Annotated in this window: 48 protein-coding genes and 1 riboswitch (1 of these 49 running past the window's edge); of the genes, 9 read left to right on the top strand and 39 right to left on the bottom strand. The window is 51.2% G+C overall.

The genetic code is table 11. The features are described from left to right. The 13 genes from PMI41_RS13550 to PMI41_RS13490 all read right to left on the bottom strand — a co-directional run. Positions 1–808, bottom strand: partial view of a glycosyltransferase gene (locus tag PMI41_RS13550; protein WP_008125660.1) — the beginning only. It extends 2,060 nt beyond the left edge of the window; 808 of the gene's 2,868 nt are visible here — the first part of the coding sequence; its start codon is at positions 806–808; the stop codon falls past the left edge of the window. A 5-nt stretch (positions 809–813) separates the two neighbouring features. Then, the gene (locus PMI41_RS13545; RefSeq protein ID WP_008125659.1) at positions 814–2,340 is read right to left on the bottom strand and encodes a DUF6212 domain-containing protein; all 1,527 of its coding nucleotides are present in this window, start codon (positions 2,338–2,340) and stop codon (positions 814–816) included. Between the two features lie 285 nt (positions 2,341–2,625). Continuing rightward, a complete protein-coding gene (galE, locus tag PMI41_RS13540; protein WP_008125657.1) occupies positions 2,626–3,639 on the bottom strand; it encodes a UDP-glucose 4-epimerase GalE in 1,014 nt (337 codons plus the stop codon). A 70-nt stretch (positions 3,640–3,709) separates the two neighbouring features. Further along, on the bottom strand, positions 3,710–4,897 hold the full coding sequence (locus PMI41_RS13535; RefSeq protein ID WP_008125655.1) for a polysaccharide pyruvyl transferase family protein: 1,188 nt from the start codon (positions 4,895–4,897) through the stop codon (positions 3,710–3,712). A gap of 31 nt (positions 4,898–4,928) precedes the next feature. Beyond that, positions 4,929–6,257: a glycosyltransferase family 4 protein gene (locus tag PMI41_RS13530; RefSeq protein WP_008125654.1), complete on the bottom strand. Its 1,329-nt coding sequence runs from the start codon at positions 6,255–6,257 to the stop codon at positions 4,929–4,931. After that, positions 6,254–8,494 (bottom strand): hypothetical protein, encoded by a 2,241-nt coding sequence (locus tag PMI41_RS13525; RefSeq protein WP_008125653.1) that lies wholly within the window; start codon positions 8,492–8,494, stop codon positions 6,254–6,256. Before PMI41_RS13525 ends, PMI41_RS13530 begins: the two co-directional genes overlap by 4 nt. A 19-nt stretch (positions 8,495–8,513) precedes the next feature. Next, positions 8,514–9,290: a hypothetical protein gene (locus PMI41_RS13520; protein ID WP_008125652.1), complete on the bottom strand. Its 777-nt coding sequence runs from the start codon at positions 9,288–9,290 to the stop codon at positions 8,514–8,516. A gap of 12 nt (positions 9,291–9,302) precedes the next feature. Next, positions 9,303–10,556, bottom strand: a complete 1,254-nt coding sequence (locus tag PMI41_RS13515) for a glycosyltransferase (protein WP_008125651.1) — start codon at positions 10,554–10,556, stop codon at positions 9,303–9,305. Continuing rightward, positions 10,556–11,398, bottom strand: coding sequence for a class I SAM-dependent methyltransferase (locus PMI41_RS13510; RefSeq protein WP_008125650.1), 843 nt, complete (start codon positions 11,396–11,398; stop codon positions 10,556–10,558). The genes PMI41_RS13515 and PMI41_RS13510 overlap by 1 nt, the downstream gene beginning before the upstream one ends. Continuing rightward, positions 11,395–13,653, bottom strand: coding sequence for a glycosyltransferase family 2 protein (locus PMI41_RS13505; protein WP_008125648.1), 2,259 nt, complete (start codon positions 13,651–13,653; stop codon positions 11,395–11,397). The genes PMI41_RS13510 and PMI41_RS13505 overlap by 4 nt, the downstream gene beginning before the upstream one ends. A 78-nt stretch (positions 13,654–13,731) precedes the next feature. Then, positions 13,732–14,391 carry a calcium-binding protein gene (locus PMI41_RS13500; protein WP_008125647.1) on the bottom strand — a complete coding sequence of 220 codons (660 nt, stop codon included), beginning with the start codon at positions 14,389–14,391 and terminating at the stop codon, positions 13,732–13,734. A gap of 292 nt (positions 14,392–14,683) precedes the next feature. Next, positions 14,684–16,102 carry an HlyD family type I secretion periplasmic adaptor subunit gene (locus PMI41_RS13495; RefSeq protein ID WP_008125646.1) on the bottom strand — a complete coding sequence of 473 codons (1,419 nt, stop codon included), beginning with the start codon at positions 16,100–16,102 and terminating at the stop codon, positions 14,684–14,686. Beyond that, positions 16,099–17,808, bottom strand: coding sequence for a type I secretion system permease/ATPase (locus PMI41_RS13490; protein WP_244423941.1), 1,710 nt, complete (start codon positions 17,806–17,808; stop codon positions 16,099–16,101). Before PMI41_RS13490 ends, PMI41_RS13495 begins: the two co-directional genes overlap by 4 nt. Positions 17,809–18,064: 256 nt before the next feature. Here PMI41_RS13490 and PMI41_RS13485 point away from each other — a divergent pair, with 256 nt between their 5' ends. Both PMI41_RS13485 and PMI41_RS13480 read left to right on the top strand, forming a co-directional pair. After that, positions 18,065–18,634 (top strand): MarR family transcriptional regulator, encoded by a 570-nt coding sequence (locus PMI41_RS13485; RefSeq protein WP_040854885.1) that lies wholly within the window; start codon positions 18,065–18,067, stop codon positions 18,632–18,634. Between the two features lie 42 nt (positions 18,635–18,676). Beyond that, positions 18,677–19,897 carry a glycosyltransferase family 4 protein gene (locus tag PMI41_RS13480; protein ID WP_008125643.1) on the top strand — a complete coding sequence of 407 codons (1,221 nt, stop codon included), beginning with the start codon at positions 18,677–18,679 and terminating at the stop codon, positions 19,895–19,897. Between the two features lie 7 nt (positions 19,898–19,904). Here PMI41_RS13480 and PMI41_RS13475 read toward each other — a convergent pair whose 3' ends face one another. From PMI41_RS13475 to PMI41_RS13435, 9 genes are all read right to left on the bottom strand, one after another. Beyond that, positions 19,905–21,068: a type IV secretion system protein gene (locus PMI41_RS13475; protein WP_008125642.1), complete on the bottom strand. Its 1,164-nt coding sequence runs from the start codon at positions 21,066–21,068 to the stop codon at positions 19,905–19,907. A 188-nt stretch (positions 21,069–21,256) separates the two neighbouring features. After that, positions 21,257–23,476 (bottom strand): VirB4 family type IV secretion system protein, encoded by a 2,220-nt coding sequence (locus PMI41_RS13470; protein WP_348225801.1) that lies wholly within the window; start codon positions 23,474–23,476, stop codon positions 21,257–21,259. 186 nt (positions 23,477–23,662) lie between these two features. After that, positions 23,663–23,962 (bottom strand): VirB3 family type IV secretion system protein, encoded by a 300-nt coding sequence (locus PMI41_RS13465; RefSeq protein ID WP_008125639.1) that lies wholly within the window; start codon positions 23,960–23,962, stop codon positions 23,663–23,665. A 4-nt stretch (positions 23,963–23,966) separates the two neighbouring features. Then, positions 23,967–24,263 carry a TrbC/VirB2 family protein gene (locus PMI41_RS13460; protein WP_008125637.1) on the bottom strand — a complete coding sequence of 99 codons (297 nt, stop codon included), beginning with the start codon at positions 24,261–24,263 and terminating at the stop codon, positions 23,967–23,969. A 4-nt stretch (positions 24,264–24,267) separates the two neighbouring features. Beyond that, positions 24,268–24,939 carry a lytic transglycosylase domain-containing protein gene (locus PMI41_RS13455; RefSeq protein WP_008125635.1) on the bottom strand — a complete coding sequence of 224 codons (672 nt, stop codon included), beginning with the start codon at positions 24,937–24,939 and terminating at the stop codon, positions 24,268–24,270. Next, on the bottom strand, positions 24,936–26,048 hold the full coding sequence (gene virB11, locus PMI41_RS13450) for a P-type DNA transfer ATPase VirB11 (RefSeq protein ID WP_008125633.1): 1,113 nt from the start codon (positions 26,046–26,048) through the stop codon (positions 24,936–24,938). The genes PMI41_RS13455 and virB11 overlap by 4 nt, the downstream gene beginning before the upstream one ends. After that, positions 26,045–27,409, bottom strand: a complete 1,365-nt coding sequence (virB10, locus tag PMI41_RS13445; protein ID WP_008125632.1) for a type IV secretion system protein VirB10 — start codon at positions 27,407–27,409, stop codon at positions 26,045–26,047. Before virB10 ends, virB11 begins: the two co-directional genes overlap by 4 nt. A gap of 2 nt (positions 27,410–27,411) precedes the next feature. Further along, positions 27,412–28,224: a P-type conjugative transfer protein VirB9 gene (gene virB9 / locus PMI41_RS13440; protein WP_008125629.1), complete on the bottom strand. Its 813-nt coding sequence runs from the start codon at positions 28,222–28,224 to the stop codon at positions 27,412–27,414. Next, complete coding sequence (locus tag PMI41_RS13435; RefSeq protein WP_008125628.1) at positions 28,221–28,934, bottom strand: virB8 family protein; 714 nt, start codon at positions 28,932–28,934, stop codon at positions 28,221–28,223. Before PMI41_RS13435 ends, virB9 begins: the two co-directional genes overlap by 4 nt. 409 nt (positions 28,935–29,343) lie before the next feature. Here PMI41_RS13435 and PMI41_RS13430 point away from each other — a divergent pair, with 409 nt between their 5' ends. Next, positions 29,344–30,567, top strand: coding sequence for an adenylate/guanylate cyclase domain-containing protein (locus PMI41_RS13430; protein WP_008125625.1), 1,224 nt, complete (start codon positions 29,344–29,346; stop codon positions 30,565–30,567). A gap of 46 nt (positions 30,568–30,613) precedes the next feature. Here PMI41_RS13430 and PMI41_RS13425 read toward each other — a convergent pair whose 3' ends face one another. Beyond that, entirely contained in the window at positions 30,614–31,546 is a 933-nt protein-coding gene (locus PMI41_RS13425; protein WP_008125623.1) for a sugar ABC transporter substrate-binding protein, read from the bottom strand. Between the two features lie 239 nt (positions 31,547–31,785). Between PMI41_RS13425 and PMI41_RS13420 the strand changes: the two genes are divergently transcribed. Continuing rightward, entirely contained in the window at positions 31,786–32,847 is a 1,062-nt protein-coding gene (locus PMI41_RS13420) for a nucleotidyltransferase domain-containing protein (RefSeq protein WP_008125621.1), read from the top strand. A 38-nt stretch (positions 32,848–32,885) separates the two neighbouring features. Here PMI41_RS13420 and gcvP read toward each other — a convergent pair whose 3' ends face one another. The 4 genes from gcvP to PMI41_RS13400 form a co-directional block, all read right to left on the bottom strand. Next, positions 32,886–35,687 (bottom strand): aminomethyl-transferring glycine dehydrogenase, encoded by a 2,802-nt coding sequence (gene gcvP, locus PMI41_RS13415; RefSeq protein WP_193372095.1) that lies wholly within the window; start codon positions 35,685–35,687, stop codon positions 32,886–32,888. Between the two features lie 2 nt (positions 35,688–35,689). Next, positions 35,690–36,058, bottom strand: coding sequence for a glycine cleavage system protein GcvH (gcvH, locus tag PMI41_RS13410; protein WP_008125618.1), 369 nt, complete (start codon positions 36,056–36,058; stop codon positions 35,690–35,692). A 5-nt stretch (positions 36,059–36,063) separates the two neighbouring features. Next, complete coding sequence (gene gcvT, locus PMI41_RS13405) at positions 36,064–37,167, bottom strand: glycine cleavage system aminomethyltransferase GcvT (protein WP_008125615.1); 1,104 nt, start codon at positions 37,165–37,167, stop codon at positions 36,064–36,066. Between the two features lie 157 nt (positions 37,168–37,324). Beyond that, positions 37,325–37,422, bottom strand: a riboswitch (glycine riboswitch). Positions 37,423–37,518: 96 nt separating this feature from the next. Continuing rightward, positions 37,519–38,565 carry an adenylate/guanylate cyclase domain-containing protein gene (locus PMI41_RS13400; protein WP_040854878.1) on the bottom strand — a complete coding sequence of 349 codons (1,047 nt, stop codon included), beginning with the start codon at positions 38,563–38,565 and terminating at the stop codon, positions 37,519–37,521. Positions 38,566–38,732: 167 nt separating this feature from the next. Between PMI41_RS13400 and PMI41_RS13395 the strand changes: the two genes are divergently transcribed. Continuing rightward, positions 38,733–39,188 carry an Rrf2 family transcriptional regulator gene (locus PMI41_RS13395; protein WP_008125612.1) on the top strand — a complete coding sequence of 152 codons (456 nt, stop codon included), beginning with the start codon at positions 38,733–38,735 and terminating at the stop codon, positions 39,186–39,188. After that, positions 39,178–40,083 carry an NAD(P)/FAD-dependent oxidoreductase gene (locus tag PMI41_RS13390; RefSeq protein ID WP_008125610.1) on the top strand — a complete coding sequence of 302 codons (906 nt, stop codon included), beginning with the start codon at positions 39,178–39,180 and terminating at the stop codon, positions 40,081–40,083. Before PMI41_RS13395 ends, PMI41_RS13390 begins: the two co-directional genes overlap by 11 nt. Here the strand turns inward: PMI41_RS13390 and PMI41_RS13385 are convergent. From PMI41_RS13385 to PMI41_RS13370, 4 genes are read right to left on the bottom strand one after another with little or no spacing between them, the layout of a single operon-like run. After that, a complete protein-coding gene (locus PMI41_RS13385) occupies positions 40,080–40,919 on the bottom strand; it encodes a metal ABC transporter permease (RefSeq protein ID WP_008125608.1) in 840 nt (279 codons plus the stop codon). The genes PMI41_RS13390 and PMI41_RS13385 overlap by 4 nt on opposite strands. Continuing rightward, the gene (locus tag PMI41_RS13380) at positions 40,916–41,770 is read right to left on the bottom strand and encodes a metal ABC transporter permease (RefSeq protein WP_008125606.1); all 855 of its coding nucleotides are present in this window, start codon (positions 41,768–41,770) and stop codon (positions 40,916–40,918) included. The genes PMI41_RS13385 and PMI41_RS13380 overlap by 4 nt, the downstream gene beginning before the upstream one ends. Further along, positions 41,771–42,667 (bottom strand): manganese/iron ABC transporter ATP-binding protein, encoded by an 897-nt coding sequence (locus tag PMI41_RS13375; protein ID WP_008125603.1) that lies wholly within the window; start codon positions 42,665–42,667, stop codon positions 41,771–41,773. Next, complete coding sequence (locus tag PMI41_RS13370; protein WP_008125601.1) at positions 42,664–43,584, bottom strand: metal ABC transporter substrate-binding protein; 921 nt, start codon at positions 43,582–43,584, stop codon at positions 42,664–42,666. Before PMI41_RS13370 ends, PMI41_RS13375 begins: the two co-directional genes overlap by 4 nt. A 221-nt stretch (positions 43,585–43,805) precedes the next feature. Between PMI41_RS13370 and PMI41_RS13365 the strand changes: the two genes are divergently transcribed. Beyond that, positions 43,806–44,801, top strand: coding sequence for a daunorubicin resistance protein DrrA family ABC transporter ATP-binding protein (locus tag PMI41_RS13365; RefSeq protein WP_008125597.1), 996 nt, complete (start codon positions 43,806–43,808; stop codon positions 44,799–44,801). Further along, complete coding sequence (locus tag PMI41_RS13360; protein WP_008125595.1) at positions 44,801–45,610, top strand: ABC transporter permease; 810 nt, start codon at positions 44,801–44,803, stop codon at positions 45,608–45,610. Before PMI41_RS13365 ends, PMI41_RS13360 begins: the two co-directional genes overlap by 1 nt. 29 nt (positions 45,611–45,639) lie before the next feature. On the opposite strand, the gene PMI41_RS13355 is transcribed toward PMI41_RS13360, so the two are convergent. The 8 genes from PMI41_RS13355 to PMI41_RS13320 all read right to left on the bottom strand — a co-directional run bounded on the left by PMI41_RS13355 (position 45,640) and on the right by PMI41_RS13320 (position 56,160). Then, positions 45,640–48,036 (bottom strand): aldehyde dehydrogenase family protein, encoded by a 2,397-nt coding sequence (locus tag PMI41_RS13355; protein ID WP_008125593.1) that lies wholly within the window; start codon positions 48,034–48,036, stop codon positions 45,640–45,642. A 10-nt stretch (positions 48,037–48,046) separates the two neighbouring features. Beyond that, a complete protein-coding gene (gene deoC / locus PMI41_RS13350) occupies positions 48,047–49,051 on the bottom strand; it encodes a deoxyribose-phosphate aldolase (RefSeq protein ID WP_008125591.1) in 1,005 nt (334 codons plus the stop codon). Beyond that, positions 49,048–50,055 carry an ABC transporter permease gene (locus tag PMI41_RS13345; protein ID WP_008125589.1) on the bottom strand — a complete coding sequence of 336 codons (1,008 nt, stop codon included), beginning with the start codon at positions 50,053–50,055 and terminating at the stop codon, positions 49,048–49,050. The genes deoC and PMI41_RS13345 overlap by 4 nt, the downstream gene beginning before the upstream one ends. Then, on the bottom strand, positions 50,048–51,538 hold the full coding sequence (locus PMI41_RS13340; RefSeq protein ID WP_008125587.1) for a sugar ABC transporter ATP-binding protein: 1,491 nt from the start codon (positions 51,536–51,538) through the stop codon (positions 50,048–50,050). The genes PMI41_RS13345 and PMI41_RS13340 overlap by 8 nt, the downstream gene beginning before the upstream one ends. Then, positions 51,528–52,523, bottom strand: coding sequence for a sugar-binding transcriptional regulator (locus PMI41_RS13335; RefSeq protein ID WP_008125584.1), 996 nt, complete (start codon positions 52,521–52,523; stop codon positions 51,528–51,530). The genes PMI41_RS13340 and PMI41_RS13335 overlap by 11 nt, the downstream gene beginning before the upstream one ends. Then, the gene (locus PMI41_RS13330) at positions 52,520–54,040 is read right to left on the bottom strand and encodes an FGGY-family carbohydrate kinase (protein WP_008125582.1); all 1,521 of its coding nucleotides are present in this window, start codon (positions 54,038–54,040) and stop codon (positions 52,520–52,522) included. The genes PMI41_RS13335 and PMI41_RS13330 overlap by 4 nt, the downstream gene beginning before the upstream one ends. Before the next feature lie 25 nt (positions 54,041–54,065). Further along, positions 54,066–55,088, bottom strand: a complete 1,023-nt coding sequence (locus PMI41_RS13325; RefSeq protein ID WP_008125580.1) for a galactitol-1-phosphate 5-dehydrogenase — start codon at positions 55,086–55,088, stop codon at positions 54,066–54,068. 76 nt (positions 55,089–55,164) lie between these two features. After that, entirely contained in the window at positions 55,165–56,160 is a 996-nt protein-coding gene (locus PMI41_RS13320) for a substrate-binding domain-containing protein (protein ID WP_008125578.1), read from the bottom strand. Between the two features lie 1,192 nt (positions 56,161–57,352). Between PMI41_RS13320 and PMI41_RS25260 the strand changes: the two genes are divergently transcribed. Then, on the top strand, positions 57,353–57,577 hold the full coding sequence (locus PMI41_RS25260; protein WP_081497136.1) for a hypothetical protein: 225 nt from the start codon (positions 57,353–57,355) through the stop codon (positions 57,575–57,577). Positions 57,578–57,671: the final 94 nt, after the last annotated feature.

The raw sequence follows: 57,671 nt of genomic DNA, 5'->3' as shown, positions 1-57,671 counted from the left end.
GCTCCCACGTCAACAAGGTCTCGGTGGCGAAAAGCTTTTTGTGCTTTTGGCGAATATAGGTGAGGATGCCTTCGCGCGTGCGATTTGAATCGCGAAGCATGCTTTCAGCACGCTGACGATATTCAAATCCAAAGAAAGGGTAGTTTGCGCCGAGAAAGCCCCGACCTATAGCCTGAAGCCAGAAATCCCAATCCTCGAATCCCGAGGTCATGCTTTCGTCGAAGCGAATGCCTGCATCGAGCAAACGTCTGGAAACAAGACTGCCTGCCTCGCAAATATTATCGAAAGTCAGATGCAGAAGTCGGGAATACTGTGTCGTGTAATTACCATTCCATTCAATGCCGAACTTATCAATATTGGGATAAATCCAGTCAACCTTGTCATCCGCTTTCATGAATGCGAGAATGTCACGCAAAGCTGTCGGGGTAATGCGATTATCCGCATCCAGGAAATAAACAGCTTCGATCTCATCGAAATTACGCAATGCGAATTCGATGCCGTAATTACGAGCCGAGCTCAAGCCGCCATTCGCTTTGCGCAGATAAAAGACGTTCGCATGCGCCAAGGCGTAGGTGCGACCGATTTCGCCCGTCTCGGGATAAGGGCAGCCATCGTCAATTATCAGTACCGCAATATCGAAAGGTGCTTCCTGAATGAGAGCCGATTCGATTGCTTCCGCCAACAATACTGAATGCTTGTAGGCCGGAATAATTACGGCAACCTTAGGCGTAAAATGCGACCCCCGTGCATCATCGGAAGGCAATTGCGTCACCATTTGATCGCGTAGACGGTTTATCTGGTCCAGCATGAGGATTACCCGTTGACCATAAGGCTGACATTACGGAATTTGGCCCAGGCAAAACTGTTGTTGCCAGGTGTTTTCATCCGTGTTGCGAAGTAGATATTTTGCCAGACACCAATCTGGTCGTTTATGAAAGCGCTAATCCGTTTATCGTCGCCGGGAGTAATACTGGCCCATCCGGAAAAGCCTTCACCGTTTTCAACAGATCGCTCTTCTGAGAAAAGCTGCCGCGCATGATCGAGGTTTGCAGCAATAACAATGGCAAAATCAACCTCTTGTGACTCGTCATTGTCAACGACAACATCCGATGAAAGCCGCAAAATCTTCGGAGGACATGCTGCTGGAATCTGGCCGATCGTCATGCCGACTGCCGGTGGATGGCAACCGACCGCTTTTTCTTCAGGTAAAGGCAAAATAGCGGCGAACTCGAAAGCAATCTCGTCCGTATTGGCGAGCGTGGCAAGATCGAGAATCCCCGACGCTATTGGCATTTCTCTGAAGCCGCCTTCACGGGCTTTTTCTGACTGTGCAGGAAGATAATTTGCCCAACTGGGTAGAATAACGCCCGGCATGCCACACCAGATTTGCATAGCGAGACTGTTCTTCAGCAGCGGCCCGTCATTGCCTGCGTCGCGAACCTGAAACATCTCCAGCGGCTGAAGCCCACCGAGCGACAGCAACGGCAACTCATCATCAGCACCTTCAACCTGCAATCGCAAATTTAACGTGCGTCTCAAGCCTGCCAACGTTCTTGAAAGACCAAGATAATTCCAGCCATGCTTGAGTTTTGACAACGGAATAACCCAACTCTCAACGATGGACATATCTTCCAGCGTAACAAGTTGAGCATTCAAAGTAGCTTCTCCACGATGGGACAAGCGGTCCAAGTGAATTGCAATTGCGCTGACGCCTGCGCTTGCAACGGGAAGAACCTGCGAAATCCCATCGTAGGATGCATCTGCAAGCACATTTGAACGCGATGAGCTTTGTACAGGCTCATTGGAAAAAGCGAGCTCAAAAGGCTGCATCCCTTTCCTGTCAATAAAGCTTTCGACCGTTGCAAAACGGTTCTGCAAATTATCGTTCAAGGTCCTTAACGCCAACAGTTCCCGATTGGACTTAACCATTCGACGCGCATCGGATGCCAGAAGACCTGCCAGCTTCCTGATGAGAACACCCGCAGTTTCAACTTCCTTGCCCGCACGCCACTCTACTATTACTGGCTCTTCAATCGTCCCACGATCTTTTAACCAGTCGAGTAGTCGCTTTTCACGCCCTTTATGAGCTGGATTGAGAAGGACCGCGAGAATGCAAAGTGGTGCTTCAAAAACCTCTGTTTTATTTCCAGCAGCATCTGAAAATACGGCAGCGTCATCTTTTACACCTTCGAAGCCCAGAATTTTCACGGCGTTCGATATTCCTGCCGGCAGATCATCATGATCAATGCCCAAGCGCAAAAGGATCGGTTCCTTTAATAGATCAATATTCTTCGAAGATTTCGTAGCCGGCGAAAGCTTGTACGAAGTCTGAATCGTCATATTCTGGACCCTTGATCGATTGATGTAGCGGAGTTTTAATTTCTATACATATAAAATGGCAACTTCATGAAGCTTGTCACATATTTCTATTGCAGTGCAACAATAAAATTATTTCAACTGTTTGATACTATTCTATTATCAATATCATATTATTATTGCGACAACTTATATCCATTATAGAATGACTTTAATTCAAATTTTTAAATATCCATTATTGGACGTGAGACCGCATAATCCCGGCAGTATCTGCCGGGATACCAATTTCGTTTTCCGAAGTTGATGGTTTCAGACGGCGACGCGTTCCTGCTGCTCGCGGCGGATCGCCTGCAATTGCCGCTCCCATGCAAGTGCATCTCCAACGATCAAGTCGAGGTCGGCACGTTTCGGCGTGAACTTGAATTCGTTTCTCACACGCTCATTTCCCGCAACCAAGATCGCAGGGTCGCCAGCACGGCGAGGGGCTGTTTTAACAGTGAAATCAACACCCGAAACGCGTTTTACAGCGTCGATGATTTCGAGCACCGAGTAACCATATCCGTAGCCGCAATTTGCAGCAGTGCTTTTTCCACCAGCCTCAAGATAATTGAGCGCACATAGATGAGCCTCCGCCAAATCGCTGACATGGATGTAGTCTCGGATGCACGTTCCATCAGCGGTCGGATAATCAGTACCGTAAACTTCAATATGAGAACGGTCACCTGTTACGGCCTGACAGGCAATCTTGATCAGATGCGTCGCACGGGGAAAGGATTGGCCTGAGCGCAGCTTGGGGTCAGCACCTGCAACGTTGAAATAGCGCAAAGCCACATAGTTGAATTCCGGATGTGCAATAGCTGCGTCACGCAGCATCCATTCTGTCATCAGTTTCGAAGTTCCATAGGGCGAGATCGGCTGATGCGGCATGCTTTCCGTGATCGGAGTGCGCTCCGGCTCCCCATAAACTGCAGCCGTCGATGAGAAAATGAAATGCTTGATGCCTTCGGCAATAGCCGTCTCCATCAATGCACGTGATTGCACCGTATTATTGCGATAATAGAAAAGCGGATCACTTACAGAATCCGGAACCACAATGGAACCGGCAAAATGCAGGATCGCGGTCACTTTGTGCTTGCGTATTGTATTGGCAACCAGTGCCTGGTCTCCAATATCACCTTGAACGAAAGGGACACCTTCAGGTACCAACCATTCGAAACCACAACTGAGGTCATCAAGAACGACCACATCTCTTCCCGCATCTTTCAGGGCGAGAACCATGTGACTGCCAATATAGCCTGCACCACCTGTAACAAGAACGGTCATTGGTAACTCCTGGGAGATTGTTTTCTAGCTTTGTTGAAGATTTGGATTTTTGCCAATTAATGAATTCTGTTTAGGCTACACGTCGGACGGAATCCGGTGCTTCCTCTTTCGTTTCAATCATCTTGTGATCGACTTTGTTCTCGTCAAGGAACCTGCGCATCTCGCCATAGGTACGGTACCAAGCGACATTATATTTATCGAACAGCGACTGGTCCCAGTAATCCTCCAATATGAATTTTTCATCATTGAAAACGTCGAAGCGGGGTATTTGATATGTCTCCGCAAATTCAACAGTGCGGCTATCGTAAGTGAAATAAATTGAAGGTATTCCGTTTGCCAAAGCCATAAGATTGCCATGCAAGCGGTAACCCAAAACAAGTTCTTTGCTCTGAACCAGATTCTCATAATCCGCAACGACATCCGAATAGAACAGTCGTTCACGATAGAGTTTTTCAATCTGATCATCGAAATACCAATCAGAAGCCCAGCGATTTGCCTTTAACGCCGCTACTGCATCATCCTTTTGTTCGTCCGTTCCAAATACAAGCTTCTTCTCTTCGATTTCACCCTGCGCCATCAAGGTCACGTCGAAGCGATTTGCCATATCTTTTATTAGAGTGCGATGAAATGTCAGGTAGCGTTCGATATTGCGGGCATAAGCGGGTGATACCTCCCGGCGCACAGTGACTCCAACGTTCCGAACCTCCTCAAGTGCCGGCAATGTGACTCTCAAAGTAGGATCATTGCGCCGGAACGCTGTGGGACATCCAACAATGCGAACATTGTCGATTCCGATGTCTTTAAGAACCTGCGCTGAATAGGCTCCGCGTACTCCAATGGAGGTCGTCGAATCCGATATAATTTTAAGAAGAGTCACGAGGTCGTCAGGCAATTGTATTTGCCCCTCAACTGGAGCCTGCGCACCAATACCCCAAGCTATAACCGGCAATCCAAGTCTTTTCAAAACCGCAATGGCATGCGGCCAACCCATGTGCTGATGGATATAGTTCGACCCCCGCAGGATGACGTAGTCGTACTCTTCCCTGAGCCGATCAATCTGATCAAAGTCCGGTACGCCTAAAGGCAGTTCGCGCAACTTTTCGAAGTTCATGAGTTTGAGCGAGGAGTCGAACACAAAAGCATCGCCAATATTGTGGTAGTGGTCGATATATTTTTGAATGTCGTTGTACTGGTACCAACGAACATTATCGTGGTCGTAAACTTCGCCTGAGGGGCTCATTACGAGTACACGTGCCATAAGGAATTCCTTCTTGTAACTTTAGAATCAATCAGCTTGCTTGCGAAAGAACGACTTCATTCGTTGCTGTCATATTGGTTGAGTTTTGATGGGCAGAGCGGAGGAGTTTCGCATAGAGGGCTACATGTGCTTCAGCACTATCGATATGATTCGTTGGTTGACGGATGGAGTGATGAAGCCGATCCCAGATTGACGGATCACTCAATACTTCGGTAAATCGGTCCGCAAGGTCCTCCGCGCTACGCACGCGGAAATGCAGACCGTCCTCACCTTCACGAACCTTTTCTGCCATACCTCCGATATTTGAACATATAATTGGCCGACGATGCTGAAGCGCCTCCTGAATAACGATGGGTGAATTCTCCCACCAGATTGAGGGCATGACTAACCAATCGACAGACTGCATCAAACGGGGCATTTCAGAATTCTGATAAGCACCGTGAAAGCGTACGCGAGATCCTGCGTCAGCGATCAATTTCTCCATACGTTCCCGAAACTCTGCGGGTTGCTTTTCAAGATTTCCGCCGAATATCATCAGCCTTGTATCTTCACCCCAAATTTCCTCTGGTACACGCGAAACCGCATCAATCAGTACGTCAATGCCCTTGAATGGCGTAATCTGTCCGAAATAGGCAAAACGGTTGCGACGTGGCTTCGGCCCGGTAAGTTCTCGGGGCGGTGTGACGCTCTCAATCGCTATTCCATTCTCAATGACATGCAGCTTGTCGGGGTCAAGCCCCCAATCAATATATTTGCCGGCCAGAAAACTGCTTGGCGAAACAAATGCGTCCGCCAGTTCTAGCATGCCGCGAACAAACTTTTCCCGCTTTAAAAACCGTGCTGGCGGGATATCCGGAAAACAAGCATGGCAATCAATAGGCGAGGCTTCGTTACATAGCTTCGATGTGCCCGCCCTCACCATTTGTCCATCATTGTTGCAGATTGAAAGATACTCATGAAATGTCATCAGTATCACCGCTTTTGGAAGAGCTTCACGAATTGCATACAAGGCCTCCAGTCCGAGACCGAGGACATGATGGAAATGCACCACATGCGGGTTAAGATCACCAACAAAACGCAGAAGATCGCGGCGGATTTCATCCGTATTGTTGTTGGAAAGGTAGAAGTGATCATACTCGTCAGAATGATACAGAATTTCATCGCTGCTGCGCCGCAAACTCATCAATGCGGTCGTACCATGCCGGGGAATAGGGTGCCCTGCACGCGCCAGGTAAACCGACTGTACCCGAGGCAAAGAATTCAGGCCCTTGTGAAGATTGTAGGAAGCAATCTCACCGCCTCCGAGCGAATTGCCGGGATGTGCGTGGGAGATAACCAGAACCCGGAGCTGTTCACTCATAACGGTGCCTCCGCTTCAGGGTTATCGCGCTTACCAAAGCTTTTCGCCCACCGACCGTCAAAGATCTGGCGGTCAATCCGTTCGATCAATGCAACTGTTGACGCTTTTTCGGAAGTGGCGATGTCATCAGCGCCCAACATTTGTGCCGATGGCAGCCAGTAAGATTTGAGACCAGATTGTTTCAGCTTCAGTCCGAGATCGAGTCCCTTTTCATGGGTTCCGAGATACCCTCGGGTGAAGCCATTGACTGAAAACAATGCTTCGCGCGGCATCACGCAGCATTCAAATGTTGCTGTCGCTACTTCCGTAGTTGCCATGCCCGTTACAGCGTCAATCGGATAACCGGCATACCGGCTTATCAGCGCACGGTCCGATTGCGCGCCGGCAACCCACGTACCGGCCCAGCGGATGGAATCGTCCTCAAAGGCAAGAGTGGGCGATAGAACACAGTTCTTCCGGGTCTCGTAGGCGGCCAGCAATTTATTGAACCAGCCCTTGTTTCTTGGAAGAAGCGATGCTGCAAGAAACACAACCGTTTCGCAAGAGACAGCCCGCGCTCCGACTTCCAAAGCGTCATAAAGGTCTTCCGATCCGCTGGCGGAAACCAGACGCACATTGAGCTTGTAGAACTGTACAAGCCTGCGCACCTGAACGCCAATACGATCGATGATATCGGCGGCACCGGCTATCACGACAGGTGCACGCCTTGTTTCAGGATCAAGCGCAAGCAAAGCCAGTAGTGGTCCTATTTCTTCGACTCTTTCATCAATTCCAATGATAAGCGCCGGACTTGCCAAATCGTCGAAACCACCAAGATCAGTCACGCCGAATATTTCTGGAGCCGGACGGCTGACACTTCGTAAAAGCGGCACGAGTTGTTGGTCTACTATATGACGGAGCGCCCATGAGTTTGGATCAATTGCGCGTATCTGCCTGACTACGGCCTCCCGCGATGTGACCCGGATCGGTGTCAGAGGCATAAAAGCCCGTCGCTCGTCGTTGAGACGCAGCTCAAGATAAAACGGGGACGTGCTATCCCCTGCCAACTCTGGCGCGAAAGCAACAAATCCATGTGCGTGCCGATTGGGGTCCAAGCCTGCATTGAATGGTGCACGATTGTCGAACTCCGATGTAACATCTGGCCTGTCGATACGGGTCCAGCTGTCGTCCAACTGTCTTTCACCACGGTGACGGCGCAGTTTCACGCCTTCCACATGACTATCGGGATCTAGCAACCAGCCTGAGACAAGCAGGCCACTCCCCTCAACGCGCAAAACAGTGTCTATGCCTGCACGCACAGGAAAGGGCAGGCCTGAAATGGTTTCCGTTCCGTCAAAGCGATTTGCCGCAGAACGCATTCGCAGCAATATTTCCGTTGAGGCTCGAACCCGAGGCAAAATTGCCCGCACGTGACTGGGAGTTTCCCGCGATCCCACTATCAGACGCCGGTCATAGACTTCTGTAAACCGCCAGCCTCGCCTTCCACGAAACAGCAGTCGTTCTATATCGCCGGCTTCTACAGCCTCATTTGCCAGCAACAGACCGGCAAATCCGTTAGCCTGTTCATTGAGATCGGGCCGCGCGAAAACTGATATCGAACATTCCGCGAGCGAGGATACTCGTCCGCTGATAAAAAGACGCGTCACAGACGATGTTAAATCCTGTGCCCATCCCTGGACGAAGATTTCACCCTCATCGCTACCGCCAATCAGTTCCACACAGCCATCTGACCGTGCACCTGCTTGGAGCAACACGGTGATTGCTGCAAGTTTTTTCCGGCCAATCGGTCCAGAAATCAAAGCTTCCACCAGACCGTCGATTACAGATGGAAGATTTGTTCCTGCCAGATCGGCAATCATGGCAATAAGGTCGCCAGTAGAGGCTGCCCGGCTTGCGAATGTGTAACGCGTTACTTTTGCCTTGTGCTGCAGCATGATGGTTTTGAGGGAGGCGCGACGCAATATGCCCGTTGCAACGACAGCTACAAACCCATGCGTACCCGCTGGTGAAGCATTTTGCAGTGGCCAGCATACAAGTGTTGCCTTGAGGCTGAGCGCCGGGTCTCCGTTGAGGAAAACAGCGACGCTTTCCGCATTCAAATTGCCAATTCCCATGACAAGCACAAGCGTATCGTCGACAGGGCAACCGACAACCATTTCGCCTTCCATTACAATCGAATGGTTTCGCGCTGGCTTGGCAGCATTGGTTATCGGCAGAATGTTGCTATCGTCGCGCAAGCGGTTTTTGCTCCCTGACTCAGCCGAGTATTGACAAGGCTACAAGAGCCCCCGCCGCAAACCCGACAAGGACAAACAACAACAGGAACAGCGGCTTTACATCGCCATTGGATCTTTTCTGCAGTGACTCAATCCGCTTCTCCAGACCTCCAACTACGCCGTCGAGACGCATCAGGTGAACGTCGAGTTCTGTCAGGCGGTTATTAACATCTGACCGCATCGCTTCTATCGAACTGCCAATATCCAATCCCTCGACGGAAGAACCACCATTGTTTCCATCAAGTACTGGCGCGGGGCGTTGCAAAGACCTCTGATTGACCTGCAGCTGGCGTTGCGCAGCCATCAGCATATCGAGCTTGTCCAGTATTCTGGTCATTGGCGCTGCGATGAGTGCCTCTGCGGCCTGCTCGGCTGGTTTTGGCACACGCAATGCCTGTTCAACGCCAGCAGCGCTGATCGCGACAACGACAAGTTCCGCCGCACGAATTGATGCAAATTGCGGCAGCATCACATTGAAAGCATGTGCGCCATCACCAATACCGCTTCGCTTCAAATCTGGACGATCCTGATCAGCCGTAGCCTCAGCGATGGGCTTGCCATCCAGCAGCACACGAATTGTCACACGATTGGTTGGCGCGGACGGATCAAAAGCCCAACCATACAGACGGCCGTCGTCGACCGCATCAACGCGGCCTTTCATCGGTTCGGCTTTGGCAGGACGTGCATTATCTTGAACAGGAGGGGCGGTATTTGGCTGGGGTGTTGCCTGTACCGGGACTTGTGTCGCTGTTGACATCTACTTATCCTTTCAGGCTGCTGCAACGCGGTGCGGGCGTATTGTCTCAATCAGGTCGAGATATTTTGCCGCCGTCGTGGCAATGGTATCGGGGTGTCGAGCCCGGCTAGAAAGATTTTGGCGTAACTCGGTATCTTCCGCGATACGTCTTATGGCAGCGGCCAAAGCCATCGGATCATTGGGAGTAACCGTCAGGCCATTAATGCCATCCTGAATTGTTTCTGCCATTCCACCAATATTGCTGGTGATTACGGGACAATTTTGACCCTGAGCTTCCTGGATCACCAAGGGAGCATTCTCCCACCATATCGAAGGCATAATTGCGCAATCGACTGTAGCTATCAGTTCGGCAATATCCTCGCGCCTGTAGCCGCCACGCCGCTGAACGAATGGAAATGTCTCAGAAAACAACCGGTCTATATCGGCCACAAAACTTTCACTTTGGAATGGGGCGGCACCGTGAACGCGCAACTCAAAATCTAACCCTTCCGAAACAAGCTGCTTGGCTGCTTCGAGCAAAACAGTCGTGCCCTTCCAAGGGTTGAGATTGCCGAAGTAACCAAAAATTGGCTTTGTGCGAGCAGTGTCCTGCCGCTTAACGGGAGCGCGTTCTGGCTGTCCATTTGGTATGACATTGATGAGATGTTCAGACAGTCCCCAATCGACATAGCGCTGCTTGAGGAAATTGCTAGGCGACACGAAACCGTCAACCGTGCTCAACAATGATTTCAGATGCCGCTCCCGCAGCACAAACTTGTCGAGAGCGATTTCTTTAAAGCAACTATGGCAACGATCCGGGCTTGCCCCGTGGCACAGTTCTTTGTTGGTCGTGCGAACCATCAACCCATCATGATGGCAGATTGGATAATAGTCATGCAGCGTCATCACGATGCGGCAATCAGGCAGAGTTCGCCTGACAATGTGGGGGAACTCTGCCCCGAGCAGCAGCAGATGGTGCAAGTGAACAACATCCGGTCGGAAATCCCGGAGCAATTCAACAATATCCGGCACGATCCCATAAAGGTCGACCTGACTCATAAAAAAGCGGTCAAAGTGTCCTGACCACAACAGAATCTCATCGCCAGTCGTGCCAATACTTTGGAAACTTGTCCCTGGACGGGCCTCGCGATGAATATGATTGGTCGCACCAAGAAAAAGCGCATTGCAGCCGGCCCGCTGATACGCACGAAACAGGTCATGCGCAAAAATCTCAGTCCCGCCAGGATGGAGGGCTGGATGATTATGGGCGGCAACGAGAACTTTCATCAGCGAATCCCATCTTTCTCCGCGACAAACAGATCCTGATAGTGATCGGAGGAAATGCCTCGCCAATGTCCGAATGACTTCAGGACGGTATTCAGTCCTGCACCGGTAATAGCGCGATCCAGAAACCCATCATCAAAACCGACAGCTGCCAAGGGAGGAAGCTCTGGCACAAACCAGCAGGGTCCATTGTCGTAACGCTGGAAGCCGAGGCGTGCATCGCGCTTTTTGGCAACATTCTCCTGCGCAACCTTGTCAGCCACAAAAGCTGTCATGAAAAGCCGCCCACCCGGCGCAAGGAGTCGCTCGACCTCCCGCAAGTACGCGCTGACTTCTTCATCAGGCAGATGGGTAACAACCGAAGTCATGATGATGAAATCAAATTGGTTGCCCTCATATGGCAGTACCAATTCCAGACCATCGATTGCACCCTTGGGATTATAGAGATTATGAGCGATATCGACGTGGCGAAATTCGAAATTTGAGTAAATTGGACTGAGTTTCTGATTGCACCAGTCGATGCCGCCGGCGACGGGGTCTATGCCACAATAGCTGCCCTTCTCGAAATCAAGATATTGAGTAAGTGGCACTGCCATACGCCCGATACCACAGCCAATATCCAGAACCCGGCTGGTCTTTTCCAAACCGCCCTTACGGATAAAATGCCCTAGAAACTCTGCGCCTACAGCTTGGTAACTGCCATCGCCCACGAAGATACTCTCCGGTTCGGGACAGGGCAGAAAACGGTTCTTCAGAACGGTTTCCATAAGCCATTCCACCTGGTCATTATTATAGACCCGGACATACTCCGTTGAGGCTTTTTTGAGTGCGATGACCTCGGTCAAGCGGCGCTCCTTTCGGACTTGTTACTGACAAATGGTGTGACTGTATCTTCGTCCGTTTCGTCGAGATAACGTGTCATTAATTCTGAGATGTCGCGATTCCAGCGTTGAGTATGGAGCCAAGAGTTATACTGGCTGGCCAGTCCGCGCATGTAGTCGGAACTCCGGCGTATTGAACGTCGCTCAAAGTGATAAAGAGCGACACCCGGTTCATAAGCAATCTGAAACCCTATCTGGCGGATTTTAAGGCAGAGGTCGCTATCTTCGTAATCGCCAATGACGTAGTCTTCGGTAAAACCGCCAACCAGATCGTATATATCCTTACGCGTAACGAGGCACGCGCCGGTTACACCCGGGACTGAACGGGCAAGCTGAGCCGGCGAATAGTCACCGGGCATTCCCTTGTAAAAGTGATGGTTCAGCCAAATTCCTCGCTGATCCCGTGCAAAATAAAGCCCCGCATGCTGCAAAGAGCCGTCTTCAAAAAGTAATTTGGGTCCAACAGCCCCAAGTTTCTTCTGTTTAAACAATGGATTGATAAGCTCATCAAGCCAACCAGCCTTGCACGGCACAACGTCTGAATTCAACATGACCAATATTGTGCCAGTGGCGAAGCTGGCACCGGCATTACATGCCCGAGCATAGCCGCCATTACGATTCATTATTGCCAGCTTCATCGGCAAGTCATGAAGAATATGAAGGCCACCCAGCATATGTTCGGTGTCGTCCTGGATTTCCGGTGAATCCAGAACAAAAATCACTTCGGCGTTTTCGACAAGCCAAGGGTCGGTTGCCATTGCCGAAAGTTGAAACCGCAAAAAATCGAGATTGCGGTAAAGCGGAATGACGATCGATACCAGCGGGGATTCCGGCATGACACCATAATCTTTGACATCGGCGATCCTGACGGTCTTTCCGATTTTTTGCTCCACCTCGCGTAGTGCAGGTGCCAAAATATTCTCGAAGACATGCGCTTTTGCGTGCTGAGGGGGAACCGCACGTAGCACACAGTTGCGTTGTGCTCCGACCTCAAAAGGCTGCATCTGAGGAACAAGCGCGGAGGTAGCACCAGAAATCAACCTCATCTGAAAACGCGGTTGCAACAATGGTCCAAGATTATTGACGTGGGGCAGCCAAGCCACAAAACCAGTTACATCAGAGCGTGAGCCGTCTTCGTTTTTTCCGGTCTTGCCGGGAAAGCTATAAAAATTGGGGTCAAGCGGGAGCGCGGTTCCATCTTCACCCGCATATTCAATCCCCTTGAGCATTCCTGAAGGATCATTCGTCCATCCTCCAACGAGCAAACCGCCATCCAAAGCCAGCGCCAGATCAACTTCACCCGAGGGTTGAGTAGGCGATTTTGCAATCTGGCGCGCCGGGAGAGGCGCTCTTATCTGCATGTCAATTGCCGTGGCTACTCCCACGCCAGGAATCTTGGCAAGATTGCGCACGAGAAAAGCGCGCATACTTGCGTCACCCTGACGCTTGCTCCACCATTTCTGAAACTCAGTTTCTCCATTGCTTTCAGCAAGCTTGCGCACGGCAATGCCGTTCTTGCCCGAAAACACAAACCGAAAAGATTTCGGTAATGCACGCGCAGATTCCACAAGCAGGTGGCATTGCTGCAGCCCTTTCTTGGCAGCATGGCCAATCACCAGTTTTACGGGAAGCGATATGACGGAATTACCACTTATGCCATAAACTGCTGTAACGGCTCCCAGATCAGGATCGAGAGCAGTCTCCAGCAAATGGTGCCCTTCAATAGGCTGCCCGCAACTACGGACTTCACGGGGTTCCGGTGTAAGCGCTATCGTGACTTCACGCGCCACCCCGGCAAAAATAGTATTCTGTGAAAGACGAAAAGCACTTCGCCATGTGCTCAACAGATTGTTCAGAAGCTTGATATGCCCTGTCGCACCGATATTACCCAGCGCTCTTTCAACATCGAAAGCATCAAGTTCTGCAGCCGGATAAAGCATGACCTCTTGGCTTGGCACTGAACCGCCGTTGGAAATCTTTATTGCTACAGGCTCATCTTTCGTCCGCATCGCCCAGAACATGCGTTGACCACCCGTTTCCAGCGGCATTGCTAAGCTGACAAGGGGCACCAGGGTAGTTGAAGCCTCAATGGTGCATTTGGTCATAGTTTTTGCTGGAGCGGGAATATCCCAAATCACCACAGCCACATCAGCGCAAAGGCGCGAGATCGACAGGTCCTGCGAATAATCTTCAATGCCCGTTGAATGGTCTGGGTGCAAAAAATTGCCCTTTCACTCACTGCGAAATGTAAGAAAAAAGCGTGCCCCGTGGGAGACAGGGCACGCTAGAAATCGATATTAGTGAACTACGAAGAAATCGCCTGGGTTTGCGAGTACATCGTCAGCGTCCACACCGACAAGAGTAACGGAATCGCCGTTGCCGAGATCGACAACCACGTCACCACCGACCTGAGTGATATGGGAAGCCACATCGTCAGCAGAGTGAATATCAGTTCCATTAATGCCACTCGAAATCTGGAGATGATCCTGACCCGGAGTGAAATCGAGCACAACGTCGTTTCCGCCGCCGCCATTGAAGACAAATGTATCGCTGCCAGCACCGCCGATGAGTGTGTCATCGCCTGCACCACCATTGAGGATATCCCCACCGGCGCCACCGGACAGAACATCATTGCCTTCGCCGCCATACAGGATGTCCGATCCGGCACCACCAAGGAGAACGTCATCTCCCTGACCGCCGAAGAGAACATCGCTGCCTGCGCCGCCGCTCAGAGTATCGTTGCCGGCATCTCCAAAGAGAATGTCGGTACCGTTACCACCGAACAGGGAATCATTCCCGTTACCACCGAACAGCAGGTCATTCCCGCCATCCCCGAATATCGTGTCATTTCCGTTCGAGCCAAAAACGACGTCATCCCCGCCACGTGCATGAATGAAATCGTCAAAACGCGAGCCAAACAAAACGTCGTCGTAGGCGCCGCCTTCTAAAGTGGCCATCTGCTTCTCCTTTGTTGTCCTGCTTTGAGTTTATGCATTGCCGGAAATCCCCCGGCGATCAGGTGCTTTGACGATTGTGCGCTGCACCAAATCGAAATGCAACATATGTTATGAATATAAATGTGGCAATCAATAGTAACAATTTATTACATGAATGTATTACTACATATTTATATTAGACTTATAATTTTGCTTTATACTCAATATACTTTAGTTATGCATTATCATTACGATTAAATTATTTTGAAATTTGAATTAATGTAAAAAGCGCTAGTTATACCAACGCTTTCCGTCAATCTTCTCTAAATGCTCTATTGAAGCTATCTGTGATGGGACCGGCTATATAATCGATTGCGCGGCGTGACTTGTGAACGATGAGAATTTCTGCAGGCATTCCGGGATAGAGTTTAATTGTTGGATTTGCTGTCAGCGACCGAGGGGATATCTCAGCCCGTGCCACAAAGTAGGCAGTCTCACTCTTTTCATCGATGAGCTGATCGGCAGCAACATATGTCACTTTTCCATCAAGTGGCGAAAGTGAGCGTTGGTTGAATGCTGTCAATTTGACCTGAACTGCTGAATTTACAGCGACACCATCAATATCACGCGGACTGATTTTCATTTCAACGACCATTGGTTCGTTCTCAGGCACGATATCGAGGATCGCTTCACCAGCTGCCACAACTCCTCCGGGTGTCCGCAACCGAATATTGTCAACGATACCAGCCTGCGGCGAGCGTATCTCAACGCGGCGCATTACATCCTTTGCCGCAACGATACGCTCTTCCGTATCGGCAAGGTCTGTCTGGCTAGTAGTGATTTCGCCAGCAATTTCGGACTGTACATCGCTTTCAATGCCTGTCAGTGAGAATTCAGCTCCAGCCTTCGCCTGCTCTGCCTTGGCTTTGTCGCCTGCGTATTCGCCGCGACGTCCGGCAAGCTCACTTATTCTTGTATCAATCTCAGTAAGTTTGGATTTTTGGGCAAATCCCTTTTTTACCAGACTGGCAATTGCATCACGCTGCTCGGTGATAAGCGCTATCTGCCGGTCGGTTGCCACCATCTGCGCATCCGACGCTTTTGCCTGTTCGGTATATTGCTCAATGGTTTTTTGTTGGACATCTATACGGCTGGTCTTTTGAGAAGAACGTTTCTGGAAGAATATCTGCTCTGCCTTCATGGCGTTCTGCGCTGTAACATCATCCGCGGAACCGAAATCTTTTGGAAATTCAATTTCAGACGCGCTACCTTGCTCAGCACGAAGCCTGGCGAGCTTTGCAATCAGACCGACACGACGGCTTTGCAGAGATTGCAATTCCGAGCGTGCTTTCGTGTTGTCCAGCCTTACCAGTGGCTGCCCCACTTTGACGACATCGCCCTCCTGAACCAAAAGGCGATCCAGGATGCCGCCTTCAAAATGGCTGATCGTCTTGCGCTTTGAATCAACAATGACTGTCCCAAGTGCGACCGCAGCGCTACCGAGTTCAGCCGAATAAGCCCAACCAAAAAATCCGCCAAAGGCGATCGCAATCGTAGCTACACCCGCGATGATGAGTTTACGCAAAGGAGACTTGGCCTCTTCCTGCTCAAGGTCAGTGACCCATTCGGGGCGGACCGTGCCGAATTTTGTCGGCAAATTTTCGCCAGTCGATTCAGCACGCGGAGCCAGCAACTGCGTTACCCGCTTGGGAAGATTGATTTTTTCGCTCATGACGCGGTTGCCCTCTTTGGACCTGTTGGCGTTATCGAAGCAACCACATCGGTACGGGGACCAAATTGTGTAATACGGCCATCTTCGAGTACAAGCAGCTTATCAGCAACCTGCATAATCGTTGGCCTGTGTGCGATCATGATTACGATTGCGCCATCATCCCGCGCCTGTTCGATGGCGCGCATAAGTGCCCGCTCGCCCACAGCATCCAGATTTGCGTTTGGTTCATCAAGGACAATGAGGCGAGGGCGGTTATATAGACAACGCGCAAGTCCGATCCGCTGCCGCTGACCGCCAGAGAGCGTCAAGCGTCCGTCTCCAACTGGCGTATCATAGCCGAGAGGCAATCTTCCGATCATCTCATGCACGTCTGCCAATCGGGCAGCCTCCAAGACGCGATGGGGATCGCTATCGCCCATACGTGCAATGTTATCCTTGATTGTACCCTCAAGCAAAGCCACTGATTGCGGTAGATATCCCGCAATCTCACCGAATGAACCACGCTCCCAGAGATAAACGTTATTGCCGTCGAGGAAGACGCCGCCAGAGGTTGGCTTCACGATACCTATCATCAATCGGGCAAGTGTTGATTTACCGGCCGCAGAAGGTCCGACGATACCAAGCACCTCGCCGGGTGAAAGCGCAAAGGAGATACCTTTGATAATTGGCATTTCGACGCCCGGCGCAGCATAGACTAGCCGATCAACAATAAGATCACCATGCGGCCGCGGGGTCGGCATTGTTTGGCGTACCGCCAGATTCTGCGCCAACAACGACTGAATGCGCTGCCAGTTACCAATTGCATTGACCCACTGCCGCCAAGTTTCCACAACCTGATCGAACGGCATGAGAAGTCGCCCGACAATAATACTCGTGGCAATCATCGCACCGGGAGAAATTTGCTGCTCCATGGCCAGCAATGTGCCTGCACCAAGCGTTACCACCTGGATCATAAATCGTAATGTACGTGTTATAGACGTCATGGCGCGGCTGCGGCTGCCTCCAAGGTCAAGCAAATCCAGTGCATTCATCTGGAGACCACGCCAGCGGCGTGCCAAAGCGGGCAACATGCCCATTGCCTCAATTGCTTCAGCATGGCGCAAAGTTGCACCAATCTTGGATATGGCCTCGATATTCGCCTGATTCGCATCCTTCACGAGGCTGCGGGTCATCAAATCCGTGACGACGCCGCAGCACACCAAAATAATGACAGCGACAACACCGATGATTCCAAAGACAGGATGCAGCAGAAAAAGCACTCCAAGGAAGATCGGTGACCACGCAGCGTCAAGCGGAGCGCTGACTGCCGAAGACGTCAGAAACGAGCGCAACTCGGTAAGGTCCCGGAGCGACTGCGTCGCTTTTGGCAGTCCTTGATCAACCGAAGCCTGCACCGCCGCTGTGAGAACCGGAAGATTGAGCCGGCGAACCAGCGCACTGCCCATCGCCTGAAATGACAAAGCCCGGATAAACTCCAGAATACCGTAAACTATCAATGCGCCAATCGCCAGAATCGTGAGCATCAGCAGCGTATCTGTGCTGCGACTGTTCAAAACACGGTCATGCACCTGCAGCATATAAAGCGGCACTGTGAGCTGTAAAATATTGATGCAAGCACTGAGAAGGACAGCATAGAGCAGGCCTGCCAGAAACACCCTGCGAGCCTTGAAAATAAGGGTTTGAGGCGTGGGCACCGTAGGTGTCATCGCGTTTTTTCCAACATTTCTCTTGCCATTCTCATTGATTTGACGAGTATCTGTCATGCACTTCTGCCTTGGAAATGACACAGCCGGGGGTTAGCCACTACGACCTTGGGCTAAGGCCATAGACTAGTAAAGTAATACTGCGCAGAATGTGACAGAAAAAAGTTCTTATGGTGGGGAAATATTCGAAGGAGATTCGAAAACATACTTGTAACTTACTTCAAATTTTGAAGTAAACTTGATCATGGAGACCAAGATGATACAAAAACTTCTACACGAAGGAGTGGAAGTCGAAACATCTATTGACGGCTACGATGCCGCCAATTTCCCCGAAATTACCGCAGAAAAACAGGGACATAGACATCCGGTTCATACAGTTGTTGTAACTCATTTTGAACTGGCAAGAATGATTGAGAGGGTCAATCGACGGTTTGCGAGTCTCCTACGGACGGAGATGACTAAGCTCGGCGTTGAAGACGTGGGGCCAGCTCAGGCAATGGTTCTTCTGGCTATTGGCGATGTTGAACTTTCTGTCGGTGAATTGCTGGACCGGGGTCATTATGTCGGTTCCAACATTTCTTATTACCTGAAGCAATTGGCGGATGGTGGATACATCGACAGGGTTGCATCTCAGCGGGACAAGCGGTCCGCCCGCATTCGACTGACAGAAAGAGGGGAACAGCTTTGTGCAAATTTGCGCGATGCTGGTGGAGCCTATAATCGGGTTCTTGCGCGGGATGATGACGATCTTCGCAATCTCGAAATTGCATTTCAAACATTGCACCGGCTTGAACTGGTGTGGGGTAATGCTGCACGTTACGGCATCTGACACCACCCAGCACCTCTTCTGACACTGGAAAGGACTGAAATCATGCATGTGGCATTCGTGCACAGACGTGGCTTCGGTCAGTTTTCTGCTCTGGCAGAGCATCTTGCCGCAAATGGTCACGATGTCAGCATGATCTGTGAAACTGTAGACCGGCGCCTCCCATCGGTCCGCGTGATCAGACACCGGGCCGAGCCTGGCCCACGATCCGATACTCAGATGGCAAAGCATCTGGGTATCCCGGACCATCACGTCCGGATTGGACATCGCGTGGCTGAGACGTTTGAAGCCATGGTTCGACACAATCAGAAACCGGATGTGGTTGTAGGCCACATCGGGTGGGGCAGCATGATGTTCGTAAAGGATGTGCTGCCGAAGATTCCCGCTATTGGCTATTGCGAATTCTTTTACAGAGCCGATGGCGCTGATGTTGGCTTTGCACCTGATGATGTCCCAGATGCCGATACCCGCAAGCGGCTGCGTTTGCGCAATATAGCTCAGCTTATTTCGCTGGACGCAATGGATGGGGGCATAAGCCCGACGCAATGGCAGAAAAGTCTCTATCCCAGACCTGCCCAAGACCGTATCGCAGTCTGTCATGAAGGAGTCGACACGCAACGCTTTTCTCCTGACCGCAATGCTTCCCTTCGCCTGCCGGACGGACGCGTGTTAAGGGCAGGTGAACCACCAATAATAACCTTTGTCGCCCGTGACTTGGAACCCTATCGCGGTTTTCCGCAAGCATTGGAGGCCGCGGCCAAGGTTCTCGCCAAAAACTCCGAAGCACTTTTCATTTTTGTGGGAGGAGATGGTGTGAGCTATGGCAAACCTCCCCCTGGGGGAGGGTCCTGGAAAGACACCATGCTTGCACAGCACAATGTGCCTGCCGATCGCGTTCTTTTTACGGGGCCGATATCGCATGACCTGCTTCGACAATTGTACCAGATTTCAACAGCACATATCTATCTGACCTATCCGTTTGTGCTTTCCTGGTCGGTTGTGGAAGCCATGGCCTGTGGGGCGCTGGTTATCGGTTCTGATACAGCGCCCGTGCAGGAAATCATCCGCTCAGAAAAGAATGGCCTGCTCGTACCATTCTACGACACCAATGCTTTGGCTGATACTATTTTACGTGTCCTGCACAAGCCTGACGACTACATACCCTTGCGCATTGCCGCGCGAAGAACCGTTGAACACCGGTTCCGCCTTGCAGATTGCCTTACGAGGCAAAAAACTTTGATCGGATCGGTTGTCAAAGGAACCTGACCTGGAGTTAACGATTGCGGTTTTGACGGTTTGTTGCGGTATTTCTTTCCTGAATTTCACGCAGGCTTGTTTCCATTGCATTAGCATTTCCGAAATGGCCTTGCACTGCCGCACCATTTGCACCCTTTGCGTTAATGGCCAAGCCTTTGATAAGAGCGTTTGAACCTGCTTGCATGCCTGCGCGAATGGAGCCGCCAAGTCCTTCATAAACATTTGCAAACCACTCCTGGCTTGTTGTCGCAATCTGCCTCGTCAGAGGTATGATCGGAAGAAGCATGAATAGCCCGGTGAAACAGAAGAGCACGAACGGGCCCACCTCTTTCATAGTGAGGGCGGCTTGAAGATCATTAGTGACGTTCATGAAAGCTACAATGATGTCGTAGGTGCCGAAGATATAAAAACTCAAGAACACATAGAGAAAGACGGGTATCAGCGCGGTCTGGATAATACCCGAGAGCCAGCCTGCGAAGAAACGGGAAGACACGGGAAAAATCAGCAGGATAATAAAAAACGGCGCCAGTCCGAGTAAAATCCAAAGAGCAATTTTAGCGAACAGAAACAGTGCAGCTGCATATCCCACAAATAGTGCTGCAGCTATCCAGACAAGAGCGGATTGGAAATGTGCACTCAGCACGACACTTGACGGGTCGTTTGAATCTTTAAGGGCTGGCTGCTTTTTCGCAACTTGCGCCGGATTTGCTTGTGTTCCTTCCGCAGATGCTGCGGGAGGAGCAGATGAGGCATGGTCCTCCGCCGCTACCGCAATCTTCAACGAGGCTCCCAACGCCCCCTTGTAAATATCGGCAAGGTCGCGGGTAGGTGTGCCCAGTGTCATAGCCTTACCATTGCGGGGATTGACAATTTTATTCAACATGGTGGCACTGATAAAATACGGGGTGCCTTCAATTGCCTTGGTTACAGTTCGCTGAATTGGTCCCCATTGTGTCGCTACCGCGAAGATAATTGCAATGCGCAAAAGCTTGAACACCATCGTAAATAGATTTGTATCACCACGGCCTTGCCAGAAACGAAAACCCCAGAGAATAAGGTAAAGGACGAGAAGCCCCGCCATGACCGGTGTCAGATAAGCGGCGAACGTTCGATAGACAGCCCCGGTGAAGTCTTTGCCTAAACTATCAATGTTGATGAACAGTGCAGAAAACGCCTCCATGTAGGATTATTCAGTCGGTTGCACGGCGTTGTTCAGCGCCTCATTGACAGGAAGGAGCGGACCACAATCATTGGGTCCGAATGATGTGATTGATGCGGGAAGTGTACACGGTGTTTTCAGCTTGTGTTGGCTAGAACATGCTGCGCATAGACACAACGCCAAAGCAAAGAGAGCCCGTAATGGATGTTTCAAAATCTATCTCCTTGCCGGCAAAAAACAGGTAGCCAATCTGCAGGGTCGTCTCCGAGTTTTTCACGCAATATATTGAGTTCCTGTATGGTCTCCGCGCGGCCAGACAGTACTTTCAGTAGATCGTCCATTCCCGTCAGTCGTAATCTGGCAATGACCGATTCCTGGCCGTGTTTGATCAGGAATGATCGGCTGGAGGGATCTGTCGTCTTGATCCAGTCAATCTCCCGCAGGGAAAGCCCCAGCCCGCCACTGTGGCTTGCCTCATCTGCATGAGGATTTGGAAAAAACATATGCGTCGCGCTCTGCTCGATAAGCGTGCTTGCGATGGGTGAGTTAACAATGTCAGCAGCGCTCTGCGTGCCAAAGCCGATAATGCCGTTGAATTTCCGAATCGTCTTCATTTTATCTTTGATGAAGCCCGCGAACACTTGGTCCTCAAGCAGCCTCCAACCCTCATCAAGGAAAATCAGAATGGGACTGCCGTCGAGCAATTCATCAAGGCGATGAAAAATATACATCAGCGCTGCACTGCGGGTGAGGGGATCATCCAATATCTTCGTCATATCGAATCCAGCAACGGACGACCAAGTGAACCGATCCTGCGGATTATTGAACAACCAGCCCAGTTGATCGGGTCGCAGCCACTTTTCAAAGCGAGCCAGAAGATCATCGTCCCCAGCTCTAATCCGTCCACGCAAGAGAGTCGCAAAAGCCGGCATTGTCCGGGCATCCGGTGCTGAGGTCAGGATATGGGCAATTGCTGTGCGTATAACGCTTTCTTCACTTGCCGGAAGCGTCAAAGCATCAGACCGCCGTAACATGAGTGAAAAGAGTTGAAACAGAAATTCCCGGTTCGCGCCAGTGTCCGGCAAGTGTAAAGGATTGAAGCCGGTTTGCATTCCCGGCTGCAATACTTCGTAATTGCCACCTAGTGCCCGGATAAAAATTTCGCCGCCGCGGTCCTTGTCGAAAAATACACAGCGAGGTGTTGGTTTAATCCTTTGCGATTGCGCCATTAAAAACGAAAGGGCGACAGTCTTGCCAGACCCGGATGGTCCCATCATGGTGAAATTACCGAGATCCCGGACATGAAAATTGAAAAAGTATGCGCTCTGGCTCGTTGTCTCAAGCAGCGAAATCGGGCCTCCCCAATGATTATTGGTGGACTGACCAGCCGGGAAATTATGTAGAGAAAGAAACCCTGCAAAATTCTTGGATGAGATCATTGCCGATCGTGCAATATATGAAAAATTACCCGGCAGTTGGGCCCAGAACGCTGCTTCGCTGTTTAGATCTTCCCTTAGCCAAAGCACCGACTGATCGGTCAAAGTAGATCCTACTGCACGGATACATCGATCGAGTTCTGCTTTGTCAGCACCAAGACACATAACGGATAAATGATGTTCCCCGTAGATTGAACGCGAGCTTAAAAGCTCATCGCGAGCACCGGTCAGCTGATTACCTACTATTGATCCTGCTTCATCCGCCATGGCTATTTGCCGTGACACGCGCTCCATATGATTTTGCGCAACAGGCTTGTCGACAATCGCAAAGCTTTGGCTAACTACAAATTCATGCGGGACCTTTAGCAACCCATCCAGAAGCATCGGACCAGTATAACTCGGATACTCCCGCACGGATAACATCGCACCGATACGCGAATCTTCAGGAGGCGCTGCACCGACGAATTCAAAAGCGTTGCGGCCAAAATTCATGCGTTTCATCGCCAAAGCGCCATCAAGTGACATGCGCGGCAAACGCATCGGGACGGGCTCCAACCCGTTCAACAATTGTACCAGGAATTCGAGGGGCTCGGAGAAATAACCTCCTGAAAGATCTGTACGAACGCTAAGAATACGGGCTTGATAATCCTGCAGCACTTCCCTGACGCCAAGGACGGCATCGTTCAATTCACGCAGTTCTTCGGCCTCGCCTTGGCGTCCAACTTTATCTGCCCCGCCGAAGAATTTCTTGCCGATTGTATCGATCAAGCCTACCTGTCCACGCAAAGGGCGTCGAACAATTGTAATGAACATTTCATTGATGAACATGCGGCGCTCTTGCAGCTGCGCCATGTAACGCTGGTTCAATTCGTCGGCGAACCCATTGGGAAAACTGCCCCCTAAAGCCGGTGTAAAACGCCGTCTGAGCATGTGGCCATAGACTGCAAACCGGCTGTGAACGCAAAATCGTGTTTCGTCCTTCCAACTTGGCATTGATTTGCACCATATCGGCCGTCTCGAAGCAGAATCCTTCGAGTTTAATTATACTTAGAAGCAGACCGTCCTTTGTGCGCAGCACTTTATCATCCACATGCCTTGTATAGGGCACATGATTGGCGACGGACCTTTCGCGTCTCGCTTGAGTGCCATACAGCATCTCCTTGCGCACAGAACGTGAGATCACAGCTGCTCTCCCGGCGCATAACTTTTGATACCCCACAAAGCTTGTGATTGGGGCGGCGTCTTCGCTCCTTTGACTTTCAGGATGCTGAATATCTGCTCGTCGCGAAGTGTAAGAAAATAACCAAAGCTGTGAATGGGCAGGACGAGAAATAGCGAAAGCAGACTTTTGGTCGCGAGAAATATAACTGCGGTTACGACCATGTTGAACATGGCAAACATATAAGGCACACCGAACAGAGTTGGCGCACGGGTCAAAGCTTTGACAAGTGGCGTTATCTCGGGGGCTTCTTCAGTCATGGGCTCAATTACCCAAGGCGCTACGGAAGAACGCGACTATCTGCGTCGATCCAAAGACAAGAACAATGCCCATTATCACTGAACCTGCGATACCCCACGTAAACCGACCACTCCAAGCCAGGAAACCGCAGCTTATAACCGCAAGGATCGCAAGCATCGATGCAATCGGCCCCGTGAGCACTGAAATCAATGTTTCAAGCATGCCGGTCACTGGCTGAATACTCTGTGCACAGGCTTCTTTGGCGAAGAGGGTAAAAAGTACAAATAATAAAGGTTTTAAAAATCGTAATTGAACAAACATAATATTACTCCACGTGAAGAACGAATCCTTGACTCCATGCTTCCGGCTTATTTTCCGGTTCATGATTGTGAGCTTTTGGCTCTGTTGGGCGGGCCTTGGCTGGGCCTTGTGAAAGAGGTTGCCAATCATACAGATCGGTTAGAACGGCTGAAATGTAGCGGACTGTTTCCGGATAGAGCGGAACGCCACCATTCTTCTCCACGGCACCTTCGCCAGCGTTGTATGCTGCCAGCACATAGATTGGGTTCTGATATCTTTTCTGAAGTACGCGCAGGTATCTGATGGCACCGCGAACATTGTCTTCAGGGTTGCAAGGATCAACATCGAAGTGCTTAGCCGTAACTGGCATCAATTGCATCAAGCCGATAGCGCCTGCACTAGAGATGCGGTTCATCTGAAATCCGCTCTCCTGACGGGCAATTGCGACAAGTAGATCAGAATCGAACTGCTCTTCCTTGGCAATTTTTCGAACAATCGTCTCTCCTTCAGCAACTTCGGTAGCTACAAGTCCGTTGCATGGCGTTGCCTGTGAAGTGGGGCCAAACCGCTGTGGATCAATTGGCACAGTAGTTCCCGTGATTGTTACTTTTACTGGTTCGCCATTCTCCTGAGCATGAGCTGCTCTTGCGTCAATGAACAATACAATCGCGAGTAAGCTGGTCAGACTTGCCCTCATAGTGACCGCCCCAATGCGACAACACCTTGTGACTGAAAATGCAAAAGTTCGGGGCTTTTGACATTGACCCCACCCTGACGCACAAATGGATCATAGAATATTTCGGTCAACATACCGGGGCGACCGTTGTGACGGCCAAGCTGCACAACTAGCGGCAAGGTTGCGCGCAGAGTGTCCACAATCTCTGACTTGCTCAGTCCAAGTCCACCTCCAGCACCGTTTTGCATGACCAGCAAAGCCAGTCGTGTATATGCGGATTGCGGAGAATTCGCATGGATCGTGGACAAGGAACCAGGATGCCCGGTATTGATCGCCTGAAGAAAGTCCAGTGCTTCAGCCCCGCGTATTTCCCCAAGCAACAGCCGGTCTGGCCGCATGCGCAAGGATGCTTCTACGAGGTGGCGGGGATCCACTCGCGCAATATTCTGGTTGCCGCGAGTCGCTATAAGCCGCACATGATTTAGCTGGCTTGGTTTGAGCTCCGGTGTATCTTCGATAGTGATAAGCCGCTCGTGGGATGGGACTTCTTCCATAAGGGCGTTGAGAAATGTCGTCTTACCTGAACCCGTCCCGCCCGAGACCATGATGGACACGCGACGTTTCACAGCTTCACGCAGGAAAACTTCAACATTCCCTTTCGCAAGGATTTCACAAAGCGCGTTTTCATCATCCGTGAGGCCCGTTGTACTGGCCGTAATTCTGGTTGAGTGCAGTGCGCCGGAAGTAGCATATTCCCCGAGTGTGAGCTGTCTGGCTACCTGTCGGCGAATAACCATAGCGCCACCACCCTGAGCTGCGGGCGGCAGCACTGCTTGAATGCGCGCACCATCGGGCAGGGATGCAGATAACAATGGCTCTTCTTCATTGATGAACTGGTGACTTGCAGCGGCAACCCGTTCTGACATGAAGCGTATACGATCTGCAGTCAGCTCCGGAATGACATATCGCGACATTCCTGCCGGACCAACTTCGGAATTCTGTGCCCTCTCGATAAAAACAATGCCGGGCTCATTGATACAAATCTCGATAACATCGGGCGCTTGCAGAAAATCGCGCAGCGGGGTGAATGCCAGATTGATCAAATCAGAGAGAGGCGTGTTGAAGCTCACTGCAACCCTCCTTTGTGAACCGGATTATGCCACGCGCTGTCCCGGATGCCGTAGCGTCCCCGCTTCAATTCCTTGAATTTCTCCAGAACGGGATCGGGATACAGGTCGGAAAAATCAAGATCCCGCTTTACGAAAATCGCAACTGGCGTGCCTTGATTGATACTGATTGTCGGCTGGATATTGACGGTGCCTTTCAAGGCCTCTTGCGCAACTTGCGCAAAGCCCTCGGCCAGAACTTGAGCGCCCTTTTGCCCCAGATTTGCGCCAATGCCGTCTTCGTCATCTTCCGGATAAGTTGTGGTTTGCGTAACCTTACCTGTAATGGGATCGGTGATTACGGTTGTCACCGGACCAGAGTTTCGCCTACGTCGTACACTTACACTAGGTTCGGCCAACAGTTGGGGGGCGGCCGACAGTGCAGTCAACAGGATCGCTGAGCCAAACCGTTTAAAGTAATGATTGTTCACATCCCCGCCAGAACCTGTGACGCCCAACTCGTCAGTTCCCGGGGAACCCAGACTTAAAGAAACCCCGTCCTCACGCAGGAGACGCGTCCAAACGATGAAGGCTCGCGTCTGGCCTTGCGCGAGCCCAGCATTGTATTCACCGATTAAACGTGTACCCGATGGAACAAGCACTCTTCGCCCGTCAAATGACCAGACATCTTCCGTTGTCACCGCGCGAACCATGCCGGGCAAATCGGTTTGGACAGCAGTTTCCAGAACGCCGCGGATCATGGTGCCCTGAGGAACCAACGCATCAATACGCTTCGTCCGCTCTGCTTTGGAAACTTCAACAGGCTTTGCTGACAAAGCTCCCAGAAGTTGTGAATTTGGGTTGGTATCTTGAAAAGTTGCAGCGCTCTTTGCCGCTTCTTCGGGCGTCTTGGCCGGATCGCCGAGATTCGATTCAGCTTGGCCCGCTTCCGAAACCACCATTGGTGAACGATAGCGCTCCCATTTCTTTTGATCGTTTTCAGCGTCGCGCGCGGCTTGTTCAGCTGCTGCAATCCGCTTCTGTTCTTCGAACTCTGCTCTTTCGCGCGCCAATTGTTCCGCTGCGGCAGTGTCGATTACTGGTTCCGCAATACGCGAAGAAGACTGCTCCTCAACGAGCGGGGCAGGGGGTGGCAGGGTTAGTTGTACGCGTGTCGGCGGCAACAGATCGTCGTCAGAGTTGTTTTCGCTGCGCTCCGGGGCCGTAGCCTTTTGAAACAAAAATGGCGCTGCAAGGATGGGCAATGCCACTAAACCAAATACGATAGCCAAGGCGGCTTTGCTCAACCTTTTTTTAGGCTCCAACAATTGTGACTGCGCTGCATCATCAAGCTCAATGTTGCGGTGAAATTGAGGATCCGGCATGGCTAGTTGATCCTTCTAACTGCGGATCCGCTCGCATCTGCCATGGGGCTTTCATTGGCACCCACCTTCCTTAAATTGAAGAGACAAAGTGCGTCATCTCCGCGACGCAGCATCCACTGACGAGCAATTTTATCGACAACAATGTAATCACCTTCACGGCGGAAATTGGCGAGAATTTCACGCTTGCCACCCTCAACGATAAAGATCGAAGGGATGTCTCCATCAAAACGAAACCAGGTTTTGACACCATCGTCGAAGGCATTTTTTGGTTTGAGCGTTGCATCGCCACGAAACCTATAATCCGTATTGCTATCGTCGTGGCGGAAGTTATCTCTGTTTGGCTGAGATGCCAGTTTTCGGGCCTTTTCAAGCAGATCAGCATCCATTTCCTCATCGGGATAACGGAACTTGACCATAAAAGTCTGGTCACCATCTGACTCAGCTCGAGCACGCAATATAAATGTGTAAACCCGCTTATCGCTGACCACATTCATGTTCGTGACGGTCTTTGCCTCGACCGGCTTCAAGAAAATGATGTTACCGCGTTTATTAGGTTCGATTTTCCACGAAACGCTATCGCCAACCGCCACCGTTTCGATTTTCTCACTGTCGCCAAGTACGATCATTGTAGAAACACCGTGCGTTGCATCCACTGAAACAACATTCACTGGATTGTAATTGACCATACGCACGCGTGGATCAGCTACGCCTCGCCGCGGCGCAATCTCGGCAATGCCGTCAGTGGTAAAGCCCAGGGTTGCAATCATACCAAGCAAAAATCCGGCTTGGCATAAGACCAGGCGCTTCTTGCTCATGGTTGCGTTCCAGCCGATGGCGAGAGGCTTTCCTGATCTCGACGATAATCCGTAATCTGAAACCCTAACGGATTATCAAAACGCCATTCATTGGATTGCGTTTCGCGCGTGTAACGAAAATGCATCAGTGCAACCCAATGTTCATCCGCACTGCTGGCCAGCCCTATTCGCTGTGTGGAAAACCTGACTATCGCTGTTCGACTATTAGGTATCTGGATGGATTTGATCACAGGCAGGATACGGGTTTCCCGACCATAAAGATTGACTGGATTGGATGGACTGGACGGACTGTACAAATTCAGCAGATCGCGCCCCGCATCCCCTGTCGACAACATCTGCGCCAGATCGAAATCCTCTTGCACCGAAACCGGATCATAGGTCTCCCGTGCACGCAGGTAGCGTACAACATTCATGCGTGTAATGGCTTCATTCTGCGTGAGATCACCTTCCGCAAGAGGCCGCTTGATTTCCATGAAACCAGTGGTTTTGTCGACCTCAATTACGTACGGCTCAAAGCTTTTCAGCGGTAGCAACATGGCCAGACACCCCATTGCAACAGCGGTCAGCCCTGCGCTGATCGCTGCCACAACCCATGCAATAGCGCGTGATCGCTTGACCGAGCGAATAACGTCATTTTCCCAGCGAATAGCCTCGCTGAAATAAGCCTTGGGGACGCCACTTTCCGCTTCATTAGCCAACGGACTGCTCATCGGCGTGAGCCAGATTAAAAAATTTGATCGTCCTCGCGAACGCTGGCAATAAAAATCTCAAAATTACACCTTAAACAAAATACACTATTAATGAGATAGACTAAAAATACCGCCAAATATCATACACATCAGATCAAAGTGGGATGTTAAATACTTCCCATCAAACAAATCCGTTGCCTTTTGCGAGTATTAAGTTGTGCCGCTTGAGTCAATACAACTTAAGTCCTATATGTGCTGAATGGCCCGCATGGAATTATCCAATTAAGTGTTGTTTTTCAATATCTTATGTTTAATTTTCTTATGAATGCCAGTTTTATCTCCATGATAAAACCCGTTCATAAGGCGCCCATCTCGTCTCAACTCATTATAGCAGTGCTACCCATTCCGCATCTTGAAAGCAGGCAAAGCAATGAACGAAGCAACAATCGCAGAAATTGAATGCTGGCTGGATATTCAGGGGCTTTCCGGTACGAGCGAAACGGAGCTTATGAATGGGTTTTGCCAGCGTTGCATTGATGCTGGAATCCGACTCGAACGTGCAAATGCTTTCGTTGACACCCTGCATCCCATTTATGAGGGCCGGGTTTTTTTATGGCGCCGGGAAGGGGAGGTCGAGCGCGCGATCATTGAGTACGGATCTTCCCGGGAAGGTGAGAGCGCAAGCAACTGGCAGACCTCTACCTTTTACAGCATGCTGAATGCCGGTGAAGATGAAATGCGTGTGAATTTGGCGCATAAAGAAGACCCGGGATTCCGTCATCTCGTCACATTGAAGGAAGAGGGATGCACTGATTATCTCGCTCTTATAAACCGCTTCTCTTCTGAAGGCACCATTGGCGAAATGGACTGCTTTTATTCCTCATGGTCCACAGACGAACCACGCGGTTTTCGTGATGAAGATATCATCGCGATACGCCGGATGGTTAGGGGATTGGGGCTGGCAATAAAATGCGCTTCATTGACAAGGATTGTCCAGACTTTGGCCGATGTCTATCTCGGGCGTGATGCTGCCAAGCGGGTGCTTGCCGGGCGTATCAATCGCGGCTCGGCTGAGCGTATCGAAGCGGTGTTATGGTATTCCGATTTGAGAGGTTACACGCGTATTTCCGACACCGCATCGCCTGACGCAATCATTCCCATGCTTAATGATTATGCCGAGGCGATTATTTCCTCAATACAGGAAGCCGGTGGCGACGTTCTAAAGCTGATGGGCGATGGTATTCTGGCGATTTTCACAAATGGCAATTCTGAAGAAGACTGTGCTGCCGCGTTGAAGGCCCAATCCTTGTTACGCAAACGACTGATTATTCTTAACCAGGCACGCATTACCGACGGCGCACCCGCAACGGATGTTTATCTTGGACTACATATTGGAGAAGTCTTTTACGGTAATATTGGCAGCGATACGCGCCTCGATTTCACAGTGGTCGGTCCGGCAGTAAACGAGGTCAGCCGCATAGCATCAATGTGCCGCTCTGTTGATCAGGACATTCTCATTTCCGATAGTTTCGCCGGAGCTTTGCCAACTGAGCTACGCCGACGGCTTGTCTCCGTCGGGCGCTACGCATTGCGTGGGGTAGGGCGTGCTCAAGAGCTTTTTACTCTAGACCAATCGATGATCGGAACGAAATAGAGTTTCTGTAATCATCATGAATGCGGTTTTTGCTTCCAGCCGTGATTTATTGATTGGCCTTGGCATAATCCTTCATATTTTGTGGCGTTACTAGTTCGAATGGAACCCAGATATTGCGCTCTGTTTTTTGTTTTCGTGCAAGAGCAATAGCTGCATCCGTCGCAGCAGCGCCTTGCGCTATGGCATTTTGAAATACCGTCACGTCAAGGTCCTTGCTCGCCATTGCAGCAAGCCCGTCGGGCGTAGCATCAATGCCCGCAACAACAACATTAGCCATATCCACACCTGCTGATTTCATGGCTTGAATTGCACCAATTGCCATTTCGTCATTATTCGCAATAACTGCATCAAACTTCGTGCCGGACGAAAGCCAATTGGTCATTATATTTGCCGCTTCAAGACGATCCCAATTTGCGCTTTGCTCTTCAATGACCTTCATACCCTTGCACTCATCTGTAGCGATAACATCATGAATGTCTTTCGTACGGGTAATTGAAGAGTGGTTGTTCAAAGGCCCCATTAATACAAAAACGTCGCCCTTCCCATTTAGTAGCCTGCACACTTCTTTTGTTTGGATTGTGCCCGAATCGACTTCGTTTGACCCTACGAAAGCCGCCGTTTCCGGCAAATTATCCACATCTGCCGGAGGATGGTTGACATAGATAACTGGAATTTTTGCTTCAGTGGCCATTTTGGTAATCGCGGGCGTGCCATCGCCATCAACAGCAACGACCAAAATTGCATCGACACCAGATGAAACGAAATTCTGTACTTGGCTTAGCTGGCGGCTGGCGTCATTTTGAGCATCTTCAACCTGAATCGTTACGCTGTCGAGAGATTTGGCGCGATCTTGTATGCCATTGCGTAGAATTGTCAGAAATGCACTATCCGAACGAGCAAGAGTCAAACCAATATTTTCGGCATAGCAGGTAGAGGCGAATAGACAGCCAATGGCAACCGCAGACAGAAATTTCTTCATTGATGTTCCTCCCAGAACTTATAATTTTTAATAATCTATCATATGAAATAAATATTCCAACTGATTTTGTTAAAATACATTTGTTCCAATTAATCAGGTAAGATTAGTTATGGAACTTTTATCCCTAGTTTGAAAATTCAAGGACAAGCTCGGGATAATTCATTTATTTTCAGTATCTTGGTTGTAATTATTCTGGTATTATCCCTATTTAATGACATTATCAATGATATTGGGATAATATGAGCAAATTCAAAGAGCTATCGTCAGAGCAGATTCGTCAGCATGTGGATACTGCACAAGCTTACGAGGTCTATCAAGCGAGTGTAAAAGAATATGATCAACGGTTTTCCGGATCCATGTCATGGAAAACGAGCACGAATGGCAAGCCGTATCTGTATAAAAAGACTGGTAATATATGGAAGTCTCTCGGTCCTAAATCATTGGATACCGAGCTTAATTACAGCCAATTTCATTCTGGTCGTGAAAACTCCAGAGATCGCATCTCCCGATTGGCGCAACGGCTTGACGAACTGGCACCAGTCAATCGTGCGATGGGACTTGGCCGAGTACCGCTTCTAACTGCCCGCATTATCCGAGCACTCGAAAAGCTTGGGCTGATCGGAACTGCAATCGATGTTGTTGGAACCAACGCCCTGTTCATCTATGAACGCATGGCGGCTGTGCACATCAGCAGCGGCTTACTGTCGACGCAAGACGTCGATCTTTTAATGGATTCACGTTTCAATCTTCGTCTGATAGCGAAAGACTTTTCAAGCAAAGGCCTTATTGGCCTTTTGCAGAAAATAGACCATTCCTTTCGGCCATTGGCAAAGAATGGATACCGGGCTGCCAATCGAGACGGATTTCTGGTTGACCTTATCAAGCCTACCCCCAAGAATGTCTTGTTAAACACAGAGAAGGCCCGCTTCAGCGCAGATGCAGAAGACCTGCAAGCAATAGAAATCGAGGGGCTGTCATGGCTGGTTAATAGCCCTAAAGCATCGGTTATCGTCATGGATGAGAGAGGCTATCCGCTCAGCTTTACTTGCCCGGACCCACGGGCTTTTGCGCTACACAAATTGTGGCTTTCGCGTCGTAAGGACCGAGACGCGGCCAAACGTTTACGCGATGAACAACAGGCTCGTATCGTTGCAGAACTCATTCGCACCCGTTTACAGCATCTATCTTTCGATGCCTTGGACCTGCAAGCATTGCCATACTCATTGCGTCAACTCGCTGGGGAATTCACTCCAGCTTCCCACAGCGGTGACAACTCCGAAAACCTCACTCCCAACTGGTAAATACTAAAAAAAGCGCCGGTTTACCGGCGCTCCTTTCTTCAATTATATGCTGTTAAGGGTGGACAGGAGCAGACAAGATTGCGATCACCCGCAACATTGTCGATCCGGGAAACCGGAGGCCAATACTTCAACAAATCCTCCGATTCACCGCCTGGCAAGCTTGCCACCTTGCGGCTATAGGGATGCGACCAGTCGTCAGCCAAAACATCTCCTGAAGGATGAGGTGCATTTACAAGGGGATTATCGTCCCTTGGCCACTCACCGCTGGCAACCTTTGCTGCTTCACCAGCAATGGCAATCATTGCATCACAGAACCGATCGATCTCGCGCTTTGATTCTGACTCTGTTGGCTCCACCATCAACGTTCCGGCAATCGGCCAGGACATGGTTGGGGCATGAAAGCCATAATCTATCAAACGTTTGGCAATGTCTTCCACACCAATACCAGCACTCTCCTTGAGCACTCTGGTATCGAGGATGCACTCATGCGCTACGCGGTCGTTGCGCCCTTTGAAAAGGACCGGGTAATAATCCTTCAGCCGTTCGGAAATGTAATTGGCATTAAGGATTGCCATCTCCGTTGCACGCTTGAGACCTGCACCACCCATCATGCGGATATACATCCATGTGATAGGCAAGATTGATGCACTACCAAAGGGGGCTGCAGAAACCGCATTGCCTGTGCCACTGGCAACGTGCCCGGGCAAAAACGGAGCCAGATGTTTCTTGACACCAATAGGACCGACGCCCGGTCCACCGCCGCCATGGGGAATGCAGAACGTCTTGTGCAGATTCATGTGGCACACATCTGCACCAATATCACCCGGACGTGCAAGTCCGACCAGCGCATTGAGGTTTGCTCCATCGAAGTAAACCTGACCGCCGTGCTGGTGCACAACGGTACAGATGTCCTTGACGCCTTCCTCAAACACACCATGGGTTGAAGGATAAGTAATCATCAATGCAGCCAGATTGGCACTGTGCAATTCGGCTTTGGCTTTCAGATCGTCAAGATCAATATCGCCCGCCTCTTCGCATGCAACGACCACAACACGCATACCTGCCATGTGTGCACTCGCAGGATTGGTGCCGTGAGCCGATTCCGGTATGAGGCAAATATCCCGATGATCGTCGCCACGATCCAAATGGTAACGACGAATAGCAAGAAGTCCGGCATACTCACCCTGACTACCGGCATTCGGCTGTAGCGATACTGCATCAAAGCCGGTGATCTCCGAGAGCCAGGCCTCAAGGTCATCGGTCAATGATTTATAGCCAAGCGCGTGATCAGCGGGCGCAAAAGGGTGCACATTCGCAACGCTTTGCCAGCTCACGGGAAGCATCTCTGCTGCCGCATTCAACTTCATCGTGCATGAGCCGAGCGGTATCATTGCACGGTCAAGAGCAAGGTCCTTGTCGGCAAGGCGACGAAGGAACCGCATCATTTCAGTCTCGGAGCGCTGCTGATGGAAAACGGCCTGTGTCATAAAGCCTTCCGCTTGCCTTATGCTTGGCAGCTTTGAGCCCGGATCATTTGGCAGACTAGCCCCAAACAGTGCAGCCAGCGCAATCAGATCTTTATCGGTAGTCGTCTCATCGACAGTAATTCCCAGCCGACTATCGTCAATGCGGCGCAGTAGCCTTTCGCCCTTTTCGGCTTCAGCAGCTATAGATACGGCCTTACCGGGAACATTTACCGTCAAAGTGTCAAAGAAGTGAGCACCACCTAACTTCAATCCGGCTGCCTCAAGGCCTGCCGCCAGTCTTGTAGTTTTGGCATGCACTTGGCTGGCGATAGCCTGCAGTCCTTGCGGGCCGTGCCATATGGCGAAAGATACAGCCATGTTGGCAAGCAAAGCCTGCGCGGTACAGATGTTTGATGTGGCCTTGTCGCGGCGGATATGCTGCTCGCGTGTCTGCAAGGCCAATCGGTAACCAGCCCTGCCCTTGCTGTCTACTGACTGGCCAACAAGGCGTCCCGGAATAAGCCGTGTCAGATTATCGCTAACCGCAAGATAAGCCGCATGTGGACCACCATAGCCGACGGGAACGCCAAAACGCTGCATGGATCCGGCGGCAATATCCGCACCCAGCGATGCGGGTGATGCTGTAATCGTCAAGGCCAGTGGATCGGCAACAACAACAACCAGTGCACCTGCCGCCTTGGCGGCTTTAATGGTAGCCGAGTGATCCCCGTAAACACCGTAAGTATCTGGCCATGGCACAATGATTGCAGCAACTGATGAATCTATTTCGCCGCCATTAACATTCATACCGAGAGGTTCCGCGCGCGTTTTGACCACGTCAAGAATCTGGGGGTGAATGTCGCCAGCAAGAACGATGCGCGTACGCTTTTCGCGGTGATGGCGATAGGCGATGCCCACGGCTTCCGCAACAGCAGTTGCTTCATCCAGCAAAGAAGCGGATGCGACAGGTAGGCCCGTCAGTTCTGTCACCAACGTTTGGAAGTGAAACAGGAGTTCAAGACGGCCTTGGCTGATCTCGGACTGGTATGGTGTATAAGCCGTGTACCAAGCGGGATTCTCGAACAAGTTTCGTTGGATAACGGCAGGGACGTGAGTGCCGTGATAACCCTGCCCGATAAAACTCTTGAAGGTTTTATTTCGCCCCATCTTGTTAGCCAATTCGGCCAAAGCCTCGGCTTCATTGATGGCTTCCGGTATATCAAGCGGCTTTTCGAGCCGAATGGATTGTGGGACCGCCTGCGAAATCAACGTGTCGAGTGACGGGATTCCCAATGCAGCCAACATGGCGCGTGCGCCTTGGACGCTTGGACCGATATGACGATCGGTAAACGGAAATATGCTCTTGTTCATGATGCTCAGCCAATAATCGCTTTGTAACCGGCTTCATCAAGCAGACCGGTCAGTTGTTCGGTGTTGGAAAGTTTCATCTTCCAGAGCCAGCCATCGCTGGTTGCGGCTGAATTGATAAGAGCAGGATCGCTGGCAGTCGCCTCGTTTACGTCCGTCACTTCGCCATCGAGTGGTGCATAAACATCAGAAGCTGCCTTTACAGATTCGACAACTACAGCTGCATCGCCCTTGGAAAGGCTCGTACCAATATCCGGCAGCTGAACGAAAACAAGATCACCCAATTGATCTTGGGCATGATCAGTAATACCGACCGTCGCGATATCACCCTCAACGCGCACCCATTCATGATCTTCAGTAAAATATGTTGTTGCCATCTGGATTATCCTTTGTGGTAGCGATGTGGCGTGAAGGGAAGTGAATGAATATGTACCGGAATGCGATTACCACGCACTTCGGCAAAAATCGGCGTCGAGGCAGCGAGAATCTCTTTCCCGACATATCCCATTGCTACGGGATGCCCCGCAGAAGGCCCGAATCCGCCCGAGGTCACGAGACCAATATGGTTGCCTTCTGCATCAACAAGAATTGTATCTGACCGAACTGGCTGGCGGCCATCTGGCTTCAGACCGACCCGTTTGCGCAAACTGCCGGAAGCAATTTTTTCCAGCAGTGTCTTGGCTCCGATAAACCCGGCTTTCTCGCGCACAGGTTTGCTGATCGCCCAAGTCAGGCCCGCATCAACTGGATCAAAATCCGTCGTTATATCATGGCCGTGCAGGCATAAGCCTGCTTCCAATCGAAGGCTATCGCGAGCGGCTAGTCCCACCCACGCCACTCTCTCATCTTCAAAAAGTTTGTTTACCAGAACGCGGGCATCAGCTGCAGGCAATCCGATCTCGAAGCCGTCTTCTCCGGTATAACCGGAACGGCTCATGAACCAGCCCGGTTTTGGCTCAAAGCCGTGCATGAAAGCGAGTTCTGTACCGGCAAGGCCCGCCTTATGCAGAACGTCCGCAGCTTGAGGCCCTTGAATAGCCAGAAATACACGATCCAGTGCATCGATTTTGCAATCGAAATCTTTTGCAACACCCCGCAAATGCGCCTCATCGGCAGCTGCATTTCCGGCATTGGCAACAACCATAAAATGCTCGGCGCCCAAACGGGTCACGATCAGATCGTCAAGGATTCCCGCCCGCTCGTCGAGAAAGAATGTATATTTGGATTGGCCGGTTTGCAGTGCCTCGGCATCAAGCGGGCATGCGCGCGACAAAAGCGCAGCAGAATCCTTTCCCGACACGTCGAACAACTGCATATGAGAAATGTCAAAAAGTCCGGCATTTTCTCGCGCATGCAGATGTTCTTTCATCACCCCAAGCGGATAGGTGATTGGCATCGACCATCCTGCAAATCCGCCAAAGCGCGCGCCAGCAGTTTTGTGCAGATCATCAAGCGGTAGTGATTTTAGTTGTTCTTCGGTGCCCATTCATACTCCAGAGACGTGCAAAGACCTCCGCCACAGCGACGGAATGTTTCTTTGCCCCTCTGTCGGAAGCCTGAGAGACTCGCACAGTCATGGACTTTGGTCCAAACTGAACTTACACCTTCGGCGCGAGGTTTCCCCCGACTTTCCAGAGTTGCCTTACCTGCTTGCGGTTCTTGGTACCTGAGAGATTTCGGGCGATTTCCCCTTCGGTGGCTCTGCACAATGTTGTACAGGACACTCTCCCGCAAACTGACAGGGCCCTTCGATTCTTCAATCCCAAGGCCCTCGACAAGGCCGGACCATAACCCAGCCGGAAAGCCATGTCATCCGTCCAAATGGCAAATCTGACGCTTAATGAACAAAATTTGTCGAAGCGGGAATATATGCCGCACGTTTCAAAGCCATGACGCCCAAAGTTTGGCCTCTTCCCTTTACTGCATGCGTGCCCAGGAATTCGGGCTGAATCTCACTGTCAAATTCTAGACGTCCTGCAAGATCGCTGGATATCAGAACCGGCGCATCCAAGGTCCGGCACAGAGTTTCGAGCCGCGCCGTGGTATTAACCGTATCTCCAAAGTAGGTAATCTTGTGATGATCAACACCTATTTCCGCCGTGATGATCGGCCCTCCATGCAGTGCGGCGCGCAGCTGTGGCACGCGCCCAAAATCCTTAATCCATTTTTCTTGATCGGCTTCAATCAAATCCAGAATCGCAAATATGCATTTGACACTATTCCCGTCTTTTATACCGCGGGACATTGGCCAGGTAATAATGGCTGCATCACCGACATAATCATCAATGGCACCCAGATATCTGCGCACAGGTTCTGCAAATGTAGCAAACAAAGCGCTGAGAAACTGCTGCGCCCGGATATCTCCGAATTCTTGTGCAAAAGAGGTGGACCCCACTAGATCAATGAAGAGGAATACTCGCTCCTCCTCGATCGGTTTGCGATAGCGGCCAATCAGCAGACTTAAGAATACGTCCCTTCCCAAGAGCTCCCGCACACGTGCTACAAAACTTACCACCAGCGACACACCCAATGCAGAAAACATTGCACTTGCGGGTAGAACAGCAAGTTCCTGCCATGATTCATAGGTGTGATAGCCGATCCACCCCAATAAAACCCGGCATAATGCAGAACCAAGATACATGAGAATATAAGTGACGATCAGCATCGCGATCAGGTAAAGCGGCGTAGAGAGCGCTGCCATCCTTGCGTAAAGCCGTGGAAACAATGCCCCGCGCTCAAGCGCAATGATCGGAACGCACGTGAATAGCGCAAACACTGAACCAACAATTGATGGCTCACCGTAAAAAGCCCAGCTAAAAAATGCGCCACTTATGGAAACGGCGCAAAGAACGAAAACCCAAAAACCTCCCGAGTATTTATTCATGGCCAAACTGGCCGCAACAACAAGAATTGGCTCGGCTTGGTACACATTTGAGTCTCCGGATTTTCTTTTTCCTTATGTAGAAGCTTTTCCTCCTCGTCCAAGGTGAGTTGCATAATTTATTCGCTGCACTCTTGACGCGCTTATTATCACGTATCATATATTGTTACATGAAACGAAATAGCCGCCTTTCCTCGGTTCTTCACGTCATTCTCCATATGGCTGAACGCGACGCACCGATGACCTCAGAAGAACTTGCGTTGCATATGCATACCAATCCGGTCGTCGTCCGCAGAACAATGGCAGGATTACGGGATGCCGGTTTTGTACGTTCGGAAAAGGGCCACGGTGGCGGTTGGGTCATTGCCAAAGATCTGGCAACCCTTACGCTTCGTGACATTTATAACGCTCTCGGCTCGCCGGAGTTGTTCGCTCTTGGCAACCGCACCGAAAATCCGGCCTGTCTTGTAGAACAATCCGTCAATCACGCGCTCGACGTCGCATTTCTTGAAGCAGAAGCCCTGATTATCGAACGACTGGCAACTGTCTCACTCGCTGATCTGGCTGCAGATTTTCACCGGCGTTTCGAGGCTTTCAAACAAGAGAACAAATCCCATGACTTATGATGTTATCATTATTGGGGGAAGTTACTCCGGCCTCGCTGCTGCATTGCAGGTCGCGCGTGCTCGCCGCAAGGTACTGGTTGTGGATGCCGGTGAACGCCGGAATCGATTTGCCGAATCTTCGCACGGCTTTTTGACACAGGACGGAACTCCCGCAGCCCAGATTGCCCGTGTGGGGCGCGAGCAACTGCTCGCCTACCCGAATGTCACCTGGATAGATGCCCGTGCTGAAAATGTGCAGGGTGCCCTCGACGCCTTTACGGTGCGTATTTCATCGGGAATGAGCTATGAGGGCCAGCGCTTGATACTGGCGACCGGTGTGACTGATATATTGCCAACCATTCCAGGACTTAGGGAAAGGTGGGGCAAGAGTGTTTTTCATTGTCCTTATTGCCATGGCTATGAACTCGGTACAGGCCCGATTGGCGTTCTTGCAACTAGCGCGCTTTCCACCCATCAGGCGGCAATGCTTGCCGATTGGGGTAACACCACACTATTCGTCAATGGCATGTTTGAGCCTGACAGCGACCAGATTAATGCTTTGACAGGACGCGGTGTAAGAATTGAATATGCCGCGATCGTTTCTATCGCAGGTAAAGACACACGGCCAATCGTTGAAGTCGCGGATGGTCGCGCCATATCGCTTGCCGGACTGTTTACCCTCTCACGCACAGCGGTAACAGGTCCCCTTCCCCAGCAGCTTGGCTGCGCTATGGAAGATGGTTTGCTTGGCACTTACATCAAAACCGAGGACACTAAACTGACTTCTGTGCCGGGTGTATATGCTTGCGGGGACACCGCGCTCATGGCAGGTTCGGTTTCTTTTGCTGTCGGAGATGGCGTAAGGGCCGGAGTTTCAGCGCATCAATCGCTGATATTCTCCAGCCCGGCGCACTAAGGCAGCTGCGCCTCGGTACGAGGCTGTCTGACTGAAACCACCAACGCCCCAATGAACACTCCAGTCATCAACAGCACAATAGTTGGTGCTGGCGCACTATCAATGAAGAAGGCAACATAGGTTCCGAGGAACGACGCCAATACGGCAACAACCACCGAAACAATCAACATTGTGCTGAACGTTCGTGTGAGCAGAAACGCAATGGCGCCCGGGGCAATCAGCATCGCAATGGCAAGTATGATACCGACGGCTTTTAATGCTCCAACGATTGTCAGGGAAATCAGACAAAGCAGTCCGTAATGCAGGAATCTAACGTGAAGCCCGACCGCCCGGGCCTGCACCGTATCAAATGCATGAAGCAAGAAGTCACGCCATTTGAACAGGATAATCCCTGCGGTGATCGCCGCAATTGTCGCCGTCTGGATAATGTCGCTCCAGCTGATGCCAAGCATATCACCAAAGAGTATGTGATCGAGATGCACATCGGACTGGATCTTCACGTACAGCACCAGACCTAGGCCAAACATACCCGAAAAAACCACACCCATCACGGTGTCCTGTTTAATCCTGCTGTTTTCCTTCAAGAATCCCGTCGCAATCGCACAAAACATACCGGCAACGAATGCACCGACCGCGTAGGGAAATCCGACAATATAGGCGATGACAACGCCCGGGAAAACCGCATGCGAAATAGCGTCTCCCATAAGAGACCAGCCTTTAAGCACCATAAAGCAAGAAAGCAGCGCCGTTGGAATTGCAACCAGAACGGAGATGATCAGAGCATTGACCATGAACTCAAACTGAAATGGCGAAAGCAGGATTTCAATGAAGTTCATGGCGTAACCTCATGCGTTCTGGCAGCGCGCCGCCGGGCTGCGATCAGACCGTGTTTGGGTGCAAAGACAAAAGCTACCAAAAAGATAAGCGTCTGCAGAACAACAATAATTCCTCCGGTCGCACCATCGAGAAAGTAGCTAATATAAGCCCCTGTAAAGCTTGTCAGCGCACCTATAATTACGGCGATGACCAGCAGTCGCGGAAAACGATCTGTAAGAAGATAGGCCGTTGCGCCGGGTGTCACGACCATGCAAATGACCAGAAATGCTCCAACAGTCTGCAATGCTGCTACTGTCGATGCGGACAAGAGTGTGAAGAACATGATCTTCAGCGCAGTTGGGTTGAGACCTATGGAACGGGCGTGACTCTCATCAAAGAAGACAACCATGAGGTCTTTCCATTTCACCAGCAGAATTGCCAGAGACGCAAATCCGATCACGGCAAGCTGGAGAGTGTCTTCCGGTGTAATGGCAAGGATGTTGCCCAGAACAATCGTCTGGATGTTTACAGAGGTAGGAGACAGTGAAACCATGAAGAGGCCCAGACCAAAGAAAGACGAGAAAATCAAACCGATAATCGCATCTTCTTTCAGCTTCGTCCGCTGATTGAGAAATAGCATGGCGACAGCAGCAAGCCCTCCGGAAAAGAAAGCACCAATGGAGAATGGCAGGCCCAGCATATAAGCTCCTGCAACGCCCGGTACGATAGAATGCGAAAGTGCATCTCCGATAAGTGACCAGCCTTTGAGCATGAGATATGCGGACAGGAACGCGCAAACGCCACCGACGAGTGCCGAGACCCACATGGCATTGACCATATATTGGTAAGAAAATGGTTCGAGCAGCAACATCTATGGTCGTCCGCTCTTGGAGTTTGCGACATTGTCGTAAAGAACGAAGGGACGTTCATCATCGGTAATAACGCCCACAGCCCGTCCCTCTCCTGTCTCCGGTGCATCAAGCTTGAAGTGGCGCAGCACACCGCCAAATGTCCGTTCGAGATTTTTCTGCGTAAATGTCTCGGCTGTTAGGCCGCATGCAAGCACTGTTCGATTAAGCAAGACGGTGCGATCGCAAAACTCCGGGACACTGCCGAGATTATGGGTCGAAACCAGAATCACACGTCCTTCGTCGCGCAAGGCACGTAATAATATGATAATTGCTTCTTCCGTTTTCACATCCACGCCAGTGAATGGTTCATCCAGCAATATGACGCGCCCATCCTGCGCCAAGGCACGTGCAAGAAAGACCCTTTTTTTCTGCCCACCGGAAAGCTCACCGATCTGGCGTTGGCGAAACTCGGTCATCCCGACGCGTGCAAGTGCATCCGACACCGCCTGACGGTCTGCTGCTTTGGCGATACGCATCATACCCATGTGGCCGTACCGGCCCATCATGACAACATCTTCCACCAGTACCGGAAAATTCCAGTCAATGTCCTCGCTTTGCGGGACATAGGCGACAAGATTCTTTTTCAACGCTTCGTTCACCGATTGACGAAGCACTGAGATCGTCCCTTGGGATGCCCGGACAAACCCCATGATTGCCTTGAAAAGCGTTGATTTTCCGGAGCCGTTAACTCCAACAAGCGCCGTTATGGTGCCCGTCGGTATTTCGAACGTTGCGTCGCGCAGCGCTGTATGGCCATTGCGATAAGTGACCGTTGCACCTCTCACAGAAATGCCTCCACCCGCATCGGAAGACGCGGGTGAAACACTGGTTCGCGACTTAAAGGGCTGAGCATTCATTGAGCTGCGCCCTTGGTCAGGCCTTCTGCGATCCTGCTGGATGTTACGCGTAGAAGGTCGATGTAAGTCGGGACTTCACCATCGGCATCGGTAAGTGAATCTACATAAAGTATGCCGCCATAGTTTGCCCCGGTTTCACGCGCGACCTGTTTTGCAGGATCCGCTGAGATCGTGCTCTCGGAGAATACCACACTGATTTTGTCTGCCCGAACGGCATCGATTACCTTGCGAACCTGTTGAGGAGTTCCCTGCTGATCCGCATTGATCGGCCAAAGATAGAGTTCTTTCAGATCGAAGTCCCTTGCCAGGTATGAGAATGCGCCCTCACTTGATACGAGCCAACGCTTTTCAGCTGGGATAGCTGCAAGCTCAGCTTTGATCGGATCAATTGCTGCCTTGATTTTTGTCTTGTAGGCTTCGGCATTCGCCTTGTAAGTCTCTTGGTTAGCCGGATCATACTTTACAAAAGCATCGCGAATATTGTCGACATAGACTAATGCTGCCGTTGGCGACATCCATGCATGTGGATTTGGTTTGCCGGTATATGGCCCTTCAGCAATACCCATTGGCGCTACACCTTCGGAGACGACGACACCGGGAACATCTTTTAGATTAGCGAAGAACTTTTCGAACCAGAGTTCGAGATTAAGCCCGTTCCAAAGAACAAGTTGTGCGCCCTGCGCTTTCTGTATGTCACCCGGTGTCGGTTGATAATTGTGAATTTCTGCGCCTGGCTTGGTAATGGATTCAACGATCGCCGCGTCACCAGCGACATTGCGGGCAATATCCGCAATAACCGTAAATGTTGTCACCGCTTTAAATTTATCCTGTGCAGACGCTGGAACGATAGCCAAAACCATTCCGAAGATTGCACCCGCTATTCCGGTCAAAATGGACCGTCCTATTCCGTCCTGCATAATTTTTCCTTTTTGCAATTGATTTGCAACTGCATCACTAATCAAGATTGCCCGTTATTGCAAGTGCAAATGATTTGCAAAATCAAATGGCAGTAGTTGTCAGCAATATCCCGGACGTTACCCACCGTTCTTTGACATGAAAACAGGGCATTGGTATCAGTTCGTCCTCTTCGCCGCCGCTGATTCCTGTTTGACACTTTGCCAATTGAAGGACTGTGACGATGCCCGATACTGCCGTGCCGCCAGCAGGCGCATCTATTCTCGCAATTGAAGCCCGCGGCCTTGCCAAGCATTTCGGCGACGTTCGTGCCGTTGATGGCATTGATCTCGACGTTCCGCGTGGCATGATATTCGGAATTCTTGGTCCAAATGGAGCAGGAAAAACCACGCTATTGCGCATGCTTGCGACATTGCTTCCACCGGATGCCGGATCAGCAAAGGTTTTAGGATTTGACCTGAAAGAATCGCCTCATGAGGTGCGTGGGTCTATCGCCATGACCGGACAGTTTGCCTCGCTTGATGAGGATCTGACGGGGCGTGAAAATCTTATTCTTCTTGCGCGATTGTGGGGCTTTCGCGGACAGAATGCGAAGAAGCGAGCGGATGACCTGCTTACTGCGTTTGACCTCGCGGACGCCGCGTCCAAACAGGTAAAGGACTACTCGGGCGGCATGCGGCGGCGATTGGATATTGCAGCGTCGCTAGTTGTCACGCCTGGTGTTCTTTTTCTGGATGAACCTACGACCGGGCTTGATCCGATGGCGCGAAAGAGCGTGTGGCGTATGATCCGCTCGCTCTCCGAAGCGGGAGTTACCATTCTGTTGACCACGCAATATCTAGAGGAAGCTGATCAGCTTGCAGCACGTATAGCTGTCATTGATCACGGCAGGAAGATTGCAGAAGGCACCAGCCGCGAGTTGAAGGCGGCAACCGGTTCCGGTTTCCTTCATCTCACACTCGTCGATGCCGCCCGCGTCGAGGACGCTGAGCTCATGCTTGAGGAAATAACCGGCAACAAACCCCAACGCAGTTCAGAAGGTGCGGCCCTATCGCTCATGGTGGATACGCCGCAAAATGCCAATCGGGCCCTGGCTGCCCTGATTGCGGCAAATATTGAACTTGCTGATTTCTCCATGGGCGCCCCCAGTCTCGACGAGGTGTTTTTCGCGCTGACTGGCCAAATCACTGAACCAAAGAATGCTGAAGGAGATGTGTGATGGATGATACCAACTCGACTATTTCCCTTATCCACGCCGCCCGTCCTCCCCAACCATCAGCCTTGTCCAATGCGCTTGTCTTTGGTTGGCGTGCGGTTCTGAAGTTCAAACATATACCCGAACAGCTTTTTGATCTGGTCATGACGCCGATCATGTTTACTCTGCTGTTCACCTTCGTTTTCGGTGGTGCGCTGTCGGGCTCGACAGGCGCTTATCTACAATATTTTCTGCCCGGCATTCTTGTGCAGACCGTCGTATTCAATTCCATGTATTCGGGAATGGGTCTTAGTACTGATCTTGGCAAAGGTCTTTTCGACCGGTTTCGCTCGTTGCCAATCTGGTCACTCTCCCCATTTGCCGGGCTGATGGTAGGCGACATACTGCGCCACCTCATAGCTTCACTGCTCATCCTGATAATCGGGATCATTCTTGGCTACAGACCCGAAGCCGGCCTTATAGGCATTCTCGAAGCTTTGCTTCTTTTGATTGTTATCGGTTTTGGCTTTGGCTGGATATTTCTGGTGCTAGGTCTTGTCATGAGTACACCCAGTACAGTGATGACAATGGCCTTCACCGGCATAATGCCTTTGGTCTTCGCCTCGAATATCATGGTTGACCCCGCAACCATGCCAAGCTTGTTAAGGGCATTTGTCGAGGTCAATCCTGTCTCACTCATGACAACAGCCATGCGCGGAGTGATGGCAGGAAATATCACGGCAGTTCAACTTGGCGCTGCGCTTATCGCACCAATCCTGTTGACACTCATCCTCGCGCCATTAACCCTTTGGCTCTACCGCCGCCGTAAGTGACGGCGGGAGAGCAGTTTATCCGGTAAAATTTATTCGCCGTACGGAACCCAGATATTCTTCACTTGGACAGCTTTGCGCAGATATTCCTTGCCTTGCGCTTTACTCCCCAGCCAGTCGCGCTGACGGCCGTTGCTGACCCACGTTGTTTTCAGGTTTCCGCATGAAGCCCGCTCAACGAGAGCACTGCCCTCTTTGGAACCAACATACCAAACAGCATCAACTTCATCGTGTTCGGCCAATGTCTTGGCGAGAACATCCCGCTCGCCAGTGATAATATTCACCACACCGGCCGGCACATCGGATGTATCCAACACTTGATAAAGATTTGTCGCGAGCAGTGGATGTCGAGCAGATGGCACAACCACCACTCGGTTACCCATAGCGATAGCCGGAAGTACCAGTGACACAAATGACAGCAACGGATTCTCATCCGGACACAGAATCCCGACAATGCCAAAAGGCTCGTTCATTGCCAGTGTGACATGGCGCGACTTTGTCGAGTGGACTGAACCGTCATATTTATCTGCTTGCGCAGCATAATAAAAGATACGCCTTAGCGTTGCTTCAAACTCGTCTGCAGCAGCTTTGGTCGATACGCCCGTACTCTCAACCAGCAGCGCTTCGAATTCGGCACGGCGAGCATCAAGGTTTTCACCAAGATAATACAGCACTTGAGCACGATTGTGCGCTGTTGCACCGCCCCAGCCGCCAGCTTTGGTTGCAGCTTCCACTGCATTACGGATGTCTTTGCGATTGCCGATGCCCGCTTGACCTATCACCTGGCCGCCTTTGCCAAATACGGAGTAGGAGTATCCTCCGTCCGAGCGCGCTTGCTTGCCTCCCACGTAATTCTTGGCGGTACGGTCAATCGAGCCACCCGCTCCAACCTTTGCTTCACCATCCGGCGCTGCCGAGAGCTTCAGCGACTGCTCCGCTTTTGCCAATGGCAGACGCTTCTCCCAATCGGCTGTCAGGTACTCGTAGAGTCCCTCTCGCCCACCTTCCCGACCGAAGCCGCTTTCGCGATAACCGCCAAAACCTGCACCAGCATCAAGGAGATTAGTGGAATTGATCCACACAACACCCGCTTTCACACGCGCAGCCATATCCAGTGCCAGATTGATGTTCTCTGACCAAATCGAAGCAGCAAGACCGTATTTCGTATTATTTGCCAGTGCGATTGCTTCATCAGGCGTACGAAAGGTCGTAGCAGTAGCTACAGGGCCGAATATCTCAATCTCGCAAACCGTTGAAGCAGGATCAACGTCTGTAAAGAATCCAGGCGCAAAGAAATTACCTTTGGCTGGTAGCTTGACCGGGGCCTGCCAAAGTGTGCCACCCTCTGACTTGCCCTGTTCTACAAGCGTTGTAACACGCTTCAATTGGCCTGCAGAAACCAGCGCACCGATATCCATCGTCTTGTCGAGAGGATCACCAACCCGCAATGTTTCCATGCGCTTGCGCAGCTTGTTATAGAAACGTTCGGCAATGCCTTCCTGCACAAGAATGCGTGACCCGGCGCAGCACACTTCGCCTTGGTTAAACCAAATGGCATCGACAACACCTTCGACTGCTCCGTCAATATCTGCGTCTTCGAAGACGATAAAGGGCGACTTGCCGCCAAGCTCCAGCGAAAGCTTCTTTTCGGATCCGGCAATTTGTTCGCGAATGATGCGACCAACCTCAGTGGAACCGGTGAAAGCTACTTTGTCTACGTCCTTGTGACCACAAATGGCGGCACCTGTTGTTCCATCACCCTGGACAATATTGACCACACCCGCGGGCAAACCAACTTCGTGACAGACTTCCGCAAAAGCTATAGCAGTTAGCGGCGTCAATTCAGCTGGCTTGAGAACAACGGTATTGCCAGCAGCGAGTGCTGGTGCGATTTTCCATGCGAGCATCAGCAGCGGGAAGTTCCATGGGATCACCTGTCCGCAAACACCGACCGGAGAATAACCTTCAAATTCCGTTTCGACCATTTCAGCCCATCCGGCATGATGGTAAAAATGGCGGGCAACAAGCGGAATATCTATATCGCGGGTCTCACGAATGGGTTTGCCATTGTCCATGGTCTCCAGCACAGAGAAAAATCGCTCACGCTTCTGGATGTGCCTTGCAATGGCGTAAAGATATTTGGCACGTTCGTGTCCCGGTAACACAGACCATTTACCGAAAGCCGAGCGGGCTGCCTTGACGGCTGCGTCAACGTCGGCGGCATTGCCATGCACGACTTTACCGAGCACGGAACCGTTGGCGGGATTGGTCACCGTAATGAGATCACGGTTTGCCGTAGTTGTGAATTTACCATTGATGAAGTGGCCAAAACCTTGGCTGTTGGCATCAAGCCAGACTTGAACGTCAGTATTGCTTTCAGGTGCCGGGCCATATTCCATGGTGCGAAGAATATCCTTGATCTGTCCCATGTGTGTTTCCTTAAGCGAGAGCATGGCGTGAAGACGCGGCATAACGGCCCGTCACATAATGTTCGAGCTGCCGTTCGATATCGCCGAGCATCGAACTTGCGCCCAGGCGGAAAAGATCCGGCTGCAACCATGGCAGGCCAAGCTCTTCTTTCATTAAAATCAGCCAGTTCATTGCATCCTTGGCAGTTTTCATCCCGCCTGCAGGTTTGAACCCTACAATCTGGCCGGAGTACTCACCGAAATCGCGCAAGGCACGCAGCATGACCAGGCTGACGGGCAATGTGGCATTCACCTCTTCCTTGCCCGTAGATGTCTTGATGAAGTCGGCCCCGGCCTGCATCGCCACCATTGAAGCGCGATAGACATTGCGCAGCGTGTTCAGATCACCTGTAGCAAGAATTGCCTTGAGATGGGCGTCCCCGGATGCTTCCCGCATCTGAACGATTTCATCGTAAAGCTCAGACCAGTTCTGCGTCAGTACCTGCTCACGATTGATAACAATATCTATTTCCTTTGCACCCTCGCCAACCGCATACCTTATTTCAGCAAGGCGCTGCGGCAAAGGCGTCAACCCTGCAGGAAAGCCTGTCGCCACCGAAGCGACTGGTATGCTGGTCCCCTGCAGCGCCTTTACTGCATGTCTCACCATAGTCGGATAAACGCAGACAGCACCCGTTGTAATATTGGCATCCGCAAGCCCCAAGGCTTCCAGAATGTCCGCGCGGACGGGGCGCCTCGCCTTGGCGCAAAGTCGTTGTACACGTCCAGCGGTATCATCGCCGGCAAGCGTGGTGAGATCGATACAGGTAATCGCTTTTACCAGCCAAGCTGCCTGATACTCCTTCTTTACAGTCCGGCGTGTTGTCAAAGTGGCAGCACGGCGCTCTGTGGCAGAACGGTTGACGGCAATATCTTCAAACCATTCAGGCTTTAGTTCAGTGCCGGTATTACGTGCGTGGGCCGCCTGCACAGCCAAGTGCGTGCCCTTGGCAACCGATATATCTTGCGTGTTCATCCACGACCCTTCCTGTGATCTATGAAGCGATTGAGCAGTATGGCTGCAACGATGATGATACCTGTAACAGTCATCTGATAGAACGAGCCCAATCCCAGAAGATTGAATATATTCCGCAGTACCTGAAGCAACATTACGGCAAAGAATGTGCCAAGAACACCACCACGCCCACCAAAAAGGCTGGTACCGCCAAGAACCACTGCTGCGATGGCATCCAGCTCCAATCCCTGCGCGGCCGTCGGCTGTCCGATGCGCAGACGTGACGTCAGAAGAATACCCCCAAGAGCTGCCATAAAGCCTGATACAGCAAATACAGCAGTGACTATGAGACGCGTAGGCAAGCCGGAAAGACGTGCTGCTTCCGGATTACCGCCGGTCGCAAAAACATACTCGCCAAAGACTGTCAGGCGCAGTACCAGACCTGCCACGACGCACAGGCCGATGAAAATCAAACCCATTGATGAAATGGCAAAGCCTGGAAAAATCGGCACCATAGTTGATCCGATAGATGCAAAACCTTGGGGAAGGCCGCTTACGGGTACGCCGTCCGTCAAGAGGTAGGTAATACCACGAAATGAGACCAATCCTGCGAGTGTTACAATGAAGCTTGGTACTTGTGCCAGAGCGCTCGTGGCTCCCATGGCTGCCCCACAGGCAGTGCCTGCAAACACTGTAATTGCCACCGCGATAAATGGGTCGATGCCGTTCGACATCAAGACAGCGACCAGCATCCCACAAAGTGCAACGATACTGCCAACTGAAAGGTCGATGTTACCGGTAAGGATGACGAAGGTCATACCGATTGCCACCACACCAACAACAGCTGCCTGCTGAAAAAGGTTGGCTATATTGGTAAATGTCAGGAAGTTGTCCGACAATGTTGTGGCAATGACCACGACTGCAAGAAAAATGACGATAAAATTATATTCGATACCCAGATCGACAATCCGCTTGCCCAAAGCGGGTGACGGCGCAGGGGTGGCTGAGATTGCAATTTTAGACATGGTGTTCACCCAATATTGTAGCCCGCAATATAGTATCGCGGTCGGTGACAGACGGATCGTACCGTCCGATATTACGCCCTTCATGGAATACCCATATGGCATCACAGGCTGCGTAAAGCTCCTCAAGCTCGCTACTTGCAACGAGTACAGCCGCACCATCCTCCGCCAGCCTATCGACGAGGTTGTAGAGATCGGCCTTTGCACCGATATCGAGTCCGCGGCTGGGTTCATCGAGCAAAAGAACGCGCGCGCCGTTGATAATCCACTTTGCCAGAACAACCTTTTGCTGATTACCTCCGGACAGTTGAACAACAGACTGTTCGGGCCTGCCATATTTGGTCGAAAGACTTTGAAGAACCGGCGCTGTTCGCTGCTTTTGGAGCGAGTGCCGCGTCAACCAGTTTTGCCGCATCGAAGGTAGTGTAGCATTCTTGTAAATCGGTGCATGAAGGATAAGTCCTTCGGTTTTCCGGTTCTCTGGGACAAGACCTATGCCACGGCGGATGGAATCAGCTGGATGCCTCGGGTGAAAGCTTTGCTCCTCCAACAGGATATCGCCTTCAAAATGATGCGCGCCAAAAAGAGCTTTCAAAAAGGATGTTCTACCGGAGCCATTCAATCCCGTCAGGCCGACCACCTCCCCCCAACGCACATCGAGACCTGAAATATTCAGACCCTCCGCCCCGCATAGTCGATTGACCCGCAAAGCCACTTTACCCGTGACAGGCTTGCGCACTTGCCGTTCTATCAGCGAGCGTTCCTTGCCGATAATGGCGGTGACCAGCTCATCGTCGCTGGTATCTGCAATGTTATAAGTCCCGATAGTCTTGCCGCCACGCAGGACTGTTACCCGGGTTCCAATCTCACGCAATTCGCCGAGCCGGTGGCTGACATAGACAATGGCCACACCATGCTTGACCAGCTCACGGATAACCTCAAAAACGCTTTTCAATTCAGTTTCATTGAGTGAAGCCGAAGGCTCGTCCATGATGATGATTTTAGCATCCATGGTGAGCGAGCGTGCAATCGCAGTCAATTGCTGGTTGGCGACAGAAAGTGTTTCAACCCTCGCATCTGCAGGAAAATTTGCACCGACACGCTTCAAGGCTTCGGTGGCGCGCTGACGTCTTGCCTTATGGTCGATCATACCAAGCCTGCCCGGTGCATGACCAAGAAAGAGGTTTTGTTCGACCGTCAATTGTGGAACCAGATCAAGTTCCTGATAGATCATCGAAATACCAAGTCGCGATGCCTCGGCTGGGCTACGTAGTTCGATGGATTTACCATCGAGTACAAGTTGACCACCCGTGGGCCGGAATGCTCCAGCTATGATCTTGAGCAATGTTGATTTGCCGGCGCCGTTTGCACCAAGCAGACAATGCACCTCACCTGCCTGTACTTCCAAAGAGGCAGATTCCAGCGCGATAATATTCGGCAGAAATGTCTTTGATACATTTTGAACCGTGAGAATGTTACGCCTCATCTGTAATCCCCAACGCATATCGCGCCGTGGCTTCATCAGTGACGATGACCGACACGTAACCGGCTTTCAGAACGGAAGCAGCAATCTTGAACTTTTCTTCACCAGCAACTACCCCGATTGACCATTGCTTGTCTTTCAACAACTCAAGGCGCATCCCGACTGTACGGTCGTCGATTGCCGTATCAACAATCTTCCCGTTTTCGTCGACAAACCGGCCAAGGATATCCCCGACAGCACCAGCATCTTTCAACCGGTCAATATCGGCCTCATCAAGATAGCCTGAACTCAATAATACCGACTCATGGGTGATTCCGCCCATACCGAAGCAGACGATATCAGCCTGCATGGCGAGTGTGAGAACACGCTCGATAATCGGATCTTCCTCAAGCACTTCACGTGTGCTCTTTTTTCCGACAATCGCTGGAACGGGCAGCAAGGTTGCAGTGCCGTTGCCTGCCTTTGCGAACTCCTCAGCCACTGCACTTGTATGAGACACAGTTGAACGAAGGTTAGTGGCTCCATTTACAAGCACGACATGCACGCCAGGATTCCAATTATTTGGAAGAAACCGCGCCACAGCCGACATGGTGCGGCCCCAGGATACACCAATGAGCTCCGCCTTTGGATTAAGCCCGGTTAAGTAACGTGCCGCCGCCTGCGCAACGCTTTCCATAAGCAACGCAGAGTCTGTGGTGCCACCCGAAGGAACGACAATCGCGTCCCGTAAACCAAACTCCTGCTGCAAGCGTACTTCAAGCTCAGTCCTGCGATAAGCACGTGGTGTTATTTCGATTCGGACAACACCTAGCTCTTTAGCTTCTGTCATCAACCTACCGACCTGCCAGCGCGTCAGGCCAAGTTCTTTGGCAATCTCGCTCTGGGTTTTGTCCAAATCATAGTAAAGCTTAGCCACGCGAACCATGAGATGTTCCCGCTGCTCGTCGGAAGGTAACCTTACTGACGGCGTCAGACGTGCATCGTTCATTTTTCAGCTCCCGCTCTTTGCCGTGCACTCAAAGCATGGAGCACCGGCGTCAATGATCCCGTTGCACTTCTATAAAGTTCCATGGTGTCGCGATAGCGCTTTGCCCGCTGCAGGTCGGGCATCATTTCTCTTGTGGGAGCAGCACAAGCCTCCGATGCGCTTATCAAGTCAGGAAATATTCCAAGAGCATGGGCAGAGCAGACTGCCGTACCTATAAGCGAAAGATTATCATCATATGCAACATGGACCGGGCGTTGCAGCGCATCTACGGTAGACTGCAACCAAAGTGAGTTTTTGCATATGCCCCCGGCGATAACGATATGGTCAACGGCTACCCCACGCTGTTCAAGCACAGTAACGACATTGGCCGAGCCAAGCGCAATCGAATCGACGGCTGAAGCGTATAAATCCGCACGATCATGGCCTAATGACAGGCCAAGCACTGCCCCCCGCAAATCAGCATCACGATAGGGCGTGCGATTACCCATCCAATAATCAAGTGTCAGGAGGCCAGCATTTTTCGCCGATGCTTTTGACGCCTCCCTAATAAGCTCGGAGTGACCCTGCTCATCGAGACCAAAAAGCTTCTGGCTAAACCAATTGAGGATTGACCCTGCCGAAACCTGACCAGCTTCGACAAGCCATAACCCCTCTACAAGTGCGTTGGGATACGGCCCCCAAAACCCGCTGACATCACCCTGCTCTTGAAGATGAGTCAGATGAACCACTGAGGTGCCACCAATAATAAGCATGCCGCCGGCGGCAACAGTTCCCGCGCCAAGCACACCTATATGCGCGTCAATTCCCCCCTGCGCTACGATGGCGGGGCCACTGATGCCTAGGGCATCTGCAACTTTGGATTGCAGCTCTCCAATCACGCCACCAACTGGAACAATGCGCTGCGGCAGTTTCTGCTGCAATTCAGGAACACCAAGCGCCTCATAAATTTCCGGCACAAAGTTGCCGTTTCTGGAGTCATAGTTCCACTTGCAGGCCGCATTCATCCGCGATCCTGCCCATTCGCCGCATAGACGAAAATTGATGAAATCGAGCGCCTCGCAGATAATATCCGCCCGCTCAAAAATCGCTGGTTCATGGGCCGAAAGCCACATGGCCTTAGGCACTAACCATTCGGCAGCATCTCCGCCACCGCTATAATCCATGACGGGATGATCTATACTTTCTGTGGCACGAGCTTCGTCGCTTGCCCGGCAATCCATCCAAAGGATGGCCGGGTAAAGCGGATTGCTCTCCTTGTCACAAACAACCACGGACGAAGCAGTCGTTGCAACGCAGACCGAGACTATATCACTTGACCCGCACCGGGCTACCGCATCACGCCCGGCTATCAACACTGCACTCCACCATTCTTCAGCTTGCTGCTCGGCCCAACCAGCACGCGGATAGGTTGTAGAGTAACTGAATTCCGACGTAGAGAGCATTGTTCTGCGCTCTACATCATAAACCCCAGCCCTGACACCTCCCGTGCCAAGATCGAAGTTCAAAACCAAAGTCATCCTGGTATCCTCCGGTTACGCACCATTACGGGCGAAACATTACCTTTGAGAAGAACATGGTTTTGTCCGTACGAAATTTTTCAAACATGCCGGGCAATTCTGCAAGATCAAGATCGTGAGTGATCATGAACTCCCATTCAAGTTCACCAGTGCCCAATTTATCCAGTGTCACCGTCCATTGGCGTCCTGGATAGGGTGCTCCAAATGAGTTCCACGAGCCGTGAAGCGATATCTCCTGTCGTAAAAAATGCTGGAAAGTTCTATTTTCCAAAACGACTTCCGCAACTGGTATGCCGATAAAAACCACGTGACCGCTCGGCGCTGCCAGCCTTACAGCCCCATTGACAGATGATGGATGACCAGCCGCCTCAACAATTACATCGCAAAGGAGGTCGGCAGGAATCTCCGAACCCGACAGAAATGTGTGCTTGGCGCCGGCACGCCGGGCCATTGCCAGCTTCTCTTCAGAAACATCAATTGCAATAACTTCACTGGCCCCCATTAACCGCATCCATTGAATGGCAAACAATCCAATTGGGCCGCAACCAATGACGCCACCACGCTGGCCCATCGTCATACCGCCTGCTTTCCAGATTGCGTGGAGTGCAATAGATGCCGGATCGGTCATTGCTACCGCACGTGGATCAATATTTTTCGGCGTTTTAAGCAAATTGGAAACGGGGACACATACATATTCCGCATAGGCACCGTCGCGGCGCGATCCAAAATAATCATAGTCCTGGCAACGAGAGAATTGACCCTGCTGGCATTGATCGCATTTATAACATGGCAGCATCGGTGGTATGGCAACCAGTTCACCGACATCAAAACCTTCAACCCCATGTCCTATTTCAGTAATATGACCGGAAAACTCATGGCCGCAGATCAATGGCATTTTATGTGCACCTTTGATCAGCATGCGCGGCATATCTGATCCGCAAACGCCAACCGCGGCAACCCGTAACATCACATGGCCAGGAAGTATTTGCGGAGCAGGAACATCTTCGAGGCGAATATCTCCGGGGGCATAAAGTACGGCAGCACGCATCTGGTAATCCTTGAAACTATTAAGAAGTCACGGGGCAGGATGTGCCCTGCCCCGTCAGGCCTTGGGAGGGCAATTGTTATTGGCCAAGGACTTTCGGACGATATTCCGCGAAAAGTCCTTCTCGTGGGAAATCAGCGACATTCTTGGATGTCACAAGTGTCGAACCTGCATCGACAAATTTCGCAACGTCCTTCTTGGCTGCCGCTTCGCGCGCCACTTGGATTGTCACATCACCAAGGTACTTAGGATCATTGAGTGCTGAACCGATATAATTGCCGCCATCGGCAATAATGCTTAACGCTTCCGATAGGCCATCGACACCGGCAACAAGAACATCATTGCGGTTGTTCTCCTTCAAGACCTGCAATGCGCCGAGCGCCATGTCATCATTGTGTGCGTATACAACTTTCACATCCGGCTTCGCCTGCAACAGGTCCTGCATCGCTGTTACCGCATTGGCGCGGATATATTCCGCATAGGGACCTTCAACAATGGTGTGACCAGACCCTTCCAGCGCTGCATGGAAACCATCACGGCGATCCATCATGACAGCGCCGCCCGCGTCTCCCTGAATCTCGATGATCTTGGCTTTTTCAACACCATCTGCTTTTAGACGTGCAACAACAGCCTCGCCTACAAGTTGACCCATCTTCTTATTGTCGCGCCCAACATGAGCAGTCACCCCCGCTCCATTTACGCTGCGGTCCACTGTAATAACCGGAATACCAGCAGCAACCGCCGCTTCAAGAGATGGTACAACGGCATCCGGGTTGACCGGATTAATGATAAGCGCATTAACGCCTTGCGTTATCAAGTCCTGGATATCGTTATTTTGTTTGCTGACATCGCCGTTCGCATCGAGAAACACCAATGTATCTCCACCCGCTTTTGCAGCGGCTTCGGCACCATTTTTCAACTGAACGTAAAATGGTGACTGCAATGTCACTTGGCTGAAACCGATTTTCAAACCTTCTGCCAAAGCTGACGAAAAGGGCATCGCAATGCCCAACACAAGAGTGAGCATCGATGCGGTCATAATGGACTGTGAAAGCAAGCGGCGACGGCTAAACATGGTTTTCCTCCCCAGGACTGTTTTTGATAACAACAAAAGTGCAATTATTGCTCATTTGTATTTTTAAATAATCAGATGCTTTTGCGCGTGTCAACGCCTCACAGCAAATTACGAACGAGCTTTGCTGTATTTCTCTCACAAGATGCGGTGGGCATCTTCTGCCTGATTAGAGATGAAGATGGGGATGGGCACGTTTTCGGGCTCGTTAGCTCATTGGTGCCGCAGCATGTTTCGGGGACCCCAGAGATGGCTGGTTTATTGAATACGATGTTTCCTAAAATCCAACAGGTTTCACAAGATATACGCGAGCAATGTACTGCTGTGCGACAGTAGCGCTTTCGAACCGCAATGGTCCGCCATGTCTCCAGCGAGAGATCGGAAAGGTTTCCACCACTTCGTAAGTAACCGCGTTATTCGCTACCGAATGGCTGTAACAACTGACCTCCTGTTCGTGGCGTTGTGGATTGGGCCTTCATCGGGACAGGTGATGTGACGTTGGCGACTTGACGCGCTTGTCATTTGACATGTGAAGCTGGAAGCATGGCGATGGAATGTTGGTGCCTGATGGTGATGCGGCAAACAATTGATAGTACAAGACGAGTATCGCTGCTTTAGAGACGCCTGACCTTGCATATTTCTGACTTTGTGGATTTCTGACAGGCTCTGACAGCAGGTTTCAGTAGAGCGATCTCTCACCGCTTTTGTTGGTGCGGTTTTCGTTGGCTGGGGATTGGCATTGGGGGAAGCTGGTCTGTGTTTTGAGGCAGTTTCCCGCGATTACCGAGATTGATCTAGATTGTTTGGGTTCTGGTTCAGGACCAGAGCTGTTAAGCCCGATATACGGTGGTATCTGACCGTCGGCTTTTTCCACAGCAAAGCTAGCTGTCATATTGCAGTGATGGTGTTGGCAGATGGGGAATTATCGTCTGATGGGAATCGTTGCTGCGCACGCGCCATTATCGGGTGAGGCAGCCTATCGATTGAGGGCTTAGCCAATCCATCGCTCCATAATTTGCACTTTTCGCTCTAGAGCTGTGATTTCCGGCCGGTTCGGCAAAGTTTGATTGCCGCGTTGTTGCTTTTATTTGGAAGCGTTTGCGCGCGGGTATGAGCTCGCTTTTGCGGGAATTGGTGGGAGATTCGTTGTGGGGCTCTGTGTCCTAGCTTGCTTATTTTCACCTGGTATCATTGATTGCTCACTAAAGCTCTGCTCTGGCTAGGGGCAACAACTGAACGAGCCGGACTGATAGCCGGACGGCGCACTGGTCATTTCATGCCGGTTTCGCTGCTTGACAGCCAGGTTGCGACACTCGAGACGCCAAGGGGTGAACCACTGGTCTTTCGTCAAGATGTGGTAAGCGGTATTGATCAGATTGCAGAAGCCAGTGTGGATTGGTTACGCAAGACGCTGCCCTAGTTGGAGGATATAGCTGCCGGCTTATCAGGCATCCGCTTTGTTGCGCTGCTTCCGCATTTGCTGCGTGGATATTTGGTATCGGGCTTGTTGGCTA

Source organism: Phyllobacterium sp. YR531, from assembly GCF_000282595.1.
GTDB lineage: Bacteria > Pseudomonadota > Alphaproteobacteria > Rhizobiales > Rhizobiaceae > Phyllobacterium.
This window is presented reverse-complemented; position numbering and strand designations above follow the sequence as displayed.

Excerpts from the sequence above, each read along its gene's own strand:
- PMI41_RS13465 (WP_008125639.1), bottom strand. The coding sequence starts at position 23,962 with ATGACTGAAGAAGCCCCCGAGATAACGCCACTTGTCAAAGCTTTGACC.
- PMI41_RS13345 (WP_008125589.1), bottom strand. The coding sequence starts at position 50,055 with ATGTCTAAAATTGCAATCTCAGCCACCCCTGCGCCGTCACCCGCTTTG.
- PMI41_RS13535 (WP_008125655.1), bottom strand. The coding sequence starts at position 4,897 with ATGGCACGTGTACTCGTAATGAGCCCCTCAGGCGAAGTTTACGACCAC.
- PMI41_RS13395 (WP_008125612.1), top strand. The coding sequence starts at position 38,733 with ATGAAACGAAATAGCCGCCTTTCCTCGGTTCTTCACGTCATTCTCCAT.
- PMI41_RS13335 (WP_008125584.1), bottom strand. The coding sequence starts at position 52,523 with ATGAACGATGCACGTCTGACGCCGTCAGTAAGGTTACCTTCCGACGAG.
- PMI41_RS13385 (WP_008125608.1), bottom strand. The coding sequence starts at position 40,919 with ATGAACTTCATTGAAATCCTGCTTTCGCCATTTCAGTTTGAGTTCATG.
- PMI41_RS13320 (WP_008125578.1), bottom strand. The coding sequence starts at position 56,160 with ATGTTTAGCCGTCGCCGCTTGCTTTCACAGTCCATTATGACCGCATCG.
- PMI41_RS13340 (WP_008125587.1), bottom strand. The coding sequence starts at position 51,538 with ATGAGGCGTAACATTCTCACGGTTCAAAATGTATCAAAGACATTTCTG.
- PMI41_RS13500 (WP_008125647.1), bottom strand. The coding sequence starts at position 14,391 with ATGGCCACTTTAGAAGGCGGCGCCTACGACGACGTTTTGTTTGGCTCG.
- PMI41_RS13490 (WP_244423941.1), bottom strand. The coding sequence starts at position 17,808 with ATGACACCTACGGTGCCCACGCCTCAAACCCTTATTTTCAAGGCTCGC.
- PMI41_RS13420 (WP_008125621.1), top strand. The coding sequence starts at position 31,786 with ATGAGCAAATTCAAAGAGCTATCGTCAGAGCAGATTCGTCAGCATGTG.
- PMI41_RS13435 (WP_008125628.1), bottom strand. The coding sequence starts at position 28,934 with ATGAGCAGTCCGTTGGCTAATGAAGCGGAAAGTGGCGTCCCCAAGGCT.
- PMI41_RS13330 (WP_008125582.1), bottom strand. The coding sequence starts at position 54,040 with ATGACTTTGGTTTTGAACTTCGATCTTGGCACGGGAGGTGTCAGGGCT.
- PMI41_RS13390 (WP_008125610.1), top strand. The coding sequence starts at position 39,178 with ATGACTTATGATGTTATCATTATTGGGGGAAGTTACTCCGGCCTCGCT.
- gcvT (WP_008125615.1), bottom strand. The coding sequence starts at position 37,167 with ATGGGCACCGAAGAACAACTAAAATCACTACCGCTTGATGATCTGCAC.
- PMI41_RS13370 (WP_008125601.1), bottom strand. The coding sequence starts at position 43,584 with ATGCAGGACGGAATAGGACGGTCCATTTTGACCGGAATAGCGGGTGCA.
- PMI41_RS13515 (WP_008125651.1), bottom strand. The coding sequence starts at position 10,556 with ATGAAAGTTCTCGTTGCCGCCCATAATCATCCAGCCCTCCATCCTGGC.
- virB9 (WP_008125629.1), bottom strand. The coding sequence starts at position 28,224 with ATGAGCAAGAAGCGCCTGGTCTTATGCCAAGCCGGATTTTTGCTTGGT.
- PMI41_RS13360 (WP_008125595.1), top strand. The coding sequence starts at position 44,801 with ATGGATGATACCAACTCGACTATTTCCCTTATCCACGCCGCCCGTCCT.
- PMI41_RS13375 (WP_008125603.1), bottom strand. The coding sequence starts at position 42,667 with ATGAATGCTCAGCCCTTTAAGTCGCGAACCAGTGTTTCACCCGCGTCT.
- PMI41_RS13470 (WP_348225801.1), bottom strand. The coding sequence starts at position 23,476 with ATGCCAAGTTGGAAGGACGAAACACGATTTTGCGTTCACAGCCGGTTT.
- PMI41_RS13475 (WP_008125642.1), bottom strand. The coding sequence starts at position 21,068 with ATGGAGGCGTTTTCTGCACTGTTCATCAACATTGATAGTTTAGGCAAA.
- gcvH (WP_008125618.1), bottom strand. The coding sequence starts at position 36,058 with ATGGCAACAACATATTTTACTGAAGATCATGAATGGGTGCGCGTTGAG.
- virB10 (WP_008125632.1), bottom strand. The coding sequence starts at position 27,409 with ATGCCGGATCCTCAATTTCACCGCAACATTGAGCTTGATGATGCAGCG.
- PMI41_RS13380 (WP_008125606.1), bottom strand. The coding sequence starts at position 41,770 with ATGTTGCTGCTCGAACCATTTTCTTACCAATATATGGTCAATGCCATG.
- PMI41_RS13425 (WP_008125623.1), bottom strand. The coding sequence starts at position 31,546 with ATGAAGAAATTTCTGTCTGCGGTTGCCATTGGCTGTCTATTCGCCTCT.
- PMI41_RS13480 (WP_008125643.1), top strand. The coding sequence starts at position 18,677 with ATGCATGTGGCATTCGTGCACAGACGTGGCTTCGGTCAGTTTTCTGCT.
- PMI41_RS13460 (WP_008125637.1), bottom strand. The coding sequence starts at position 24,263 with ATGTTTGTTCAATTACGATTTTTAAAACCTTTATTATTTGTACTTTTT.
- PMI41_RS13530 (WP_008125654.1), bottom strand. The coding sequence starts at position 6,257 with ATGAGTGAACAGCTCCGGGTTCTGGTTATCTCCCACGCACATCCCGGC.
- PMI41_RS13495 (WP_008125646.1), bottom strand. The coding sequence starts at position 16,102 with ATGAGCGAAAAAATCAATCTTCCCAAGCGGGTAACGCAGTTGCTGGCT.
- galE (WP_008125657.1), bottom strand. The coding sequence starts at position 3,639 with ATGACCGTTCTTGTTACAGGTGGTGCAGGCTATATTGGCAGTCACATG.
- PMI41_RS13365 (WP_008125597.1), top strand. The coding sequence starts at position 43,806 with ATGCCCGATACTGCCGTGCCGCCAGCAGGCGCATCTATTCTCGCAATT.
- PMI41_RS13520 (WP_008125652.1), bottom strand. The coding sequence starts at position 9,290 with ATGTCAACAGCGACACAAGTCCCGGTACAGGCAACACCCCAGCCAAAT.
- PMI41_RS13325 (WP_008125580.1), bottom strand. The coding sequence starts at position 55,088 with ATGCGTGCTGCCGTACTTTATGCCCCCGGAGATATTCGCCTCGAAGAT.
- PMI41_RS13455 (WP_008125635.1), bottom strand. The coding sequence starts at position 24,939 with ATGAGGGCAAGTCTGACCAGCTTACTCGCGATTGTATTGTTCATTGAC.
- PMI41_RS13430 (WP_008125625.1), top strand. The coding sequence starts at position 29,344 with ATGAACGAAGCAACAATCGCAGAAATTGAATGCTGGCTGGATATTCAG.
- PMI41_RS13400 (WP_040854878.1), bottom strand. The coding sequence starts at position 38,565 with ATGAATAAATACTCGGGAGGTTTTTGGGTTTTCGTTCTTTGCGCCGTT.
- PMI41_RS13355 (WP_008125593.1), bottom strand. The coding sequence starts at position 48,036 with ATGGGACAGATCAAGGATATTCTTCGCACCATGGAATATGGCCCGGCA.
- deoC (WP_008125591.1), bottom strand. The coding sequence starts at position 49,051 with ATGAACACGCAAGATATATCGGTTGCCAAGGGCACGCACTTGGCTGTG.
- PMI41_RS13545 (WP_008125659.1), bottom strand. The coding sequence starts at position 2,340 with ATGACGATTCAGACTTCGTACAAGCTTTCGCCGGCTACGAAATCTTCG.